The organism is Chlorobium sp. KB01 (assembly GCF_001975465.1).
Classification (GTDB): Bacteria; Bacteroidota; Chlorobiia; order Chlorobiales; family Chlorobiaceae; genus Chlorobium.
Genome location: NZ_MPJE01000016.1, coordinates 1 through 47,625 on the forward strand (window position 1 = coordinate 1; position 47,625 = coordinate 47,625).

General features: G+C 49.4%; 43 protein-coding genes and 1 tRNA gene. 32 read left to right on the forward strand and 12 right to left on the reverse strand.

The features are described 5' to 3' along the window. Positions 1 to 127 precede the first annotated feature (127 nt). The 5 genes from BOO20_RS00955 (at position 128) to BOO20_RS00975 (ending at position 5,719) form a co-directional block, all read left to right on the forward strand. A complete protein-coding gene (locus BOO20_RS00955) occupies positions 128 to 1,216 on the forward strand; it encodes a bifunctional oligoribonuclease/PAP phosphatase NrnA (protein ID WP_076789436.1) in 1,089 nt (362 codons plus the stop codon). A gap of 2 nt (positions 1,217 to 1,218) precedes the next feature. After that, the gene (locus tag BOO20_RS00960) at positions 1,219 to 2,730 is read left to right on the forward strand and encodes a leucyl aminopeptidase (RefSeq protein WP_076789438.1); all 1,512 of its coding nucleotides are present in this window, start codon (positions 1,219 to 1,221) and stop codon (positions 2,728 to 2,730) included. 57 nt (positions 2,731 to 2,787) lie between these two features. Beyond that, positions 2,788 to 3,492 (forward strand): triacylglycerol lipase, encoded by a 705-nt coding sequence (locus BOO20_RS00965; RefSeq protein WP_076789441.1) that lies wholly within the window; start codon positions 2,788 to 2,790, stop codon positions 3,490 to 3,492. Further along, positions 3,474 to 4,322 (forward strand): biogenesis of lysosome-related organelles complex 1 subunit 2, encoded by an 849-nt coding sequence (locus BOO20_RS00970; protein WP_076789444.1) that lies wholly within the window; start codon positions 3,474 to 3,476, stop codon positions 4,320 to 4,322. The genes BOO20_RS00965 and BOO20_RS00970 overlap by 19 nt, the downstream gene beginning before the upstream one ends. Before the next feature lie 62 nt (positions 4,323 to 4,384). Next, complete coding sequence (locus BOO20_RS00975; RefSeq protein WP_076789449.1) at positions 4,385 to 5,719, forward strand: UDP-glucose/GDP-mannose dehydrogenase family protein; 1,335 nt, start codon at positions 4,385 to 4,387, stop codon at positions 5,717 to 5,719. 7 nt (positions 5,720 to 5,726) lie between these two features. On the opposite strand, the gene thiD is transcribed toward BOO20_RS00975, so the two are convergent. Genes thiD through BOO20_RS00990 form a run of 3 tightly spaced genes read right to left on the reverse strand, consistent with a single transcriptional unit; the run spans position 5,727 to position 7,805 of the window. Then, complete coding sequence (gene thiD / locus BOO20_RS00980) at positions 5,727 to 6,539, reverse strand: bifunctional hydroxymethylpyrimidine kinase/phosphomethylpyrimidine kinase (protein ID WP_076789452.1); 813 nt, start codon at positions 6,537 to 6,539, stop codon at positions 5,727 to 5,729. Further along, positions 6,532 to 7,161 (reverse strand): thiamine phosphate synthase, encoded by a 630-nt coding sequence (gene thiE / locus BOO20_RS00985; protein WP_076789455.1) that lies wholly within the window; start codon positions 7,159 to 7,161, stop codon positions 6,532 to 6,534. Before thiE ends, thiD begins: the two co-directional genes overlap by 8 nt. Continuing rightward, a complete protein-coding gene (locus BOO20_RS00990; protein WP_076789457.1) occupies positions 7,158 to 7,805 on the reverse strand; it encodes a thiamine phosphate synthase in 648 nt (215 codons plus the stop codon). The genes thiE and BOO20_RS00990 overlap by 4 nt, the downstream gene beginning before the upstream one ends. 188 nt (positions 7,806 to 7,993) lie before the next feature. On the opposite strand from BOO20_RS00990, the gene BOO20_RS00995 reads away from it, so the two are divergent. Continuing rightward, positions 7,994 to 8,467: a RidA family protein gene (locus BOO20_RS00995; protein ID WP_076789460.1), complete on the forward strand. Its 474-nt coding sequence runs from the start codon at positions 7,994 to 7,996 to the stop codon at positions 8,465 to 8,467. A 477-nt stretch (positions 8,468 to 8,944) separates the two neighbouring features. Here the strand turns inward: BOO20_RS00995 and BOO20_RS13220 are convergent, their stop codons facing one another. Continuing rightward, complete coding sequence (locus BOO20_RS13220; RefSeq protein ID WP_255372190.1) at positions 8,945 to 9,070, reverse strand: hypothetical protein; 126 nt, start codon at positions 9,068 to 9,070, stop codon at positions 8,945 to 8,947. A gap of 180 nt (positions 9,071 to 9,250) precedes the next feature. Here BOO20_RS13220 and BOO20_RS01000 point away from each other — a divergent pair, with 180 nt between their 5' ends. Genes BOO20_RS01000 through BOO20_RS01010 form a run of 3 tightly spaced genes read left to right on the forward strand, consistent with a single transcriptional unit; the run spans position 9,251 to position 12,323 of the window. After that, positions 9,251 to 10,906 (forward strand): S41 family peptidase, encoded by a 1,656-nt coding sequence (locus BOO20_RS01000; protein WP_076789463.1) that lies wholly within the window; start codon positions 9,251 to 9,253, stop codon positions 10,904 to 10,906. Between the two features lie 60 nt (positions 10,907 to 10,966). Next, a complete protein-coding gene (locus BOO20_RS01005) occupies positions 10,967 to 11,638 on the forward strand; it encodes an START domain-containing protein (protein ID WP_076789467.1) in 672 nt (223 codons plus the stop codon). Positions 11,639 to 11,687: 49 nt separating this feature from the next. Beyond that, positions 11,688 to 12,323, forward strand: coding sequence for an START domain-containing protein (locus BOO20_RS01010; RefSeq protein ID WP_076789471.1), 636 nt, complete (start codon positions 11,688 to 11,690; stop codon positions 12,321 to 12,323). On the opposite strand, the gene rfaE1 is transcribed toward BOO20_RS01010, so the two are convergent. After that, positions 12,292 to 13,278: a D-glycero-beta-D-manno-heptose-7-phosphate kinase gene (gene rfaE1 / locus BOO20_RS01015; protein WP_076789473.1), complete on the reverse strand. Its 987-nt coding sequence runs from the start codon at positions 13,276 to 13,278 to the stop codon at positions 12,292 to 12,294. The two genes, BOO20_RS01010 and rfaE1, sit on opposite strands and share 32 nt — an antisense overlap. Positions 13,279 to 13,440: 162 nt before the next feature. Here rfaE1 and ffh point away from each other — a divergent pair, with 162 nt between their 5' ends. From ffh to BOO20_RS01050, 7 genes are all read left to right on the forward strand, one after another. Next, complete coding sequence (gene ffh, locus BOO20_RS01020; RefSeq protein WP_076789476.1) at positions 13,441 to 14,790, forward strand: signal recognition particle protein; 1,350 nt, start codon at positions 13,441 to 13,443, stop codon at positions 14,788 to 14,790. Positions 14,791 to 14,836: 46 nt separating this feature from the next. Then, entirely contained in the window at positions 14,837 to 15,247 is a 411-nt protein-coding gene (rpsP, locus tag BOO20_RS01025; RefSeq protein WP_006365887.1) for a 30S ribosomal protein S16, read from the forward strand. A 23-nt stretch (positions 15,248 to 15,270) separates the two neighbouring features. Next, positions 15,271 to 15,774 (forward strand): ribosome maturation factor RimM, encoded by a 504-nt coding sequence (gene rimM, locus BOO20_RS01030; protein WP_076789479.1) that lies wholly within the window; start codon positions 15,271 to 15,273, stop codon positions 15,772 to 15,774. 54 nt (positions 15,775 to 15,828) lie between these two features. Next, the gene (gene trmD, locus BOO20_RS01035) at positions 15,829 to 16,509 is read left to right on the forward strand and encodes a tRNA (guanosine(37)-N1)-methyltransferase TrmD (protein WP_076789481.1); all 681 of its coding nucleotides are present in this window, start codon (positions 15,829 to 15,831) and stop codon (positions 16,507 to 16,509) included. A gap of 43 nt (positions 16,510 to 16,552) precedes the next feature. Then, positions 16,553 to 16,915, forward strand: coding sequence for a 50S ribosomal protein L19 (rplS, locus tag BOO20_RS01040; RefSeq protein WP_006365890.1), 363 nt, complete (start codon positions 16,553 to 16,555; stop codon positions 16,913 to 16,915). 92 nt (positions 16,916 to 17,007) lie between these two features. Further along, complete coding sequence (locus BOO20_RS01045) at positions 17,008 to 17,916, forward strand: MBL fold metallo-hydrolase (protein WP_083694467.1); 909 nt, start codon at positions 17,008 to 17,010, stop codon at positions 17,914 to 17,916. 20 nt (positions 17,917 to 17,936) lie between these two features. Then, a complete protein-coding gene (locus BOO20_RS01050; RefSeq protein WP_076789483.1) occupies positions 17,937 to 18,755 on the forward strand; it encodes a Fe-S cluster assembly protein HesB in 819 nt (272 codons plus the stop codon). 148 nt (positions 18,756 to 18,903) lie between these two features. On the opposite strand, the gene BOO20_RS01055 is transcribed toward BOO20_RS01050, so the two are convergent. Then, positions 18,904 to 20,736 carry a long-chain fatty acid--CoA ligase gene (locus BOO20_RS01055; RefSeq protein ID WP_076789487.1) on the reverse strand — a complete coding sequence of 611 codons (1,833 nt, stop codon included), beginning with the start codon at positions 20,734 to 20,736 and terminating at the stop codon, positions 18,904 to 18,906. Between the two features lie 222 nt (positions 20,737 to 20,958). On the opposite strand from BOO20_RS01055, the gene BOO20_RS01060 reads away from it, so the two are divergent. Genes BOO20_RS01060 through BOO20_RS01080 form a run of 5 tightly spaced genes read left to right on the forward strand, consistent with a single transcriptional unit; the run spans position 20,959 to position 26,049 of the window. Further along, positions 20,959 to 22,023, forward strand: coding sequence for a lysylphosphatidylglycerol synthase domain-containing protein (locus tag BOO20_RS01060; protein WP_076789541.1), 1,065 nt, complete (start codon positions 20,959 to 20,961; stop codon positions 22,021 to 22,023). After that, a complete protein-coding gene (locus BOO20_RS01065; protein WP_076789490.1) occupies positions 22,020 to 22,976 on the forward strand; it encodes a hypothetical protein in 957 nt (318 codons plus the stop codon). The genes BOO20_RS01060 and BOO20_RS01065 overlap by 4 nt, the downstream gene beginning before the upstream one ends. A 54-nt stretch (positions 22,977 to 23,030) precedes the next feature. Continuing rightward, the gene (locus tag BOO20_RS01070; protein WP_076789494.1) at positions 23,031 to 23,732 is read left to right on the forward strand and encodes an NTP transferase domain-containing protein; all 702 of its coding nucleotides are present in this window, start codon (positions 23,031 to 23,033) and stop codon (positions 23,730 to 23,732) included. A 12-nt stretch (positions 23,733 to 23,744) separates the two neighbouring features. Beyond that, positions 23,745 to 24,875 carry an iron-containing alcohol dehydrogenase gene (locus BOO20_RS01075; RefSeq protein ID WP_076789496.1) on the forward strand — a complete coding sequence of 377 codons (1,131 nt, stop codon included), beginning with the start codon at positions 23,745 to 23,747 and terminating at the stop codon, positions 24,873 to 24,875. Between the two features lie 16 nt (positions 24,876 to 24,891). Further along, positions 24,892 to 26,049: a DegT/DnrJ/EryC1/StrS family aminotransferase gene (locus tag BOO20_RS01080; protein ID WP_076789499.1), complete on the forward strand. Its 1,158-nt coding sequence runs from the start codon at positions 24,892 to 24,894 to the stop codon at positions 26,047 to 26,049. Between the two features lie 59 nt (positions 26,050 to 26,108). Here the strand turns inward: BOO20_RS01080 and BOO20_RS01085 are convergent. Further along, a tRNA-Cys gene (locus BOO20_RS01085) sits at positions 26,109 to 26,182 on the reverse strand. 214 nt (positions 26,183 to 26,396) lie between these two features. Between BOO20_RS01085 and BOO20_RS01090 the strand changes: the two genes are divergently transcribed. Next, entirely contained in the window at positions 26,397 to 27,710 is a 1,314-nt protein-coding gene (locus BOO20_RS01090; RefSeq protein WP_076789502.1) for a DNA recombination protein RmuC, read from the forward strand. A gap of 7 nt (positions 27,711 to 27,717) precedes the next feature. Here BOO20_RS01090 and BOO20_RS01095 read toward each other — a convergent pair whose 3' ends face one another. Next, on the reverse strand, positions 27,718 to 28,026 hold the full coding sequence (locus tag BOO20_RS01095; protein ID WP_076789543.1) for a HigA family addiction module antitoxin: 309 nt from the start codon (positions 28,024 to 28,026) through the stop codon (positions 27,718 to 27,720). A 406-nt stretch (positions 28,027 to 28,432) separates the two neighbouring features. On the opposite strand from BOO20_RS01095, the gene BOO20_RS01100 reads away from it, so the two are divergent. The 4 genes from BOO20_RS01100 to BOO20_RS01115 all read left to right on the forward strand — a co-directional run bounded on the left by BOO20_RS01100 (position 28,433) and on the right by BOO20_RS01115 (position 34,625). Then, positions 28,433 to 30,082 (forward strand): Ig-like domain-containing protein, encoded by a 1,650-nt coding sequence (locus tag BOO20_RS01100; RefSeq protein WP_076789506.1) that lies wholly within the window; start codon positions 28,433 to 28,435, stop codon positions 30,080 to 30,082. Positions 30,083 to 30,101: 19 nt separating this feature from the next. Beyond that, the gene (locus BOO20_RS01105; protein WP_076789509.1) at positions 30,102 to 30,509 is read left to right on the forward strand and encodes a hypothetical protein; all 408 of its coding nucleotides are present in this window, start codon (positions 30,102 to 30,104) and stop codon (positions 30,507 to 30,509) included. A 202-nt stretch (positions 30,510 to 30,711) separates the two neighbouring features. Beyond that, positions 30,712 to 31,971, forward strand: coding sequence for an exonuclease SbcCD subunit D (locus BOO20_RS01110; RefSeq protein WP_076789512.1), 1,260 nt, complete (start codon positions 30,712 to 30,714; stop codon positions 31,969 to 31,971). A 212-nt stretch (positions 31,972 to 32,183) separates the two neighbouring features. Further along, a complete protein-coding gene (locus BOO20_RS01115; protein WP_076789515.1) occupies positions 32,184 to 34,625 on the forward strand; it encodes an AAA family ATPase in 2,442 nt (813 codons plus the stop codon). Here BOO20_RS01115 and BOO20_RS01120 read toward each other — a convergent pair. The 3 genes from BOO20_RS01120 to BOO20_RS01130 form a co-directional block, all read right to left on the reverse strand. Beyond that, on the reverse strand, positions 34,601 to 35,386 hold the full coding sequence (locus tag BOO20_RS01120; RefSeq protein ID WP_083694469.1) for a cytochrome c biogenesis CcdA family protein: 786 nt from the start codon (positions 35,384 to 35,386) through the stop codon (positions 34,601 to 34,603). The genes BOO20_RS01115 and BOO20_RS01120 overlap by 25 nt on opposite strands. 214 nt (positions 35,387 to 35,600) lie before the next feature. Next, complete coding sequence (locus tag BOO20_RS01125) at positions 35,601 to 36,041, reverse strand: co-chaperone YbbN (protein ID WP_076789545.1); 441 nt, start codon at positions 36,039 to 36,041, stop codon at positions 35,601 to 35,603. 160 nt (positions 36,042 to 36,201) lie between these two features. Further along, the gene (locus tag BOO20_RS01130; protein WP_076789519.1) at positions 36,202 to 36,792 is read right to left on the reverse strand and encodes a YdcF family protein; all 591 of its coding nucleotides are present in this window, start codon (positions 36,790 to 36,792) and stop codon (positions 36,202 to 36,204) included. Between the two features lie 509 nt (positions 36,793 to 37,301). Between BOO20_RS01130 and BOO20_RS01135 the strand changes: the two genes are divergently transcribed. From BOO20_RS01135 to BOO20_RS01160, 6 genes are all read left to right on the forward strand, one after another. Then, positions 37,302 to 39,386 carry a GAF domain-containing protein gene (locus tag BOO20_RS01135; RefSeq protein WP_076789521.1) on the forward strand — a complete coding sequence of 695 codons (2,085 nt, stop codon included), beginning with the start codon at positions 37,302 to 37,304 and terminating at the stop codon, positions 39,384 to 39,386. A gap of 386 nt (positions 39,387 to 39,772) precedes the next feature. Next, positions 39,773 to 41,482, forward strand: a complete 1,710-nt coding sequence (locus tag BOO20_RS01140) for a type I secretion system permease/ATPase (protein ID WP_233120843.1) — start codon at positions 39,773 to 39,775, stop codon at positions 41,480 to 41,482. A gap of 41 nt (positions 41,483 to 41,523) precedes the next feature. After that, positions 41,524 to 43,236, forward strand: a complete 1,713-nt coding sequence (locus tag BOO20_RS01145; protein WP_076789530.1) for a type I secretion system permease/ATPase — start codon at positions 41,524 to 41,526, stop codon at positions 43,234 to 43,236. Positions 43,237 to 43,282: 46 nt separating this feature from the next. Beyond that, positions 43,283 to 44,461, forward strand: a complete 1,179-nt coding sequence (locus BOO20_RS01150) for an HlyD family efflux transporter periplasmic adaptor subunit (protein ID WP_076789550.1) — start codon at positions 43,283 to 43,285, stop codon at positions 44,459 to 44,461. A 28-nt stretch (positions 44,462 to 44,489) separates the two neighbouring features. Further along, positions 44,490 to 45,860 carry a TolC family outer membrane protein gene (locus BOO20_RS01155; RefSeq protein WP_083694472.1) on the forward strand — a complete coding sequence of 457 codons (1,371 nt, stop codon included), beginning with the start codon at positions 44,490 to 44,492 and terminating at the stop codon, positions 45,858 to 45,860. Between the two features lie 62 nt (positions 45,861 to 45,922). Then, the gene (locus BOO20_RS01160; RefSeq protein ID WP_006365917.1) at positions 45,923 to 46,168 is read left to right on the forward strand and encodes a hypothetical protein; all 246 of its coding nucleotides are present in this window, start codon (positions 45,923 to 45,925) and stop codon (positions 46,166 to 46,168) included. A gap of 77 nt (positions 46,169 to 46,245) precedes the next feature. Here the strand turns inward: BOO20_RS01160 and cysK are convergent, their stop codons facing one another. Next, positions 46,246 to 47,199, reverse strand: coding sequence for a cysteine synthase A (gene cysK, locus BOO20_RS01165; protein ID WP_076789533.1), 954 nt, complete (start codon positions 47,197 to 47,199; stop codon positions 46,246 to 46,248). Positions 47,200 to 47,625 lie beyond the last annotated feature (426 nt).

Sequence of the window (47,625 nt, forward strand, 5' to 3'; positions counted from 1 at the left end):
GAGGATTTCGAGCACCGCCCAACGCAGTCATCGGGTTTCGGAACAAATAAATAGAGGTGTCCTTATGTGGCTTTATAAGTAAAGGGCATAGAATGAGTTTTGTTTTTGATAAAGTTACTGCAAACGAATGATATTACCCGAGTATGGAAGGACGCTTAACGCCGAGGAATGGTCTCCGGTAATTGATGAGCTGATTGAAGGTCAGCATATTGTTCTGACGACGCATGAGAATTCAGATGGTGACGGCCTCGGAAGCGAGGTGGCTCTTGCGCTAGTGCTCAAGCTGCTTGGCAAGGAGGTCTCGATTGTGAATCCGACTGAGGTCCCCCCGAACTACAGGTTTCTTACCCATCTCTATCCGATAAGCCTCTTTGACGACAGGGATGAGGATGCTATACAGGCGTTGTCGCTTTGTGATGTTGTTGTGCTTCTTGATGCAAATCTTCGTGACAGGATGGGTTCGCTATGGCCGCATGTTAGTTTTTCCAAAGAGCTCGGAAGCCTGAAAATTGTCTGTGTCGATCATCATCTTGAACCTGATGATTTTACCGATGTCATGGTGTGTGAAAACTATGCATCCTCGACCGGTGAACTTATCTATGACCTGATCTACGCATTTCAGAAGAGGCTGGGCCGTGAACTTTTCACACCCCAAATTGCCGAAGCGCTCTATGTTTCGGTTATGACGGATACCGGATCATTCAGGTTTCCGAAAACATCCCCCTATGTCTACCGTCTTGCCGGTGACCTTGTCAGCAAAGGGGCAGATGCTTCGGATATCTACGACAAGATCTATAATTCACTTACCTGCCAGGCACTCAAGCTGCTCGGAGCTGCATTGAGCGCTATCACGGTGCTTGATGATGGAGTGATTTCGTGGCTGTTTATCTCTCAGGATATGTTAAAAGCCACCGGGAGCAAGCTTTTTGATACCGATCTCATCATCCAGTATCTGCTGAGTGTACCAACCGTGCAAATTGCCGTGCTTATGGTTGAGATGCAGGATGGCAGAACTAAGGCGAGTTTTCGCTCACGCGGCAATATTTACGTCAACCAGCTGGCAAAAAAATATGGAGGAGGGGGGCATATGAATGCTGCCGGATGTCTCTTCCAGTTTTCGTCCGACAGGGCCCAGAAGGTACTTCTTGAAGATTTGAGAGCATTTCTTAAAACAGCATCCAGTCAGGTTGAAGGTGTTAACAACGAACAAGCGTGATTATGAAAATATCAGTAACAAAAATTGAGATTGATCGTATTGCCGTCGATCTTCTTGCCTTGCCGATCAGTAAGGGAGATCTGAAAAAAGAGGCTCAGAAGCTGCTTGCAGGACTTGAACTGGATCATAAGGTATTAAAGGATTTTAAAGCCGAAGCAGGAGAGGTTGTTCTGCTCTATGGCGGGTCCGGAAAATGCAAGGCATCTCGACTTGCCCTGTTTGGTATCGGTGATGCAAAAACTCTTGATGACTGGCGCAAGGGGGCCATTTCTCTTGCATCCAGAGCTGTTGAGCTGAAGATTGCCAAGCTTGCTGTTGATTTTTCAGCCATCGAGCACATTGCCGGTGAAACTGGAGAGAGTGTTTCGACTCTTGCTGAAACGTTTGTTACCGGATCGTTTGCCGGTTTATACCGCTTTGAGCGTCTGAAAAGCGGTAAGCTGGATAAAAAGAGAGCGGCAGACAAGACAAAAGAGCTTGCCGAACTTGTTTTAAGGGCCGGAGCTTCGGTATTGGATGCGGCAGAGCGCGGTGTTGAGGCGGGCAGGATTGTCGGTTCTTGCCAGAAGATGGCCAGGGATCTGGTTAATCTGCCGGGTAATTATCTGCAGGCTGAGGATATTTCGAAAGCTGCAGAGGAGTCCGCCAAAAAATATGGCTACGAGGTAACGGTTTTTCATAAAAAAGAGATTGAGTCTCTTGGTATGGGAGGCCTCCTTGCGGTCAACAAGGGGAGTTTTTTCCCTCCGACCTTTACCATTCTTGACTACAAGCCGAAAGGGAAACCGAAAGCGGTTGTAGCCCTTGTCGGAAAAGGGGTCACGTTTGATTCAGGCGGCATCTCAATCAAGCCATCCGAAAACATGGGAGAGATGAAGTCGGATATGGCCGGCGCCGCAAGCGTACTGGGTGCGGTTGAGGCCGCAGCCCGTCTTGCCCTTCCGCTGCACATTATCGGTTTGATTCCTGCTACCGACAATATGCCGGACGGTAAAGCCCAGAATCCGGGTGATGTTATTACCACCTATTCAGGCATTACTGTTGAGGTTGGCAATACCGATGCCGAGGGACGGCTTATTCTGGCCGATGCCCTTGCCTATGCAACTGAAACGTATAAGCCGGATGTCATTATTGATCTCGCAACCCTGACCGGTGCCTGTATTGTTGCCCTTGGTTATTCCGTTGCAGGACTCTTCAGTAACAATGACAAGCTGGCTGATGAGATTTATAACGCCGGTCAGAAGGCAGGTGAAAAGGTGTGGCGCATGCCGCTCTGGGATCTCTACGATGAGCAGATCAAGTCCGACGTAGCCGATGTCAGTAACACCGGAGGACGTGGTGCCGGTTCAGTCACGGCTGCAAAATTCCTTGAGAAATTCATTGATGAGCACAAAAACTGGGCCCATATTGATATTGCCGGTCCGTCATTCACTCCGAAAGGGGGAGGCAAGGTCAATGGAGGAACCGGGTTTGGTGTGAGCCTGCTTGTTGAGCTGCTGAAGCAATGGTCCTGAAAATTCCGGAAAGAAACAAGAGAGTAGAGAGAGGCAGAGTAACAAGATGAACCTATCATGAAGGCGGTCCCGCAACATCCAGTAGTGATTATTCCCGGAGTACTTTTCTGGGATTCGCTTTATGATATCATGAAAGAGGCTCTTGGCGGCTATCTTCCGGAAGAGAAAATAGCCATAGTACCCGTATCGCTCATTGACTGGATAGGATTTCCTCCTTCGCCGGAAAAATCAACCAACAGGGTCATGAGCGCTCTTGACCGGACGATACGCGAGATTGAACAGAAATTTCCCGATGAACCCATTACGCTTGTTGCTCATAGCGGTGGAGGGAGTGTTGCGATGGTCTATCTGCTTGAAAAGCCCTTTCAGGGTGAACGGTATAATCCGGGAAAGCAGATCAAGAAATTGATAACGCTTGGAACACCGTTTCATACGGGTGAGTATTATGCGAAGATAAAAACGGATTTTATCTTCAGCCATCTGCAAGCTGATTTTTTTGATCGGGTTTCTGTTGTTTCTGTCGTCAGCGATAAGTATCATGGCAATTCGGAGGGAAGTTTTGTGGAGAAAATGTGTTATCAGTTTTATAAAAACGTTCTGGATGACGGCAATGTTGCCGGTGACGGCATTGTTCCTGCAAAAAGCTGTTTTCTTGAGGGTGCTGTCAATGTAACTATTGCAGATGCCGAGCATCTTCCAACACCGCATACCAGGTGGTATGGCACAAAAGAAGGGGTTGAACAATGGATTCAATGGCTGTAAGAGCGAGTCGCTTAAGGGTGGCCGGGGTTTTATGTTTCGCTTTTCTGGTGATTCTCTCGTCGTGCAGCCCGGAAAAACCGAAGCAGGACCCCCAGCAGGAGCATCTTGAATCAATGATGGCTATTCTTGCCCAGGTGCAGAAAAATCTCGGCAGGATTCAGCAGAAAGAGGCTGTCGTTGAAAGACTCTCATCTGATATTGAAAGCAGTGACAAACAGAGTGTCGAGCAGATTGGCAAGGATATCTCCGCCGGAATCCGTTTTATCGATTCCACCCTGGCGGCAAGTAAAAACCTGATCCGCAAACTTGAAGAGGAGAACCGAACCTCATCCTATCGGGTTGATTCGCTTGACAAGCTGGTTTCGGAGCTTAAAATCGCCATAAATACCAAGGATGGAGAGCTTATCACCCTGAAAGGCCAGGTTCAGAAGCTCAACAGGCAGGTATCTTCACTTATGGCAACAGTGGATGTGCTTGATGAGTATATCCAGGATCAGGACTCGCAGCTCTTTACGGCTTATTACATCTCGGGCACCTTTAATGATCTCGTTTCGAAAGGTGTTCTTCTTCGCATTAATCCGCTTGAAAAACTCTTCGGCAATGAGTACCGTCTTGCCAACGACTTTAATGTCAATCTTTTTAAAAAGGTTGAGATAACCGAAACCCGTGATCTCTTTTTTGACAGGCCCCTGAAACGCATTAAAATCGTAACTCCTCACACGGTTGGCTCTTACGAGCTGGTTGGAGGCAAGACATCCTCACTGCTTCTTATCCGTGATGAAAATGCTTTCTGGCAGAAATCCCGTTGCCTTGTAATAGTTCTTGAATAATAAGTAACTCTGGTTTGCCATCCGGAACGTAGAGCTGTGGCGAACCCTGAAATCATGCTGTAATGAAAATAACCATATTCGGATCAGGCTATGTCGGTCTTGTGACCGGAGCCTGTTTTGCTGAAGTCGGAAATGATGTTCTCTGTGTTGATATTGACCGGAAGAAGATTGACGCGCTCAATGAGGGTCACATTCCCATCTATGAGCCCGGTCTTGAGGAAATTGTTATTGAAAACAGCCGTGCCGGTCGATTGAAGTTCACGTCCGACATCCGGGAGGGCGTTGAGTTCGGATTATACCAGTTTATTGCGGTAGGTACGCCCCCTGATGAGGATGGATCGGCAGATTTGCGTCATGTGCTCAGTGTTGCCGAAAGTATCGGAACCTATATGCAGGAGTACCGGATCGTCATCAACAAATCGACAGTTCCCGTCGGTACTGCCGACCTTGTGCGGGAAAAAATCAGTTCGGTTCTTGCCGAACGGAGTTCGGGAGTTGATTTTGATGTGGTTTCAAATCCCGAGTTTCTCAAGGAGGGAGATGCGGTCAACGATTTCATGAAACCGGAAAGGATTATTGTCGGAGTTGATGACCCCCGCATCAAAGAGCTGCTTCGTTTTCTCTACTCCCCGTTCAACCGCAGCCATGAGCGGTTTATCGCCATGGATATCCGTTCGGCCGAGCTCACCAAGTATGCGGCCAACGCCATGCTTGCCACAAAGATCAGTTTCATGAATGAAATAGCCAACATTGCCGAGCGGGTCGGGGCTGATGTCGAGGCTGTCAGGAGGGGGATCGGTTCCGACTCAAGGATCGGATTTTCGTTTATCTATCCCGGTGTGGGCTACGGCGGCTCCTGTTTTCCCAAGGATGTCCAGGCGCTGGAAAGAACCGCACATAAATATGGTTATCATTCACGGATACTCCAGGCAGTTGAAGCGGTCAATGAAGACCAGAAAAGTACCATAGTCAGGAAGATCCGCCTCCATTTCGGAGAGGAGATCGGAGGCCGTGTTTTTGCGTTATGGGGGCTTTCATTCAAGCCGAATACCGATGATATGCGTGCGGCCCCGAGCCGCAGGGTTATTGAAGAGCTTCTGCATGCGGGTGCATCGGTGAGGGTTTACGATCCGGTTGCCATGCACGAGGCTCAAAGAATCTACGGAGAGCGGGAGGGGATCTACTATGCAGCAAACCCTGAAGATGCGGTAAAAGGATCTGATGCTCTTGTGGTGCTTACGGAGTGGCTTCTCTTCCGCAGCCCCGATTTTGAGATGGTAAAACGAGATCTCAAAACGCCGGTGGTTTTTGACGGCCGAAATATCTACAATCCTGAATTCATGGAGATCTCCGGATTTACCTACTACTCTGTCGGCCGCCCGCCCCGTGGTGTCTGAGAGAGGGTTATCGAAACCTGAAATGATGATCAAGGGGGCCTCTGCCGCTGCCAAGATGGTAACCGGCTCCCGCCTTCAGGGCTTCAGTCGTATATGCTTTTGCCTTTTCTACAGCACATTCCATCACTTCCCCCCTGGCCATGAATGCTGCAATGGCTGATGAGAGTGTGCAGCCGGTGCCGTGTGTGTTGTGGGTCTCGATTTTTTTGGAGCTGAACCAGAAAAACCGGCCATTGCTGAAGAGGCAGTCACGGCATTCGTCTCCTTCAGTGTGACCTCCCTTGATGAGTACCGAAGCCGCTCCGGCTTCATGCAGCATTACGGCAGCCGCCTCGACAGCTTCATCGGTTGCAGGTGGATGCTTCATGCCGGTCAGGATTGCACTCTCCGGCAGGTTTGGTGTTATTAAGGTTGCGAGAGGGAAGAGCTCTGCTTTCATTACCTCGATAGCCGCCTCCGGCAGAAGAGTGGTGCCTCCGGAAGAGCCGAGAACAGTGTCAAGAATGACAGGCGGAGTGTTTTCAAGCTCTCTGAGTAATCCGGAAACAGCTCTGATGATGTCGCTGCTGCCAAGCATCCCGATTTTTACGGCATCGATCCTGATATCGTCAGCAATGGCCCTGAACTGCTCACAAAGAGATTTTACCGGGAGAAGGGAGATTCCCCTTACTCCGCTTGTATTTTGTGCTGTAACGGCGGTTATGACCGAAAGAGCGTAACAGTCAAGGGCGCCAACTGTTTTACTATCCGCCTGGATTCCAGCCCCTCCGCTTCCATCCGAGCCTGCAATGGTGAGAACGGTAACATAATTTTTACCCATCAATGCCTCCCTGTTGTAGTGAGCAGAGAAGCTCTTGTACTGAACTGACGGGATCAACTGCCCTGCTGACGGCGGAAATGACAGCGATGCCTGCCGCACCATGCCCTATGACCAGTGATGCATTGCTCTTGCTGATGCCGCCGATAGCTATAATCGGCAGGGAGACGAGGGCGGAGACCCTCCGGAGTGTTTCCGGGCCGACAGGATCAAACCCTTTTTCTTTTGATAGTGTCGGGTAGATATGGCCGAAACCGATATAATCCGCTCCATCACGTTCAGCCTGAATAGCCTCTTCAGGTGATGATGCCGAAACGCCGATGATGCGGGAATTGCCGAGCAGTTTACGGGCGGCAGAAGCCGGCAGGTCCTGCTGACCGAGGTGAACACCGTCAGCCTTGCATGCAAGGGCAATATCAATGCGGTCATTGATAATACAGAGTGCCCCGTACGCTCTGCACCGTCTGGTGATTTCAACTCCCCAGGAAAAAAGCTGACTGCCGGAAGCCGTTTTATGTCTCAGTTGTATCATGGCAGCTCCACCATGCAGAGCCTTTTCAGCCAGTGAGATCGGGCACACAGCCTCATCAGTAATGACACAGAGAAAGGGAGAGGAGGGCATCATTGATAAAGGGTGTTATAGAATTGTTCAAAGGTAGCGACAAACCCGCTGCCCGGTTCAAAGATGGAGATTCCTGCAGCACCATAGGCCCCCTGCTTCATACACGACGGAATGTTTTGTGGTGTAATGCCTCCCACAGCAAAGACAGGAAGTGAGGTCGAACGGCATAAAGCACCGAGTTTATCCACTCCCTGTGGCGGGCCGTATTTCCTTTTTGAGGGCGTATCGAATACCGGACCGAAAAGCAGGTAATCAGCGCCGCGCTCTTCAGCGATCCGTGCAGACAACGGCGAGTGTACGCTGCATCCGATGATCAATTCCGGCGCAACTGCGCGAAGTTTATCGGGCGGGCAGCTCTTTTCGGGCAGATGTACGCCGTGAAGAACGGCAGCAAGAGCAATATCGGCACGTTCATTGATCAGGATCCTGACCTCTTTTTCACGTGCGATTTCAGCAGCCATGAGCGCAAGCTGAAACAACTGTTTTGCGTCAAGCTCTTTTTCCCTGATCTGAATCATGCAAGGCATCAAGCGGGGGAGGAGTTGAAGCTGTTTGAGCAGAGGTGTGCCAGTCAGAGGGGCTTCCTTGCCACTGCTTATCAAAAGAAGGCGCGGCAGGGGAGTGTTATGGGGAGTATTATGCGCCATATAATCAAAATCCTTTGATATTTCAGTGACTATAAATAATTTTAGTGGTAATAGCAACTGCCTTTCCTGGGGAGATTCCGATTTCTTTCGGGACCGTTTTATGGTCATTTATACAGGGCATGCAGCGCAATGCATCGTGAGAAAAAGGGTTTTATTACCGATAATCGAGAGTAACCAACCATTCCCCAATGAGCAGCATCGAAAAAAAAATCATTAAAGCAGGCTTCTCTCTGCCTCAGCCGCCCGCAGCAGCGGGTCTCTACTCCCCTGCAATCAGGAGCGGTAATCTTGTCTTTACCTCCGGTCAACTCCCTCTTGAAAACGGAAAACTGATAGAACCGGGTGGTAAAGGAAAGGTAAATGAGCAGGGCAGGGAAGATGCTTTCAATGCAGCCAGAACCGCTCTTCTCAATGCACTTGCCGCCATCAAATCGGTAACAGGCACTCTTGATTGCATAGAACGGATTGTCAAGCTTACGCTCTATGTTGCCAGCGACTCCGGTTTTTCCAGTCAGCATCTTGTCGCCAATGGAGCCTCTTCTCTTCTTCTTGAAATCTTCGAAGAGAGGGGAGTTCATGCGAGAAGTGCCGTCGGAGTAGCAGAATTACCTCTTGATGCAAGCCTTGAAATTGAACTTGTTGTTCAGTGTGATTTCGCTTGAGCATGATAGAGTAAAAAGAATAAATAATCTGCAGGAATAACTCATACCATTCAGCATAACGCTTGCGTGGCGTATTGTAATGAACACCATTAAGCTGATTTATGCATGCCGTTTATGTTATTATGTATCTATGCCATATATCATAGTATAGATGACAAGTAATGTAAAAGCATATTCCGATTAAAAAGCCAAAGTAAAAGACTCATAAATCTAAAAAAGTGCTCGAATACTGCTTTTCTGTTTAAAGTTTATGATGTGCATAAATACATTGAAAGATTATCACTAAAACAAATATAAGTAATTAAAATAAAATAACATAAATAATTTTGTTGAATATAAACTTTATTAAGTTTAGTAGTTTTATAATTCAGGGCAAGAGTTTGTTTGTATTTGTTTGATATTTGTTTTAAAAATTCTTTTGTTTGTTGTTTGTATAGGTTATGGTGTGATGTTAATATGGTCTTGATGTGTAATGAGTTATTCGTTGTCTGCTATTTTTATTGAGATAGTTTGAAGTGTTTGTTGCTGCTCATGATGCTGTTGTATTCTTGTTACTTGTTTATCAATACGTTTTACTGTGTTGTTGTTATTGGTTGATGGCATGGTGCGGTCAGTTTGTGTTATGTGCTTTTCTTTTCGCGTTCTGCTCAGGGTATATGCTGTGGGTATGGATTGGCGGGACTCTGTTGCTTATTGTTTTTTTGTGATTTTGATCTGTGATAGGTAAACTGTGATTGATGAAGCTTGTAGGCGTTCTCTTATCCTGTAATAAACCCCCACTTCATGTCCCGCATACTTACTATTGTATTGATGCTTCTTGTGCTCGGATTTGGAGTTTTTCTCGGGTCCAGACTCAACGGCAAAGGCGACGTGCAGGGTGAACAGCAGAAAAAAATGCTCGAAGCCTACAGTCTGATGAAAACGATGTATGTTGATGATGTAGCCGGCGATAGTCTTGCGGGAGCAGGTATACAGGGTATGGCGGAGTATCTGGATCCCCATACAGTCTATCTGGAGCCGGAAAAGGTCACCTATTCCCAGGCCGAATTTGATGGTAATTTTGATGGTATCGGTATTGAATTTGATATTTCAAGCGATACGCTCCTTGTTGTCACGCCGCTTTCCGGTGGACCAAGCGCTGCAGTCGGGATTTTGCCCGGAGACCGTATCCTTGCCATTGACTCTCTCCCCGCTCTTGGTATTACGGAAAAACAGGTATTGAGGAAGCTTCGGGGCAGGCAGGGAACCCAGGTGAAATTGAGGGTTTTCAGGCCTCTTAGTGGAAAGATTGTCGAGTTTACGGTTACACGGAGTCGAATATCGACATCGAGTATCGATGCAGCCTTTATGCTTGATCGCAGGGTAGGGTATATTCGATTGAGCCGTTTTATTGCAACCACAGCCGATGAGTTCCGCACGGTGCTTCTCCGGCTTAAAAAGCAGGGCATGAAGCGCCTTGTTATTGATCTGAGAGGTAATCCTGGTGGTTTTCTTGAACAGGCCGTAGCCGTGGCTGATGAGTTTCTGGCGAAGGGAGCGTTGATTGTCTATACCAAGAGCCGTAACGGCGGAGTCGAGAATGAGCGATTTATTGCGCGCTCCGGTGACAGTTACGAGACAGGTGAAGTGATTGTACTGGTGGACAAAGGGAGTGCATCAGCTTCTGAAATTCTTGCCGGTGCTCTCCAGGATAACCGTCGGGCTGTTGTGGTGGGAGAGCAGACCTTCGGAAAGGGGCTGGTACAGCGGCAGCTTCAGTTTGCAGATGGTTCGGCAATTCGACTTACCGTTTCACGATATTATACCCCATCCGGCCGACAGATACAGCGGGTGTATCATAAAGGCGGTACGGGTCGGGAGAGTTATTTTCAGGATGCACTCACAACCATTCGTCCTGAGAAACTCTTTACAAATCCTGACAGTTTACTCTATTTGAAAAACAGTGAGGTTTCGGTTTACAGAACCTCCTCTCTATACGGATTGCTCTCGTCGCTCAACGGGAAAGTTCCCGATGAGAAAAGTCAGCTTGTGGCGCTGAAAAATGCCGGCGGGATTATTCCGGATTTCTGGGTTACCGGAAAAAGTTACTCTGATTTTTACCAGGAGCTTTTTCGTTCGGGTTCTTTTGATGATATCGCCCTTAAAATTATTGATGATCCCCGTAGCCTGGTTCAGCAATACCGGGGTTCTATTGAGAGTTTTCTTGCAAAATATTCCGAAGAGCGCGTGTTTGAGGCTCTGGTTATAAAAACCTGCAAGAGTAAAAAAATCCGGTTTGACCGGGCAGTTTTTCTTCGTGATCGCCTTAAGCTGGCTCAGGCCGTAAAATCAAGGATAGCTCATCAGCTCTTTGGCGCTGTTGGTCAGATAACATTTGTAGTGCAGAGTGCAGACCCGGTTGTCAGGATAGCAGCATCTGTGCCAATGCGACAGCCCTGAGTGTTTTGACGGTATTGATTAATCGGCTTCTCCTTTACTAATAATCAAAACATTACACGTATGTCGTTAATTGAAAAAATCCAGAGCGAAACCTGTACGTTGCGCCTGAAAAATGACTGGTTGAAGATATTTACCTGTCCTGTTCCCTCCTCTGATTTCCTCTCTTTTGTAGGCATAGCTACTATCGATGCTCCACAGCATGCCGTACTGAGTCTTCTGTTTGATATTGAAGCAGCCACCGAGTGGGTATGGAAAACCAAAGAGATGCGCCTTCTGCAGGAACTTTCAGCAGATAATGGGGAGAAAGATAACGGCCGGGTTGTCTATCAGCTTGTCAGTGCTCCCTGGCCGGTTTCCGATCGTGAAATCATAACCCGCTCCCAGGGGTATATGGATACTGACACCTCCGAGGTTTTTATCAAGCTTGAGTGTTTGCCGGACTTTCTGCCGAAAAACGATAAATATGTTCGTGTTCCCCATCTTGAGGGTGCATGGAACATCATCCCGCTCTCGGCAAACCAGTGCAGGGTGGTTTTCCGTCTCCACATTGAACCGGGTGGCGAGATCCCCTCATGGCTGGCCAATATTGCCGTTATTGATACGCCCTACCATACCATGAACAATATGCGTGATATGGTAAAGAAGGATAAGTACAGGATTTCTGTAGAGGCGCCCTTCATAAAATCCGCGAAGGATGTCATCCAGAATTACCAGCAGTTTATCGCTGAGTGAGTGTTCCCCTCATTCTCATGCAGTCCTCAATAACAACTCAACACACGGTATGGATGTATCATCAATCCTTGAGAAAAACTGGGACTTCCGTGTCGAGCATAAGGGAGTCCGAATCTACTCTTCCAGGGTTAACGGTTCCGATATCCACAGCTTCAAGGGTGAGACCGAGCTGCCGGTTTCATTCAAAAGGCTGATCAGCCTTTTTCATGACATGGCAAGCTATAGCCGCTGGGTTCACAAGCTTGCCGAGATGGAGGTACTTGAGAAAAACGGGATTGACTATGTTGTGCGTCAGGTTATCAACACCCCCTGGCCGCTGCTGAAGAGGGAGATGATCATGCGTACCGAACTGGCTTCAGCCGGCGATAATTCCATAGCCGTTACCATGACCGGGGAGCCCGATTATCTTCCGGTTAATTCGAACTATTACCGGGTTCGCCATGCATCCGGATTGTGGGTATTTACCCCGAACGGTCATGGCAAGGTTTACCTCACCTTTGTGATGCATGTTGATCCGGGCTCGGATGTTCCTGCTGCCGTTGGAAATGCGGGAATGTTTGATGTTCCCTTCTACTCCCTGAATAATTTGAGGGCGCTTGCAATGGACAGCTCATACAACCCCCCATATCCTCAGGAAATAGAGCAGCATATTGCTATTGTCGATGATGCTCCTGATATGCCCTGAGCAGTTTTTCCGGCTTAACCGGTACTGCTCCCACCTCCTGGCATACCGTTCCTGCAGCCAGATTGGCTATGGTGGCGTTCGTTACGATGTCAATACCGGAAGCGGCTCCGAGAGCGAGCATTCCGATAACGGTATCTCCGGCTCCTGATACATCAGCCACCTCCATTGATGTTGCCCCGATATGGGTGAAGGAGCCGTTGTAGAGTGTCATACCTTTTTCGCTCCTTGTCACAACAATAGTTTCAGCCTGTAGTTTCTCCTGGAGCCGGAGGCAGGCCTCTTCTACCTCCCGATCATTGTTCTGCACGGCAATTCCGAGTGAAGCTGCCATTTCGGAGAGGTTTGGCTTGAAAATCGTGCACCCCCTGTAGGCAAAGAAGTTCAGAAGTTTCGGATCGACAAGCAGGGGAATATGCTGCTTCTTTGCGGTCGTAAAGATGCTTTTGATGAGTCGTTCGGTGAGCAGACCTTTATTGTAGTCTTCAAGAACGATGGCATCAAGAGTGCCGATAACGCTCTCCAGAGAGTCGAGAACCGCCTCTTCTGTGTCGGAATCGATCTCTTTTCGGCTTTCTCTGTCCACTCTTGTTATATGGTGGTTTTGAGAGAGGATGCGGGTCTTGCAGGTCGTAGGCCTTGACGGGTCGCAAATCAGTCCTTCGGCGGCAAGTCCCCGGTCGCTGAACAGTTCGAGCAGTATCTCCCGGTTGCTGTCGGCACCGGTTACTCCGAAGAGCATGGTTTCCGCTCCGAGCGAGAGGGTGTTAAGGGCAACATTTGCAGCCCCGCCCAGCCGGTGATCCTCATGGGTTACATCGACTACGGGCACAGGGTATTCCGGGGAGATGCGGGAGACATGGCCGAAAATGTACTTGTCGAGCATAATGTCGCCGATAACGGCTATCCGTTTGCTGCGGAAGCTGTGTAAAAGGGATTCCATGAAGTTTTCGGTCATAACCTGTTATTTCCTGATATGTTCGGATGCCGGGGCATAAAAAAAAGGGAATAATAACCTGATCAGCTATGAAGATATGATTGTTTCATTTTATTTTTTGCGATATTTTGTTATAATTAAAGTTAAGCATTTTTAAGCTTTATATGAAAAAAGCAGGAACCGATGTTTGACAGTCTAAGCGATAAACTTGAGGCCACCTTCAAAAAACTTGCAGGTCAGGCCACCATTAACGAGATCAATATCGGTCTCGCGATGCGCGATATCAAGCGCGCACTTCTCGGCGCTGATGTCAACTACAAGGTAGCGAAGAAATTAATTGAGGATATACGGGAGAAATCCCTTGGTGAGCAGGTCATCAAAAGCGTCTCTCCTGCCCAGATGATTGTAAAAATCGTCTATGATGAGCTCACTGAACTTATGGGAGGTGAGCAGAAGCCTCTGAACCTTTCACCCAAGAAACTTCCGGCTGTGATTATGGTTGCCGGTCTTCAGGGTTCCGGAAAAACCACGTTTTGTGCGAAACTCGCGCTTCGTCTGAAAAAGAACGGTAAAAACCCGATGCTGGTAGCTGCTGACGTCTATCGTCCTGCAGCCATTGACCAGCTTAAGGCTCTCGCTCTGCAGGTAGATGTTCCGGTATTTGCCATCGAAGAGCAGGATGCATTGAAGGCCGCACTTCAGGGCCTTGAAGCTGCGCGATCAGGGGCCAGGGATGTTGTGATTATCGATACAGCCGGCCGCCTTCAGATTGATGACCTGATGATGGCAGAGGCTGAGTCATTGAAGCATGCACTCAAGCCTGATGAACTGCTTTTTGTTGTTGACTCGATGATGGGTCAGGAAGCGGTTAATACAGCCAAGGCATTCAACGACCGCCTTGATTTTGATGGTGTTGTACTGACCAAACTTGATGGCGATGCAAGGGGCGGAGCTGCGCTTTCCATCCGTCAGGTTGTTGAAAAGCCGATTAAATTTATCAGTATCGGCGAAAAGGTCGATGATCTTGATGTTTTTTACCCTGATCGTATGGCCCAGAGGATTCTGGGTATGGGTGATATAGTCAGTTTTGTTGAAAAGGCACAGGAGTCTCTGGATCTTGAGAAGACGCTTGAGATGCAGAAAAAACTCATGAAAAATGAGTTTGATCTCAACGACTTTTTCGATCAGCTCCAGCAGCTTAAAAAAATGGGCTCAATACAGGGGTTGATTGAGATGGTGCCGGGTTTGAACAAGATGGTTCCAAAGCAGGATCTTGAAAATCTGGATTTCAAGCCTATCGAAGCCATGATTAACTCCATGACCAGACAGGAGAAGTCAAATCCTGATATCATCAACGGCAGCCGCCGTCAGCGCATCGCTCTCGGCAGCGGCACGAGAGTCCAGGAGGTGAACCTTCTGCTCAAGCAGTTCGGTGAAATGAAAAAGATGATGCGTTCGGTATCCAGGCTGTCACAGTCGGGCAGAAAGATCACTTCGCAGAATCTTGCACTTGACAAGTTTTTAAAAAGATAGATTGCATTTACTGTTAACAGTTACCATTAACTAAAATACTTGAGCCTTGGTAAAGATCAGACTTAAAAGAGCAGGAAGAAAAAAATTGCCGGTATACCAGATTGTCGCATCTGATGCGCGCTCACCGAGAGATGGCAAATTTCTTGAAGTAATCGGGACCTATCAGCCGACAGCCAAACCGCATGCCGTAACACTCAAGAAAGATCGTGTCGAATACTGGATGGGCGTTGGTGCTCAGCCGACAGCAACGGTCCGTAGCCTTATCCGTACCACAGGATTGCTGCATGAACTGAGGCTGAAAAGCAGAGGTCGCAGCGAAGCTGAAATTACCGTTGAGATGGAACAGTGGCAGGCAAGCAAGGTCGAGAGAAGCAAAAAACGCCTTGTTGTGAAGTCACGTCGCCGTCAGGCCAAAAAAGAGGCCGAAGCAAAAGCCGCTGCAGGCAGCGAAGCCTGATTTGACGTTTACGGAACGGTAGCATGGAACTCTATCTTGCAGGTGTCATCCTCAAGCCGAAAGGGTTGGCGGGTGAGGTGAAGGTGGAACCGGTTACCGATTTCCCTGAAAGCTTTCTCTCCCGCAGGGAGTATTACGCAGGCAGATCCGCTGACGCCGTTGATCGGTTGACCGTTCATAAAGCCTCTCTTGGAGGGGGATTTGCGTGGGTGTTCTTTGACGGAGTTGACACAAGGGAGAAAGCCGAAGCACTGGCAGGAGTGCATCTCTATGTTGATGAGGATCAGCTTCTGCCGCAGCCGGATAACCGGGCATATATGCATGAGCTGATAGGGCTCAAAGTTCTTGATCGTAATCGAAACGAGGTTGGTACCGTAACCGATATTCTTGCGATGCCTGCCCATGAGGTTTATGAAGTACAGGTTGGTAAAAGAAAGATTCTGATACCGGCCATTGAAGAGTTCGTTGAAGAGATCAGTATTCGTGATAAGGTTATGGTTGTGCCGAGATACGACGAATTTCTGTGATTATTGTGTTGGTCTCTGAAACGTTTGATGAACGGTTCCAAGACGTTGGATGCAATGAGGATTGATGTGATTTCCGTCATTCCGGGGTTTTTCGATTCAGTGCTTGACAATGGATTGTTACGTATTGCCCGGAAAAAACAGTATGCGGATATACACATTCATAACCTGCATGATTACGGACTGGGCAGGTATCGGCAGGTTGATGATTCTCCTTTCGGAGGGGGTGCAGGAATGGTTCTTCGTCCTGAGCCGGTATTCTCCTGTATTGAGGCACTGCAGGCCGAAAGAGCGTATGATGAGGTGATTTTTCTGACACCCGACGGGAAGCTGTTTGAGCAGTCTCTGGCAAACAGGCTCTCAGGGATGCAGAATCTGATTATTCTTTGCGGCCACTACAAGGCGGTAGATGAACGGATACGCCAGAAGCTCATCACCATGGAGATATCGATTGGCGATGTAGTTCTTTCAGGGGGTGAGATACCCGCGCTGCTGCTTATGGACGCTGTGCTCAGGGTTATACCGGGAGTTCTTGGAGACAGTGAATCGGCTTTGACCGACTCCTTTCAGAATGGGCTTCTTGACTGTGTCTATTACACCCGACCGGCTGAATTCAGGGGGATGAAGGTTCCCGATATACTGATGTCCGGTCATCACAGCAAAATAGAGCAGTGGAGAGGTGAAAATGCTCTTGAGAGAACCAGAACACGCAGACCCGATCTTTTAGGTCATGAATGATTTTAGGAATTGAAGAAAAAAATAACGTAAATAGTTGTCGAAAATGGATCAGTTAATTCAGTTAGTTGAAGCTACCCAGGCCGTTACCGATTTTCCGCATATTCAGCCGGGTGATACCGTCAGAATACAGTTGAAGGTTATTGAAGGCGAAAAGGAGAGGCTTCAGGCTTTTGAGGGTGTTGTTATCAGCGATCGCGGAGCCGGTGGTTCCAAAACCATCACGGTTCGCAAGATCTCTCATGGAGTTGGAGTTGAAAGGATCATTCCTGTTAACTCACCCAATATTGAGAGCGTGACCGTACTCAAGCACGGCAAGGCAAGAAGAGCAAAACTTTTCTACCTGCGCAAGCGTACCGGCAAAGCTGCACTCAAAGTAAAAGAGCGTAAGGTTGTAGAGAAAGCCTGATTTTCTTTTCGACAATCCGGCAGCGCAACCGATGCTGCCGGATTTTTCTCCTGCACACTCCTGAACGGCTATAACCGTGATGCAGGTCGGCAATGCGCAGTGACCTCAACGCCAAGCTTGCCCCTGATTCCTCTTCAGCGCAATTTATTTACATCCAGATGATGCAGATTGGCGACTATCGTCTTTACTCCCTCGATGTACAGGACTTTGCTCTTGACGGCGGTGCCATGTTCGGTGTTGTGCCGAAAGTCATGTGGGAAAAGTTTGCTCCTGCCGATCATCTCAACCGCATAACACTCAAGGCAAGAGTCCTTCTTATTTCAGGTAAAGGCCGCCATATTCTTGTTGATACCGGCATGGGAACTGCCTGGCCGGACAAACTCCGGTCGATTTATGCTCTCTCGGATTGCCGGCTTCAGGCGGAGCTGAAGGCTGTTGGGCTGGAAATTGCAAGCATTACGGATGTCATCTACACCCATTTGCACTTCGATCATGTCGGTGGAGCTTTCCGGCAGGGTGCCGACAAGCTTGAGCCGCTCTTTCCTGATGCCCGCCACTATGTTCAGAGAGAGAATTACCTTTCAGCGCTTAAGCCCAACCTGAAGGAGAGAGTCAGTTACTCCTCTGTTTTCATCGAGGCGTTCGGACGTCTCTCCAGTGTGGAGCTGGTTGACGGACCCCGGGAGCTGTTTTCCGGCATCGAGCTCTTTTCAAGCAATGGTCATACAAAAGGCCAGCAGCTGGTAAGGGTTAGCGGTGCTGAAGGGAGTCTCGTGCACACTGCCGACCTCATCCCTTCCTTGGCACATCTGCCCTCATCATGGGTTATGGGATACGATATCGAACCGCTTACCGTTATCGAAGAGAAAACCTCACTGCTCCATCAGCTCGTTGAAGAGCGAGCGATGCTTTTCTTCGGCCATGATCCCTCTCATCAGGCGGCAATGCTCAGACGCGATGATAAAGGAGCCGTTGTCGTCGACAAGTTTATTGACCTCTAACAGAACAGTTCGTTCCTGCTTTGATTGTATTGCATCAGCAACAGATAGAAGGTTTTCGCGAGAAGATATTTGATTTCTACCGCACCAACCGCAGATCATTTCCCTGGCGGGAGACCACAGATCGCTACGCTGTCATGGTCAGCGAAATCATGCTTCAGCAGACGCAGGCCGACCGGGTTGCTGACAAATTCAGGGTCTGGATGGAGCGTTTTCCCGATACGGAAACCCTTGCTCTCTCCTCACTCAGGGATGTGCTTGCTCTCTGGAGCGGCCTTGGCTACAACTCCCGGGGTCAGAGACTTCAGATCTCTGCCCGGTTGATCATGGAGCGTTTCGACGGTATTGTCCCTGCCACACCGGATCAGCTTAAATCCCTGCCCGGTATCGGGGAGTATACCTCTCGCTCCATTCCGGTTTTTGCTGATAATCTTGATGTTGCGGCTGTTGATACCAACATCCGAAGAATCATCATCCACGAGTTTACCCTTCCTGAAGATACCCCGAAAGCTGCGATACAGGTTGCAGCAGAGCAGCTCCTGCCGCATGGACGCAGCCGTGAATGGCATAATGCCCTCATGGATTACGGTTCTCTGGCGTTGACCAGCCGCAGATCCGGCATCCGTCCGGTTAGCCGGCAGTCAAAGTTTCAAGGGTCTAAGCGATGGTATCGGGGGCGCCTCATCCGGGAGCTCGTCCAGCGTGACGGGATCTATCTTGAAGAGATTGAGGAGAAATACCGTTCCTGCCCGTGGGATATGGGTGAAATCATCGCTGACCTCGTGCGCGAAGGGCTGGTGGAAGAGCAGGGTGGAACCATGCTGAAAATCCGGGAGAAGTGAATTGTCGGGGCGAGAGGGGGGAAGCTAAACTGCCAGGTTTATTCTTGAATCTTCTATAGGTACTAAGGTCTTATGGATCCTATAGGACTTATAAAAGAAAAAAGAGGTTGCTTCGGGGTTAAGGAGCACCTTACTCCTGTTATTTCACTCACTCGGTGTTGTAAACAGCGTTGAGGGCGTTGTAGACCTTGTCGATTTCAGCCGCGAACTTTGTTGTGATCGCTTTACGCTTGAGTTTCAGGGTCGGAGTCATATGACCGTTCTCAACGGTGAAGGCATCGTCAATCAGAAGGAACTTGCGAACTTTTTCATGGGTGGCAAGCTGCCGTGAAATGGTACGCATCAGCTTGTCAAAAATCTGTATGACACTCTTGTTCTCAATCAACTCCCTGTTTGTAGAGGCCTGAATTCCCTCGCTGGAAGCGTACTCCATGAGCTTTTCAAAGTCAGGCACGATCAGTGCAATCAGAAACGGCCTTTTTTCGCCGATGACGATGACCTGATCAACGAACGGGCTTTCGGAAATAAGATTTTCAATGGGGAGGGGAGCGATATTCTTGCCACCGGAGGTGACAATGATATGTTTTTTGCGGTCAGTGATTTTCAGATAGCCATCCTTGTCGATCTCACCGATATCGCCGGTACAGAACCAGCCATCCCTGATCACCTCCCGTGTAGCCTCTTCGTCTTTCCAGTATCCCTTCATGATATTCGGGCCCTTGAGCAGAATCTCGCCATCTTCGGCAATCTTTACCGTGACATTGTTTACGGCAGGCCCGACTGTGCCGTACTTGATTTTTTCAGGGCGGTTGACATGGGTTACCGGTGAGGTCTCGGTCAGGCCGAATCCCTCAAGAATGGAGATCTCAAGAGCCTGGAAAAACTCACCGATTTTCTGTGGCAGGGCGGCTCCACCGGAGACAAAATAGCGCAGGCGTCCACCGAATTTGTGCTTTATTTTCTCGTAGACCAGCTTTTCGGCAAGGGTGTGCTGCAGGGAAAGAAAAGTGGTTGCCTTCCCTTTTTCATTGAGCTGCCGGTGGTACTTCTCTCCCGTCTGAACTGCCCAGTAGAAGATCTTCTGCTTTATGGTGCTTTGGGATGAGATTTGCTTGATGATACTCATTTTTATGCGGTCAAAGAGCCTCGGAACCGTAAAGATGATTGTTGGCCGGGCTTCAGCCATGTTCATTGATATGGTTTCAATGCTCTCGGCCAGATAGATGCTCGCTCCGCAGGAGAAGAGCAGATAGTATCCTCCGGTGCGCTCATAGGCATGCGAGAGTGGCAGGAAGGAGAGACCGCAGTCTGATTCATCAAGCCGGATGATTGAAGAGCAGGATTTGACATTTTCACAGAGGTTCCGATGGGTGAGCATAACCCCTTTCGGTAGTCCTGTTGTCCCTGAGGTATAAATGATGGTTGCAACATCATCAGGCTCCACAGGGGCAGCTTCAAGAAACCAGGGCTTCTCTTCAAGTACCCGTTTACCTTCCTCTTTTGCCTGGTTAAGGTCAATCACATCTTCAACGTTCTCTTCCAGACGGTTCATGACAATCACGAGGCATAATTCCGGCAGGTTCTGCCAGATAGAGATGATTTTGCCAAGCTGGAGCATGTTGGATACAACGATTGCTCTTGCACTGCAGTTGTTGAGAATATATTCGATCTGGTTTGGTGGAAGGGAGGGGTAGAGCGGCACATCAACGGCACCGATGTTCAGGATAGCCATATCGGCAAGGTACCAGCCGGGCCGGTTTTCCGACAGAATGGCGACACGGTCTTTTGGTGAAATGCCGTTGTTTTTCAGGAATGCGGAGAAGTGGTGGACATCCTCTTCAAACTCCCGATACGAGATGGGCTCATAGACCCCATTCACCTTTCTTGCTATCGGAAATTTTGACTCCTGACCCCTGTAGTGGGTAAATACAGAGGTAAAGAGTTCCGGCAATGTCTGGAAGTCAGGATTGATAAGTCCCATCTTTAAGAGCGTTTTACATATGGAAGAAGACCTTTAAGGGTAAACAGCCTGTTGTTCTGAACAGCTGCATCAAGTCAGAGCCGGTTGTGGCCCGCCTTCCGGTTGTTGAGGCTGAATTGTAGTCTACCTCATGATTGAATAAATATTTAACAATCAATTACTATCTTTGCAAATAGTGAAATGAGTTTCAACTCTTTTTTTAGCACAGTTTCCAGGTTTTTCATGCAGAATCAAAAAAAATCCGGTTCATCCTGGACTGGTTATGCCGGTCTTTGTCTCGGTATTTTACTGATTGCCTATCTTTTCAGTCAGGTTGATCTCCAGGGAGCTGTTGAGCGAATTTCACTTATCGGTTTTTCATCACTCTTTATTCTGCTGCCCTATCTCGGGCTTCATGTGCTGGAATCCATCGCCTGGTTCATGCTCTTTCCCGGGAGCACCGTACCAATATCGTTTTTCAAACTCCTGAAAATACAGCTGATTGCTGAAACGGTCTCCATGACGCTTCCCGCCGGAGTGGCTGTCGGTGAGCCCCTTCGTCCCTTTCTCTGTTTCAGGTTTATGGGCATTCCGATTCCGTCCGGAGTTGCCAGTGTTGCCGTTCGCAAACTCATGCTTGGTGTTGCCCAGGGGATCTATACGGTTTTCTGTGCTGTAGCGGGGTTTTCCTTTCTTCAGACCGTCTCCTTCAACATGCTTGGTTTCGGCGGACTCGGTTATATCATGATCGGTACAGGCATAGCTGTTTTTCTGATATTTCTTACCCTTCTTCTGCTTCTTCTCAATGGCCGGGCGGCTCAAAAACTGCACGCTCTGTTGATGCGGATACCGTTTAAAAGAGTGAAAACGTGGCTCTTCTCAAAAGAGTCAGGATTTCTTGATACCGATGTTGAGCTGAAGAGTTTCACCGGGCCGTTTGCAAAGAGGCTTATACCGATTATGCTTATCTATGTGCTGGCCTGGTTCATGCTTGCCATTGAGAGCTATATTATCCTGACGCTTCTGGGTGTCAAGATCTCGTTTTTTCAGGTGCTGGCAATAGATGCTTCACTTACCATGCTGCGTGTACTCTTTTTTTTCGTACCTTCGGGGCTTGGGGTACAGGATCTGGGCTATATCGCGTTTTTTCAGGCACTCGGAATGCATGATTATCTGGCCTATGGAGGGGCATTTGTGCTGCTGAGGCGTTGCAAGGAACTCCTTTGGTACGCATTCGGTTACGGGATTATGTTTTATTCAGGGGTTCATCTGCAAGATGCTGAACAAGTCAGTAAAAAAAAGGCATGAGGAAAAAGGTACTATTTATATGCGGCTCCATGAATCAGACCACCCAGATGCATCAGATTGCCGGGTGGATGAAGGATTATGACCAGTATTTCTCACCCTTTTTCAGTGATGGTCTGCTCGGCACAGCCAGCGATATGGGGCTTCTTGAGTTTACCATCATGGGCCGCAAGCGTTCTGACCGTACCCTTGATTATCTGCGTGCTCACGATCTTCAGCTTGATATTGGCGGATACCGGCATGCCTATGATCTGGTTCTGACCTGTACCGATCTAATTGTCCCGAAACATATCCGACGCCGCAAAATTGTGCTGGTCCAGGAGGGTATGACCGAACCGGAAACCACGCTCTACCATCTTGCCAGAAACGTTCAATGGATACCCCGTTGGGTTGCCGGAACGGCGACAACAGGCTTGTCTGACGCCTATGAAAAGTTTTGTGTTGCCAGTGAGGGGTACCGTGATCTGTTTATTCGCAAAGGGGTAAATCCGGCTAAAATCGAGGTTACAAGCATACCGAATTTCGATAATTGTTCCCAGTACCTTCAGAATGATTTTAAGCATCACGATTATGTCCTTGTCTGTACCTCGGACAATCGGGAAACATTTATATACGAGAACCGCCCGAAAAATATCCGGAAGTATCTTGAGATGGCTGACGGCAGCCAGCTTTTGTTCAAGCTGCATCCCAATGAAAATGTTGAACGAGCCAGGAGGGAGATAGCACTTCATGCCCCTGAGAGCCTTGTTTTCAGTGAAGGACGGACGGAGGAGATGATAGCCAATTCACGAATGATGATTGCACAGTTTTCATCAACGATCTTTGTCGGTTCTGCCCTGAACAAGGTTGTTCATTGCGGTCTTGATCCCGACGAGTTGAAACGGCTTACACCGCTGCAGAACAGATCTGCGGCAAAACTGATTGCTGATGTCTGCCGCACGGTGCTGGATGGATGAGCAGGTTTCAGAAAGAAGAGATGAAAAAAGGCGCACAAAATTTTTAATGGAACAATGCATACCGTAGCCATCATTCCTGCAAGAGGCGGTTCAAAAGGTCTCAAAAACAAGAATATCTACCCGGTTGCAGGCAAACCCCTGCTTGCCTGGACTATTCTGCAGGCACACTCTTCGAAGCGTATTGACAGGGTCTTTGTTTCAACGGACAACCCGGAGATTGCTGCTGTTGCAAGAGCGTACGGAGCGGAGGTGATTGAGCGGCCACAGGAACTTTCGGGTGACAAGGCGAGCAGTGAGTCGGCTGTTCTGCACGCTGTCGGGGTTATTGAGGCAGATTATGCGCTCTCAATCAGCACCATCGTCTTTCTGCAGGCAACCTCACCCCTTCGAAAATCCGGAGACATTGACCGGGCGGTGGAGCTTTTCGAGCGTGATGGCGCAGACTCCCTGATTTCGGTAACCAGAGCCGATGACCTCACCATCTGGGAATCAAGGGAGGGGAGGTGGAGCAGCCTTAACTTTGATTATCATAATCGAGGCATGCGCCAGGATCGTCCTGCTCAGTTTATAGAGAACGGATCGATCTATATTTTCACTCCAGAAACCCTTAAAACCTTCAACAACCGCATCGGTGCCCGGCTCAGTGCCTATGAAATGGAGTTCTGGCAGACCTGGGAGATTGATACTATCGAGGAAATAGATTTAATTGAGTTTTACCTATACAAAAAAAACCTGGCAGACCTGAAAAACCCATAGACTCCTGTTGTTATGAATTTCTTTTTATCCACCGATCTGGTCATCGGGGTGAACGAAGCCTTGAACCTCAATGAGCATCTTGCAGCGCTTGCGGTGCACAAGCCCGGTATTATCTACGATGCCAATCTGGCAGGCAATCTCTATTTTCAGGATGTCCTGAAGAACCTCACCACCGGGTACAAAAATTCGGTACTCTACTGCAACGAATTCGGAGGGGAGCCGACCTATGCCCATCTTGAAAATGTGGCAGAGTTTTTTCGCGGCAATGTTCCTGATGGAATTATTGCCATAGGCGGAGGCAGTACGCTTGATCTGGGTAAAGGGGTGGCTCTCCTCCTGACCAATCAGGTTCCGGCACTTTCGCTCAAGGGATTCCCGAAAGGGGTCAACGACCCCCTGCCGCTGGTAACGGTTCCCTCTCTGCTTGGAAGCGGTGCAGAGGTCAGCTTTAATGCCGTCTTTATTGATGAGGCGGAGGGGCGCAAGCTCGGCATAAACAGCCGGAAGAATTTTCCCAAAAAAGCGGTTATTGATCCCGGTCTCTCCATGACCGCTCCGATGGAGAGTGTTATTGCCTCGGCCATGGACAGTCTGGTTCACTGCGTTGACAGTTTTGGTTCACTCAAACACACGCCGTTGAGCCGGATATATTCCATTGAGGGGTTCCAGCGAACCTTTTATGCCCTTCAGCAGGGGCAGCTCGACCGGGCTGAATCGCGCCTTGATCTTGCCATCGGGAGTGTTTGCGGAACCGTTGCCCTCATGAACTCGGGAGATGGTCCGACCAACGGTTTTGCATACTATCTCGGAGTCAGGCACAAGGTTCCTCATGGACTAGCCGGAGCTATATTCCTCAAGGAGGTGATGCGTTACAACCATAATCACGGCTATGAAAAGTATGCACTGCTCAACCCCATGCGCAGCTCACCCTCACCCTCTGAGGCAACCGCAGAGCTGCTTGAAGAGATGGATGAGCTCTACCGTCAGCTCAGTATTCCGACACTTGTCCCTTACGGATACGGGAAGAGCAATGCCGACGAGTTTGCACACCACGCATCCGAAGCCCTTAAAGGCTCCTTCTCGGGCAATCCGGTTGAGTTTACTGAAGAGTCGGCAAGATCTGTAGTTTTTCAATTAACCTAAAGGAGTGGAATAGAGTATGGCTGGTGCAGAACTAATCGGTCGGGAGGAGCTGGCCGAAATTCAGGAACTTTTCAGCAGGGAAAAGGTCAATCTCTACCGTTACGGTGGAGGCAATTACAAGGCCCGGGAGTTTGAGGAGAAATTTGCCGCATGGATGGGGGTTAAGTATGCCCACGCGGTATCCTCCGGAACGGCAGCAATACACTGTGCGCTTGCAGGCGCCGGAATTGCTCCCGGCGATGAGGTTATCACAACCGCATGGACCTTTATTGCGCCAATAGAGGCAATCAGTGCGCTCGGGGCTGTGCCGGTGCCGGTTGAGCTTGATGAGACCTATCATCTTGATCCGCTTGAGGTCGAGAAGGCCATCACTCCGGCAACAAAAGCTGTTGTAGCCATTCCCATGTGGGCTTCACCGAAAATGGATGAAATTTCGGCAATCTGCCGCAAGCACAACCTTATTCTGATTGAGGATGCGGCCCAGGCGCTTGGCGCGTCATACAAGGGGCGCAAACTCGGCACCATCGGCAGCGTAGCCTCCTTCTCATTTGATGCAGGCAAAACGCTCCATACCGGAGAGGGCGGTATCCTTGTCACCAATGACAAGGAGATCTACGACCGTGCAGCAGAGTTTTCCGATCATGGTCACATGCATCTTCCCGGTCTGCCGAGAGGCAAGGATCCGAGACGCTCCAAAGGGCTCAATTTGCGTCTCAGCGAGGTAACTGCAGCTATCGGTCTGGCACAGCTTGCCAAAATCGATATGATTCTCTCGAAATCGCGGGAGAACAAGCAGAAAATCAAGGATGGAATCCGCCATCTTCAGAACATTACACTCCGTCCGTTCAGTGATGAAGCCGGATCACAGGGCGATACCCTTATTTTCAGGGTGAGGGACCGCGAGGCTGCGCTGCAGCTTGAAGCACATCTCCTGGAGCATGGTTTCGGTACAAAGATCCTTCCGGAAGCACTTGACTGGCATTTCGCCGGTGTCTGGGGCCACCTGCTTGGAGAGTATGACCGCTATCGTGATGCTGATCTTGAAACACTCTGGCCGAGAACAGGCACCATGCTGCGCAGCAGTATCTGCCTCAACATTCCGGTGCTGATTGATGAACCGACCATTGAAAAACTGGTCCTGGCCATTATTTCAGGAGCAAAGAAGATCGGATAAGAGAGAGGGGAAAAGACCAAAACAAAAAAGCCTGCGTTCTGTGCAGGCTTTTTTGTTTCTGGAGGCGAAGAGCGGATTCGAACCGCTGTACAAGGTTTTGCAGACCTCTGCCTGACCACTCGGCCACTTCGCCGTTAAAGGAATGTTAAAGTAAGAAAAAGATAGTGTTTTGCAAACGGATAGACTGTTATTTGCCTCTCACTCATCTCTTTCTCACAGAAGTTGAAAATCTTTTTATTTTCTGCTCAAATTATCGCGATTCTTTAGCACTATATTTTCATGAAGAAGAGGGAATGTAATCACAACTGTCCATACGGGCTTTACCAGCCGGTACATCGAGATCGCTCATGACATCCATTTTCATTGTTTCAATCCTTCTGCTTCTGCTGCTTCTGCTGCTTTTTGTGGCTTACAGAGTTGTTCGTGATGCTCCATTGAAAGCCGAACTGCAACGTCTGCGCCTTGTTGAAGAGGATGCTGTCCGAAGAGCGAACGAGCTTGCAAAGAAATCCTCCGATCTTGAAGCGGCTAACATCCGGTTTGCAAGGCTTGAATCTGATCTGGACAATGAACGGCGGAGTGCCGCTGAAAAAACGGCGCTTATGCAGGAGTCGGAAGTTCGCCTGAAAAGCGAGTTTGAACATCTCTCGAACAGGATATTCGAGGAACGTGGACGGGCTTTCGGCCAGGAGAACCGTGAACGTCTTGAGACGCTTTTGCAGCCGCTCCGTGAGCAGCTTGATGCTTTTCGCAAGCGGGTTGATGAGGTGCACTCTTCCGATACCGAATTGTCGGGACGCCTGATTGAACAGGTTCGTCAGCTCCAGGAGCTGAGCGGTCGGGTGAGCGATGAGGCCAACACTCTGGCAAAGGCGATCAAGGGGGACTCAAAAACGCAGGGAGACTGGGGGGAGTTGATTATCGAACGGATATTTGAAGCTTCCGGTCTTGAAAAAGGGCGTGAGTATGTGGTGCAGGAGAGCTTTCGACAGGAGGATGGTCAGTTGAAACGACCCGATTTTCTGGTTATGCTTCCCGGCAACAAAGCGGTGATTGTCGATTCCAAGGTCTCCCTTACGGCATACGAGCGATACTGCGCGCTTGATGACGAGCCGCAACAGGCCCAGGCACTCAGGGAGCATACACAATCGGTGCTTCGTCATATCACCGAATTGCAGTCAAAGGAGTACAGTGCTCTTGGCGGTAACCGGACACTTGATTTTGTTATCATGTGCATTCCCCTCGAACCCGCATGGCAGGCTGTGATGAAGGCTGACCCGGAGCTGATGTATGGTCTTGCCGGAAAGAATGTTGTGTTGTGCGGTCCGGCCACACTGATGATAACGCTCAAGCTCATTGCCCAGATCTGGCGTCGGGAGAACGAGAACCGTAACGCCGAGCTTATTGCGGAAAAAGCGGGCAGAATCTATGATCAGGTGCTGCTTGTACTTGAGGCAGTAATGGATGGACGAAAAAAGCTCTCAGCACTCTCGGACTCCTTTGACCTTGCTCTCAAGCGGCTGAAAGAGGGGAGGGGTAATCTTGTCGGAAGGGTGGAGGAGATCCGGAAGCTTGGAGCAAAGGTCACTCGCCAGATACCTTCAGAGCTTGCGGTCGATGCTGAAACTGAAAGAGAAAACCGTGATGCAGATAACCGCTGACGGTCTCTTATGGCCTTGAGTCGTCATAAGCCTGGATATCACGCGCAATAATCGGTCCCATGCTGTTCATGGCAGTTTTAAGATCATAGTCCATCTGCAGGCCAAACCAGAACTGCGGAGGGGTTCCGAAATAGCGGGCAAGCCGCAACGAGGTCTCTGCGGTAATGCTTCGTTTTCCTGCGATGATTTCGTTAATGCGCCATACAGGAATATGGATATCCTCGGCTATCCGGCCTTCAGTCAGATTCATGGGAGTAATGTACTCCTCAAACAGAACCGTTCCGGGATGAAGCGGCAACATTATTTTCTCATTCATGGCTGAAAATTCCTCATGGTAAACCTGCATTGGACATCATGGAAGCGTAGAGGCAGATTACCATTATTTTATCGATTTCGCTGTTTTTATTCTTCTCTTTCCGCTTTTTGCCCCTCCTCTTTTCTTATAAACTCCAGGCACAGCAAGATCATGACCGAGTAACCGGTCAATAGTCATTCCCTTTTGCGGTATCAACTACCCGTCGCGATGATCTGATCGGGAGGAGGTAATTGCTGTTGGAAAGCAGTGAAGTGAAAAATCCGCAACTGCATCCTTGCAGTATTCTTACAGGCGTTGATGCATTGAATGGAACTTTTTTTAGCTTGTGCTTTACGGCAAACAGCGCTTTGCCGGGAGTGTGGTATTCGACAGCCTCCGTCTCCTTGATTGAACTATAGACGCCCTTATGCCGAGTCCCTCAACATCTTCTGCCATAAGTCTATTCAGTGCGAGCGGTGTCAGTACGGTTGATCCGCTGCTCAATGAAGATCGTGTAAAATGGCGTGCCGGATCCAGCGGTGTTGTATCGCTCTCCTACAGCTTTCCCTGGATCGATGGAGCAACAGCCTATTGGCAGAGTGATTACTCCAATACGAATGAACCGGATGCATCATCGCATTTCGCTCTGACAGCAACCCAGATTGCTGCCGTGGGCAGTGTGTTTCAGTCATGGGCCTCTGTTGCCAATCTCTCCTTTACACAGGTTGCTGATACAGCGGCAAGTGTCGGTGACTTTCGTCTGGCATTTTCCTCCGCCGTCAGCGGATCCTGGGGATGGTGCTATTATCCGGATGACTACTGGGCTTCGGCCTCCGATGTCTGGATCAATCCCGCTTATGCCACCGGCAGTTCGTGGACGAACAGCTCCTTCAACTACTACTCACTGATTCATGAAATCGGTCATGGACTTGGTCTGAAACACCCGGGAAACTACTCCGGAACCAGCTCTTCCGGGCCCTATCTTCCTGAAAGTCTCGATTACAGGCTCTATTCGGTTATGTCCTATAACGACTGGCATAAATGGTATGTGGATGCCAGTCAAACCATTGCCGTACTTCCTGAAACCCCTATGGTGTATGATATTGCCGCTATCCAGTATCTGTACGGGGCAAACAACAGCTACCAGACCGGTAACAATACCTACACCTTCGATCCCGCGGTTCCCTTTTACAAAACCATCTGGGATGCCGGAGGAACCGACACCATTGATATTTCGAACTTCACGACCGATTGTACGGTTGATCTGAGAGCGGGGAGCTACTCCTCACTTCACTACGTCAACAGGGGAAATTCGTCGAATTATGACGGTTCAAATAACCTTGGCATCGCTTTCGGAGTCACGCTTGAAAATGTCAAGGGAGGTACCGGCAGTGACACCATTACCGGTAACAGTGCAGCCAACACCATTACCGGCGGTGGAGGCAACGATACCATCAATGGCGGTGATGGATCGGATACGGCAATCTTCAGCGGTAACAGCAGTGACTATACCATCACCTATGATGCCTCAAGCGGAGTGTACACCATTACGGACAAGAGAGCCGGAGGTGATGGCTCGGATCATCTGAGCGGCGTTGAACACTTCCAGTTTGCCGATACAACGCAGATCAATACCAACATTCCGACGGTTACCCTTTTCAGCCCCAATGACGGGGCGGTGGATGTCGGTCTTTCGGATGATATTGTCATCACCTTCAATGAAACGATACAGAAGGGAACCGGCAGTGCTGCCATTCATATCAATTCAGCGACAGGGACTCTTTTTGAAGCGGCCTATGATATTTCGACAAGCTCAAACCTTGCGGTTTCCGGGAGCCGCCTTACGATAAACCCGACCTCATCGTTTGCATCCGGCACGCACTACTATGTTACCCTGGATGGCGGAGTGGTCAGGGACAGTGACGGAAACAGCTCCGAGGGGATTCAGACCTATGACTTTACTACAGCAGATCCCTATGTTGAGAGTGCGGCTGAAAGTTCCGGTTCCGGCTCGGGTGGAGCTGCTGTCGTCGCCGGGGTTGCCTCAATCGGCATTCTTGCCTGGGTCATACTCTAACACTAACTGCACGTAAGAGATGAAACAGTCGGTACAGTCACTCAAGTTGTTCGGATTCTATATGAATCTGCTTGGCGCAGCCCTTATCGCGGTACCGAATCTCCTGCTCTCACTCTTCGGGATAGCGCCGACCTCGGAGGTCTGGGTTCGGGTTGCGGGCGTTCTTGTTTTCAATCTCGGTATCTACTACCGGTTTGCCCTGAAAAATCCTGACAAAGTTTTCATTCAGGCCTCGATTTATGCCCGGATGTTTGTACTGGCTGCATTTATTGTCTTTATTCTCTTCGGGTTCGCCACTCCCGTTTTTCTGCTCTTTGGTGCTGTAGATGCTGCCGGAGCGCTCTGGACCTGGATAGCCCTGAGAGGAGAAGAGAGAGAAGAAAGTGGACTCAGTGGACAGGGAAATGGTGGACAGAAGTGGACGTAGTGGAGAGGATTGAAACGATTTTGAGTTTTTGAATGACGAGGAAGATTATTGACCACGAAACACACGAAATCGCACAAAAAGAAGAGGTTGAAAAATTTTTAATTCTTGATTGTAACTTATTTTTCGTCCTTGTCGTCCTTGTCGTCCTTGTCGTCCCTGATGTCCTTATTGTCCTTGCTTATTTTATCAGTTTCATGCTCTTATGACCATCCGCTTTATCCATACGGCAGACCTTCATCTCGGCAAAACCTATCGAACCGCATCCGCCGAGTCTCTGCGGTATGAAGATTTTTTTGTCATGCTTGATTCCATTGTGAAGCATGCCATTGATGAAGCTGTTGATTTTGTCCTGATTGCGGGTGACCTTTTCCACACCGGTCAGATACTTCCGCGCACCTTCGCCCGCACTATCGAGAGTCTTCAGCCCCTGAAGGAGGCCTCTATACCCTGTATTGCAGTTGAAGGAAACCATGACTGGATCCATCGCCGTGAGAGCATCTCCTGGATGGAGGCCCTCTCGGAGATGGGCTATATCCGCCTTCTGCGACCATCCCGGACCGAATCGGGCGGATACCGGTTTGAACCCTTCAGGAGTGAAGAGGGGATCGGAGGCTACATCGAAATAAAGGGGTTACATATCTACGGGCTCGGTTATATCGGTACACAGGCGGGCAGTCATGTTGAGCGTATCTGTGAATCAATTGCCACAACCGGAAATATCCTTCTCTTTCATGTCGGTATCTGGAGCTACTCTCCGGTTGAAATCGGCAATATGAAGCCGGAAGAGGCACTGCCGCTCTCGGCAAAATTTGATTATGTCGCTCTTGGTCATGGACACAAGCCCTATGTTGTCGAGCGTGCTGATGGTCAGCTCTATGCCTATAATCCCGGCTCTCCTGAGTGTGTGAACTTCGGTGAAGAGCGGTTCGAGAAGGGATATTACCTTGTTACTGTGGATGAAGGCATCTATCGACACGAATTCCGTCAAACCGCTCCCCGGCCGATGATGGTGACTACCATCAATCTGGATGGCGCTGAAAATGCAGATGAAGCTCTTCGGCGTCTTTCAGAAGCGATACGCCCGAAACTTTTCAGGGGAGTTGATGAACGCAAACTGCTTCTTGAGCTGAAATTGACCGGACGGGTCCGTTTTCATCCTTTTGAGCTTGGCCGGGAACGGTTGCGCCTTCTGCTTGATGAACTCTGCCACCCGCTTCATGTCGAGATAAAAAACCATCTCTCACTCTTTACCAGGGAGGGAGGTCAGGAGCGGGAGCAGAAACATCTGGGGGAGATTGAAAAAGAGGTGGTTCGGGAGTTGATCACTGCCCGAAGCGAGTTCAAGGGAAGAGAGGAGGAGCTGCTCAGGCTTGCTCTTGCCATCAGGGATCAGGTAATGAAGGGGGAGTGTGAGGGGGATGATCTTCTTGGTATGCTCACGGCACCCCAAAATCAGCAATAAAAGATATGGGCACCTCTATGAATTGTCGTGAGCGGTTTGAAGATTTTTGAACCACGAAACAGACGAAATTACAAGAAATTATGCACAAAAAAACCATCAAGCTGTTCTTTTCGTCCTTGTAGTCCCTACAGTCCTTGTTGTCCTTGTTCTCTTTTCAGAGCACCGTCCAACGAAGCAATCAAATCGCGGAATAATTTAATAGAGATGCCCGGATGCAGATACTTTCCATACATCTTACTGACATAAAATCACATCGCGATACGGAACTCACTTTTTCTTCAGGGATCAATGTACTGTCTGGAGCAAACGGATCAGGCAAGAGTACTGTTTTTGAAGCGATAGGCTATGCACTGTTCGGTGTCGATGCCCGTGACTTCGTCTCCAATGTTGATCGGTTCATTGCCATAGGTTCGAAAAGGGGAAGAATATCGGTCACCTTTAAAAGTGATGATGGCCGGGAGTGGCAGGTGAGCAGAACGGTAGGCCCCGCATCAAAATGGCTGCTGGCAGAACGCAAGGGTGACACCTTTGAAGTTGAGGAACATTCGGGCATTACCGAGACCGAAACCCGTATTGCCCAGCTGCTCGGGCTTCTCAATGGTCGTTCTCTTTCCGAGCAGTTCAAGCTGGTTATCGGTCCCTTCCAGAACGATTTTCTCGGTCCTTTCATTATCCGTCAACCGACAAAACGCCAGGAGGCGTTCGATGAGATTCTTGGTATCGACACCTGGAGAAAAACGTACAAAGGAACTGCCTCGCTGCTTGCGCTTGTGCAGGAGAAGGTGAAAATTCTTGAGGTAGAGGTTGAGGGGCTTGAAGGTGTAGTGGCAATTCTTCCGGAAAAAGAGGCGGAGTTTGCTGCTACAGGAGCGCATGTTGAAGCGCAACAGCGTGTTTTGGCCGAAAGGAGTGCGGCGCTCTTTGATCTTGAAGCTCTCCTGAAAGATTTTGAGAGCAGGCAAAAGAGCATAACCACACTCGCCACTCAAATTCAGCTTCTTGATGGGCGTATCCGGGACGGAGGGGAGAAGATCGCCACCCAGAAGCAGCGAGTCGATGAGGCGCTTCATGCCTTTGCTCTTGTTGAGGCCTCCCGATCAGGGAAGGAGTCCTTTGAGCAGGCCGAACAGCAGCTGAGCGAACTTCGTAACATGGAGCTGATGCGAAGGGCGATTGAGCAGGATATTGCCAAGCTGGAGGTAAAAGCCCGCCTGCTCTCACAAGCGCTTGATCATGAAGAGCAGGAGATCGCAGAGGTTGATCGGGAGCAGGCGCTTGAAGATCGTCTTATTGGACAGACAAGGGAGGATATTCTGCTCAATAGCGCAAGCTTCACTGCTGCAGAGCTGCTTCAGGAGCGACGAAATGCAGCTGACCGGCTCAGGGCAGAGCGCTCGCTCCTGGAAGGCCGACGTATTGCCCTTGTTGAGGGAGAGGATACTCTGGCGGAAGGAATCTGCCCTTTCTTTCAGGAACAGTGCCTGAATGTTGCCGGTCTTGCACCGGCAGATCACTTTTCCATGAAAATCGGCGATCTCGACCGGGCTATTGCCGATTTTGACCGCCGGATCGGTGATGCCGCCCGAAAGGTCGCGGAGGCTGACGATGCTGAAAAGGAGCAGCATGCAAACCGGGTACGGTTACAGGAACTGGACCGCCGGGCTGCCGCCCTTGAGGAGGGGCGCCGCAGAAATCATGAACGGTTTGAACGGCTTGAAACCAGCAGGGAGGAACACTCCCGGGTGGCTGCAGAGGCGGCTCTCCGGCAGAACGATCTCCAACAGTTCTCCTCTCTTGATGCAGAAATCGAAAGGTGTGAAGGGGAGCGAAAGCGATTTCAGGCTGATCGTGACACCTATACCGCACAGCTTAAAGATGCCCTTGATCTTGATAATCGGCGTCAAACGCTTGGCCTGTGGGAGCGGGGGCTCCGGGATTTGCAGCAGGAGCTTGCTGCCTTTACCGATGAGCTTGCAGAGCTGCGTTTGCACTATGAAGCAGCAAAACATCAAGAGCTGCATGCCGCAAAAGAGCAGCTTCTCATTGATGTGGCCACCTCTCGCCAGCAGATTGAGGAGAGCGGAAGAACCCTTGAGCGACTCGGCAAAGAGATTGATGAGCTTAAGAAGCATCAGCTTGTGATTGCAGAAAAGCGGGTGTTGATCGGCACATTCCAGGAAAAAGAGCGGCTGGTCAGGTTTTTGCGAAACCAGGTATTCCGGAGTGTCTCGGCGCAGCTTTCCGACCGGTTTCGGGAGGAGATAACTCTTCATGCCGATCGTATTTACCGAACCATTGCCGAGTCTGATGAAGAGCTCTGCTGGGGAGATAACTATCAGATAATCCTTCGTGATATGGATGCCGGTGTTCTCCGGGAGCGAAGCGATGACCAGTTGTCCGGCGGGCAGACCATGAGCGCCGTCGTTGCTCTTCGGCTTGCGCTTCTCCAGACGATAGGGGCAAGAGTTGCATTTTTTGATGAACCGACCTCCAACCTCGATCTATCCCGCCGCGAGAACCTTGCAAAGGCTTTTCGCGCCATTGAAGTTGGTCGTGAAGAGGTGACTGAACATTGGTATGATCAGCTCTTTCTCATCAGTCACGATGTGGCGTTTACAGAAATTACCAATCAGATGATACCGATCGGTGAGTGAGCGGTTGCACGCTCTCTATTCAATGTACCTACGCATCGAAACAAGGTATGCTTATCCCTGCGAGAGGGCCGTGTAGAGAAAATAGAGTCCGTACCGAGTAGCACAAGTCCGAAGAACCGCTTTACCTGCTTTATCGATCCTGAACCGGAGAACCAGTTCAGGTAGCGCTGGACCAGATGTGTCATTGTGCCGGCAGCAGCGATTACTGCGGCGTGACCGATACCAAAGGCGGCAATCAGCAGCACAGCTTCAAGCCAGCTCTTCGCCCCGAGGGTGAAGACCACCCCGAGCACCGGGGCAAGAAACGCGAAGGTGCAGGGGCCGAGTCCTGTGCCGAAGAGAACACCGAGGAGAAACGCGCCCCATATTCCACCGCGCTGTTCTTCTGCCAGGGGAGTCCCTCTCCAGTCAAGCCGGACAAGACCCATGAGGTAGAGCCCCATAAGAATAAAGACGAGAGCGATAATGTAGTTGCCCCAACTGCCGGTATCTCCGAGCATCATTCCCATTGAAGCGGTTACCGCCCCGATCAAGGCAATCATGACGAGCGTCCCGAAAGCAAAAGAGAGAGCAAGCAGGAGAGTCCGCTTTGCTTTTATTACTCCCTGACTGCTTATATAGCCGATGATCAGCGGTATTCCGGAGAGATGGCAGGGGCTGAGCAGTACGCTCAACACTCCCCAGATGAATGAGGCACCGAGCGCAAGGCCATAACTTTTTTCAAGAGCGAAAGCAAGTTCTGAAAAGAGAGAATCAATCATGGTTTCCGCTGTTAATTTGAGCCGCGCTTTGATTTTTCTTCGTTGTGCGGTGTTATGAAAAGAGAACAAGGAGAACAATGACTGCCGTGACTACAAGGACGAAGAGAACTGCATGATGGTTTTCTTTTGCATAATTTCGTGTAATTTCGTCCATTTCGTGGTTCGAAAATCTTCAAACCGCTCACGACAATTTATAGAGATCCTCCATAGCGATTTATTTGGTTGTGAGCGGTTTCACGCCCTGTTTTTCAAGAAGCTGACAGATTGACGTTTCAGGAAAAAATCCGGCATGCCGGGAAAACTCCTTTCCGTTGTGGTCAAGAAAAACCTGTGTCGGGATCATCCTGATGCCATACTGTTTGGCATAGGGGTGATTTTCTCTTTTCCAGACGTCATAAAAGATGATTTTGACCTGCGTTCCATATCGGGCCTGAACCGCCTCCAACACCGGCTGCATCTTCCGGCAGGGGATACACTTAATTGAACCGAGTTCAATAAAGGTGACAAGGGGAGGTGATACCGGGTTTCGCAACTGCTCCAGAGGTTGCTTCCGGCTCTCGCTGCTCCCTGTTTGAGGATTTTCTGCAAATGCCGGAGTAAAAAATAACATCAGACAGAATCCGGTTATCAGGGAGTATGCTGTCAACGATTTCATGCTGAAACCTCTTCCGGAAGTAAAATGCATAGCATTCGATTTTTTTGACTGTTCTTGATAAAAGTGCTCTTCACTCTCTTCATAGCGTGTGTCATGGCAATGAAGGCATCAACCGAGGAGGTGTTTTGAAGCAAAGGTGCTACTCCCTCAGATTTATCGCTCAATAGTAGACAACGGAGTAGAAGAGGTTTTTTTTGATCTCGTTAATGACAAACTGCCAGCTTTTTTTGTTTTTCCACCAGACGAACGGATGCCACCATTCAGGCTTTGTTGAAACAAGAATGAACTTTTTTGAGCTGCCCTCAAAAGCCCTGCTCCAGGTCTGGTGAAGGCGAAGCATGTGTGGCGGATCGCTGACGACAAGAGCACTTTTCCACCCTTTTTTCTCCATGGTGTCCGAAGTGTTCACTGCCTCTTCCCATGTTGTTGTTGATTGTGTGTCCACCCGTATTGCCTTTTTAGGAACTCCGAGAGTCATCATGCGACGTTCTCGCCAGTTTGGATGAGCCGGACTGTAAAATCGTTCGTCAATGCCGGTAAGGATAATATGGGAGGAATATCCTGCATTGTAGAGTTCTGCTCCCTTGCGGACCCGCAGACCATTGTCGCCTCCAAGAACAACAATGACATCGGTTTTTTCGGGATTACCTGCGTAAAGTGAGAGCAGAAAGCCAAGGCAGAAGAATACGGCTGCAGCTGCACCGCAGGCAGAGAGAAGAATAAAAAGGAAAAGTTTAAGAAAGCTTTTCATAGAAGGGAGAGCGGGTTTTGTAGTCCTGCAAGGCCGATGCACCATATCAGGAGGTACTACTTTTTCTGTTTCACTTATTTTGCTGTTTGCTTCTGGCCGTAACCATAATAATCAATTTTTATAACCTTGCCTCGGACTGGAGGGTGGAAATACCATGTTCTGCTTCCGATCGTCTTCCTCCTCCCGTTCATTCGAGCAAGGGGTCTCACCAAACATAAAGTATTGAAATAGATTGACTTAGGCTTAAAAAAGGTTTGAAATATCCGAATCGCAAATATTTTTATATGAAGAGTATATAATTAAACCGCAGATGTCTTAAATTACCCTATACGATTTATATTTATGAGACAAAATAAAAGTATTGTGTGACGGATGCATTTTAGGGGGAAATTCATCTTACATATTAAAATTAAATCAATTACAGATTGAACATAATAGTGATCACCGGTTTCGGATTCAGATCATCCTTCAGGTGTGAATTATCATAGAATATTCTACAGCCGCAAAATATGAGTGATCATCACAGAGAGAAGTCTCCGATAGAGCGGAGCAAGGCCTCCAGATACGAGCAAACATTCAGCAAAGCCATCATTGATGCTTTTCCCGGTTCATTTACGGTCAACGATGCGAACGGCAGAATTGTCTGGTGGAACGCCTATTACCGTGATGTAATAGCTGGACTTCCTGAATGCGAACTGGAAGGTTTTGAAGCTCTGAGGGTTTTTCACCCCGATGACCGGGCGCTTGCGCAGGAGAAAATGGCAAACATACTGGCAAATGGTGTTGAAGAGACCGATGAAGGGCGGGTGTTGCTGCATGGCGGGCCTGAATATCAGTGGCGGATGCTTTCGGGAAGCAGGATAATGATTGATGGTGATCCCTTTGTGGTTGCAATAGGTCTTGATATTACCGAGAGGAAACGATTCGAAGCCATTAATGAATTTCGTCTCACCCTTCTTGATATTGCCGAAACCAGTTCTGTCGAGACGCTGCTGCGGGCGACACTGGACGAAGCTGAACGACTTACCGGCAGCCGGCTCGGCTTTTGTCATTTTACCGGTAACGATCAGGATGCACTATCCAGTCAGGTTCTTTCAAGCAACATGTTTCCGAAGTTTCAGTGTGTTGCGGAGGATGTTTCCCATCCTCCTCTCAATAGTCCGGATCTATGGTCTGATGCACTCTTGAACAGGAGACCGGTGGTTATCAATAATAACGTGGGCTTACGCCGGTTCGTCCCTATGCCGGAGGGCCATCCTGAGATAGAGAGAACCCTTGTTGTTCCTGTCATAAGAGGGGGAACGGTACAGGCTCTTCTGGGCGTTGCGGACAAAGCATACGATTATGATGACAATGATGTTCGGCTTGTCGGTTCTCTGGCCGATTTTGCCTGGGATATTGTCGCACGCAAGCGCGCAGAGCTTTCGGAGCAGAAAATTCAGGAAGTGCTCTTTCAGGCCCAGAAAATGGAGTTGATCGGTCAGCTCGCCGGAGGTATTGCGCATGATTTCAATAATATGCTCGGAGTTATTCTTGGCAATGTTGAACTTGCCATGCTCCATCCGGCTCTTGATCAATCGCTGCAGAACAACCTGAAGATGATTCTGAAAGCGGTTGAGCGTTCAGCAGAACTTACCACCCAGCTCCTCGCCTTCTCCCGCAAGCAGGCAGTCATGCCCGTTGTGCTCGATCTGAACACCATGGTTGAAAGAATGCTCTCCATGCTCAGAGGGCTTGTCGGTGATCAGATTACCCTGGTCTGGATACCCGAAAGTCTTACTACTCCGGTAAAGATTGATCCTGTCCAGATCGATCTTATCCTTGGCAATCTTACGGTCAACTCCCGTGATGCCATTGCCGGATCCGGTAAAATCAGTATTGAAACCCGTACCATATCCGTTGACAAGCCGGCGTGTGCTGCCGGTCATCCCTGCAAGCTGCCGGGCGAATATGTCATGCTTGTCCTGACCGATACGGGATCCGGAATCGCAAAAAAGGATCTCCCTCATATCTTTGAACCGTTTTTTACGACCAAGGAAAAAGATCAGGGCGCCGGAATGGGGCTCGCTACGGTCTATGGTATTGTAAAACAGAACAAAGGCTTTATTGACTGCCAGAGTGAGCCGGGAAAGGGGACAACCTTCAACATCTATCTGCCGAAACATCGTGGTTATGCCGATCCTGATGATGCCTCAGAGCCGCTGCCATCCGAAAGCAGGGGAAAAGAGACGGTACTGATTGTTGAAGATGAGCCGGATATTCTGAGTCTCTGTAAACTGATGCTCGAGAAAAAAGGATATGCGGTACTTACCGCTTCAACACCGTTGGAGGCGATCCGCATTACCAGCCAGTATGCCGAGAAGATTCATGTTCTAATGACGGATGTTATCATGCCTGAAATGAACGGGTGTGAACTTGCCAGGAAGCTTCAACTGATTCGACCGGATATTAAAACCCTTTATATGTCCGGATACACTTCCGATATTATTGCCCGGGAGGGGGTACTTGAGGAAGGTGTCGGATTTATCAACAAACCCTTTTCCCTCACTGCGCTGACGAAAAAAGTCGATGAACTCCTCAGCGGAGAGCTTTAGGGGCGTTCAGTTTTTCGTTACTCCCTCCTGATTACAGGATAGAGTATTGCAAATACACTTGTTATATTTCATCTTACAAGTGTATTTGCGAAACAGTACAGTCCATAATGCGGCTGTATGGTGCACAGCACTGGTTGACGCCGGTTCACTGAAAAAGAGTGCTGGATCAAGCATGCTCTCTCAACCATGATACAGAAACCTTTTGTCTCTTGTGTCTGTCTGCATGTTTTACCGGTTTTTCAGGGTATCCTGCCTCAGCCTGTTTTGATCTCCACTTTTCGTTATACCGTTCAACCGCCCCTGGTGGCTGTTGCATCCCGGTGGAGTTTAACGCTTTATATTTTATCTATGCCGATGAGTCAATGTGAATGCAACGCTTTCCTGCTGTGAAAAACACAAAAGAGAAATCTCTCTTGCGTGAGGCTCTTTTACCCCTTATTCCTTCAGTACAGAAGACGTTTTTTTTCAGTCTTTTTGTTAATCTGCTTGTCCTTGCTCCGAGCATGTACATGATGGAGGTCTATGACCGGGTGCTCAACAGCCGCAATCACAGGACGCTGTTGATGCTTACCATTCTTGTCATTTTTCTTTATCTGCTGCTCGAAGCGCTTGAATGGGTTCGAAGTCAGGTAATGCATGATGCCGGCATGCAGCTTGACAAGGGGCTCCGCGAGCAGGTCTTCGGAGCGGTTGTCTCCGCACGCCTTTCCAATCTGCCCTTTTCAGGAGCAACTGCTTTTCGTGATCTGAAGTCCATTCGGGAATTTCTCCCCTCCAGGGCAATGCTTGCCATTATTGATGCGCCGCTTGCGCTGCTTATCCTGGTGATTCTTTTTCTGATGAGTCCCGCACTCGGATGGTTTGCAATGGCCGGAGCTGTTGTCCAGTTCGCGATAGGTTTTCTTAATGAACGCCGTACCCGTGAACCGCTTATTGCGGCAACCCGGAGTTCGAACAGTGCGCAAAGCTATGCGGAGGAGGTTATTCGCAATGCCCAGGTCATTGAATCGATGGGGATGCTCGGCAATATTCACAAACGGTGGATGGTTCGCCAGCAGGAGTTCCTGATGCATCAGGCTATCGCGTCGGACCATGCGGGTACCAATGCGGCGCTTTCCAAACTTGTGCAAAGCCTCTTAAGCTCTCTTCTGCTTGGCATGGGTTGCTGGCTGATGCTTAAAGGTGCGCTTTTCGGATCAGGTATGATCGTCGGATCTATTCTTGGCGGCAGGGTACTTGCTCCGCTTGTACAGATAATCGGCAGCTGGCGTCAGGTTGAAGATACCCTTGAGGCCTCAAGACGTCTGAATGCCCTGCTCAGGGAGTTTCCTCTTCCGGAAAAAAAGATGTCTCTGCCTCCCCCCGAAGGTTTTTTACTTGTTGAAGGTGTTGTTGCCGGTGCACCGAGAACCCAGGTGCCAATTCTCAAAGGGATCAGTTTCAGAATTCCTTCCGCCGGGTCGCTGGCGATAGTCGGGCCTTCAGCTTCCGGCAAAACCACGCTTGCCCGGCTCCTTGTCGGTATCTGGCCGGCGATTCAGGGCAAGGTGCGTCTTGATGGAAACGATATCTATCAATGGGATAAGGAGGAGCTCGGGCAGTATATCGGTTATCTGCCCCAGAATGTGGAGCTTTTTGAAGGAACCATCGCGGAAAATGTAGCCCGCTTTGACGTTCCGGACCCTGTAAAAGTAAATGAGGCTTGCCGGATGGTAGGGCTTGACGAGTTTATTGAAGGGTTGCCGGAAAAGTATGATACCCAGATAGGCGATGACGGGTCGTTCCTTTCCGGGGGAGAACGGCAACGGGTGGCGCTGGCCAGAGCGGTGTACGGTATGCCGAAATTTGTTGTTCTTGATGAACCCAATGCCAGTCTTGATGAAGCCGGAGATATCGCTCTGACCAATACGATGAAGGCATTGCGGGCACAGGGGGCAACCGTGATTGTCATAACACATCGGATGAATATCCTTGGATTAATGGAGCATATTCTTGTGCTTGTTGACGGCCAGATTCAGCGATTCGGCACCACCCAGGAGGTACTTGCAGCAAAACAGGCGCCTGCTCATGAGGCCCAGAAGCAGGCGCCACAATAACCACGCAGTTAATTTTACCGGAACAGTGTATATGTCTACCTATGACGCCTGATTTTTTTAATCGCAGTATTCTCTCCCGTCAGCTCTGGACGTTTCGCCGTCTCTTTCTATGGGTCGGAATTTTCAGCATGATCGCCAACGTCCTGATGCTTGCGCCGACGCTCTATATGCTTCAGGTATATGGAAGGGTAATGAAAAGCGGCAGTGAGTTGACCCTCTTCATGGTGACCCTGTTTCTGATTCTTTTTTATGTGGTGATGGCATTTGCCGAGTGGCTGCGTTCCCGTCTTCTGGTTCGTGCAGGAGTACAGCTTGATGAAGCGCTCAACTCGCTGGTCTTCAATGCGAGTTTTGAAGCTTTCCTTACCCGCAGCACGCATAAAATCAGCGAGGCGTTCCAGGATCTGGCCAATATCCGCCAGTTTCTTACGGCAAACGGGATCATTGCGTTTTTTGATACCCCCTGGACGCCGATCTATATTGCCGTTATTTTTCTCCTCAGTCCTTTTCTCGGGTGCCTCTCAATTCTCTTTGCGATTATTCAGCTTCTCGTAACCCTGCAAAGCCATCTTCTGACCCGCAGAGAGATTGAACTTGCCTCTGAAGCAGGTAATGAGAGCTACCGCTATGTGCAGAGCAAGCTTCGCAACATTGAGCCGATTCATGCGATGGGTATGAGCGGGAACCTCATGAAACGGTGGTTTGTTCTCAACGAGTCCTCTCTGGAAAAGGCGGAGAGCTCCCATGACCGTCAGCATCGTCAGCAGGCATGGGCAAAGTTTTTTCGCTACACCATGCAGTCTCTTACGCTTGGAGCCGGAGCCCTTCTCGTTGTTGACGGCAGGATGTCTGCAGGATCGATGATTGCGGCAAATGTCCTGATGTCGAAGGCTCTTCAGCCGCTTGATCTTGTTGTGGCCACCTGGAAGCCGTTTGTTCACTCCCTTACCGCCTTTACCCGTCTGGAAAAACTGCTTGAAGAGTTTCCGGAACAGCAGCAGGGAGGAGTGCATCAGGATCCTTTCGGCGAAATCAGGATCGAGTCTCTTACCGTTCGTGTTGAGGGTCGTAAAATGCCTATTCTTGATAATATACAGGTGATGTTTCCTCCCGGAAAGGTTGTGGTTGTGCTCGGCCCTTCAGGATCAGGAAAATCAACACTTGCCCGCTGTATCGTCGGAGTCTGGCCTCATCCCGAGGGAGCGGTGCTCATAGACGGTGATCCAATTGAGAACTGGGAGAGAGCGGAGCTCGGGCCGCACCTTGGCTATCTGCCGCAGGATATTGAGCTTTTTGATGGCTCTATTGCCGAAAATATTGCCCGGTTTGCCGAAATTGATTCACTCAAGGTGATTGAGGCTGCGCGCCGTACCGGAATTCATGAGATGATTTTGAGTTTTCCCCGAGGTTATGATACCCAGATCGGTGAAGCCGGCGGCATGCTTTCGGGCGGTCAGCGCCAGAGGCTCGGGCTTGCCCGTGCCATCTACGGTAATCCGGCTATTCTTGTTCTTGATGAGCCGAACGCCAATCTTGATGAAGCCGGTGAGCGTTCACTGCTTCAGGCGGTCGGGGATATGAAAGCCGCAGGTAAAACCGTCATTCTGATTACCCACCGCCCAAGCATACTCGGTGCAGCCGATCTTGTTGCGGTGATGAAAGCCGGACGGATCGAACGCTGCGGGCCGCGCGAAGAGGTTATCGCTGCCATGCGTCCGGCAGCGGTATCAACATCAGCAGTCCAGGCATCCTGAACTGAATTTTTCAGAAGTGTAAAAGGTAATGGAGATCAAGGATACTATGGAAGAGATACAAGCCGTAAAACAGGAAGATGACGCAAAGGCTGTGCAACTGGCCAGAAACAAGGAGAAATACCGTGATACCAGAAGCCCCGTAAGGCTTGGTATCTGGATACTGCTGGTCGGTTTCGGCGGATTTCTGCTGTGGGCAGCATTTGCTCCCCTTGACGAGGGTGTACCCTGTCAGGGGATCGTGAGTATTGCAACAAAACGGAAGGTTGTTGAGCACCTGAGGGGAGGCAGTATCGAGAAGGTTCATGTGCGTGAGGGCCAGATGGTGCGTCAGGGCGACCTGCTTGTAACGCTTGAGCGCCAGCCGGCAAAAGCCCGCTTTGATGAAGCGCATCAGCACTATCTTGGCATTCGGGCAACAGCCGACAGGCTTCATGCAGAGCTTCGTGGAGCCCGTTCAATCACCTTTCATCCGGATATCCTCAATGACCCTGACCGGGAGCTGGCTCAACGAAATATGAGCAATGAACGGCAGCTCTTCATCTCCCGTCAAACGACAATCAACCTGCTCAATGCCCAGCTTGCGGGTATAACCTCCCTTGTCAAGGAAGGTTACGCCCCGATGAGCCAGCAGCGGGAACTGGAGTTGAAGATATCGGAGTTCAAATCGGCAACCGCATCCCAGCTCGCCCAGATGCTGCTTGAAGTGGAGGCAGATGCAGTAAAGAGTAAAGTGCTTGCCGCAGAGCTGGCGGATACCGAGATTCGATCACCAGCCTCCGGACAGGTGGTCGGGCTTCAGGTTCAGACGGTGGGAGCTGTGGTTCAGCCGGGTCAGAAAATTATGGATATTGTCCCGAGTAATGAGGGGTTGCTTATTGATGCAAAGGTGGCACCCCATCTTATTGACAGCATTCAAAAAGGTCTGCCGGTTGATGTCAGCTTCTCCTCATTTTCCCACTCGCCCCAGCTTGTTGTGCAGGGTGTGGTTGAATCGGTCTCAAAAGATATTATAACCGAACCCCAGATGAACCCCATGCAGCCGGGAGCAACCTACTATCTTGCCAGGGTTACGGTAACTCCCCAGGGGATGCGATCACTCGGCCATCGCCAGATGCAGCCCGGAATGCCGGTAATTGTTGTGGTCAAGACCGGTGAACGCTCACTTCTGGTCTATCTGATCGATCCATTGATCAAGAAGATCATGGTTTCAATGAAGGAGGAGTAGGTTCAGGGCTCAGGGTTTGTTGAACAAAATGGTTTCATGGATAACGAATATTGACGTGAATGAAGCGATGATGAAGCAGTTTTCCCGATTGATGGTTATAGGAGCGCTCTTTGCGTCCGGAACGGTATCAGCTGCGCCGATTGACCTCTCGACGGCTTACCGGAAAGCCCTCGATTACGATGCCAAGTTGCGTGTTGCCAGGGCCGATAATATGATCTTCCGGGAGGAGATCGGAAAATCGAGATCCAAGTTGCGTCCCAATATCCGCTGGAGCGGTTCGCGGGGCCGAAGTTCAACGCAACATGGTATTCAGGGTCGCTTTACACCGGTGGATTATTACAATACCATAAACTATGGAGTAACGATTCGTCAGCCGCTGCTCAACCTCTCCAATATTGCGGAGTATCAGCAGTCCAAGTCTATTGCCTCCAAGAGTGATGCTGAACTTCAGAGTGAAGAGGCTGGCCTGATTGTTCGAGTGACCGAGGCCTATTGCAATGCTCTTTTTGCCGAGGATAATCTCAATTTCAGTCAGGCGCACACCAGGGCGATGCTGGAGCAGCTTCGCCAGGCAAGGCGCCGTTTTGATAACGGTTACGGTACGATTACCGAAATCAATGAGGCGCAGGCGAGCTACGATATCGCGCTCGCTGAGGGTGTTGATATTGTGAGTTCTGTCGAATTCAGCCGCAGGGAGCTGGAAGACCTGATCGGGATCTATCCTGACGAGCTCTTCCGGCTTGACCCTGCACGGCTTGCACTCCAGAATCCGCAACCAAAAGGGGTTGAAGAGTGGATTGCCATGGCACTCCTGTCAAATCCGGCACTTGCAGCAGCCCGCCAGGAAATTCAGATTGCAAAACACGAGATAGACAAACAGCGATGGTCCCGTTACCCGACGATTGATCTTGTCGGCTCAAAGAGTTATTCCGAGAGTGAAAACAACTACTCGATCGGTTCAACCTATAATACCTATTCGATCAGTTTGCAGTTGAGCGTTCCGACCTATACCGGCGGTTTTGCGAGTGCAGCAATTCGTCAGGCCCATGCCAAGAGGCTTAAATCCGTTGAAGATCTCAGCAGCAAGGAGCGTGCAGTTGAATCCGAGATTCGCAAATACTATAACGGTGTAATCACCACTATTGCCCAGATTCATGCCTATGAACAGGCGGTTAAATCAGGAGAAATTGTGCTGATCGGAACAAAAAAGGGGTTCGGGGCCGGAATTCGAAGCAATGTCGACGTTCTTGATGCGGAGTGGAAGCTCTTTACAAGCAGGCGTGATCTGGCCAAACTGCGCTATCAGTATATTCTTAACACCCTGCTGCTTAAACAGCGAGCAGGGGTACTCTCTGAAAAAGAGATTGAACAGTTTAACGGCTCTCTTGTTCGGGGCTGAATACGTTCACGCTATTTTATTGTAATACTTTTCATAACCACTATATCAAGGAAAAACAAAGCATGCAGACCATCTACGCCGACGGAATCGCCAACATCACGCTTATTGATGGCATTATTCGTTTTGATATTGTCAATATTATGCAGATTGAAGATGAGAAGGCAAACATCCGTCCTGTCGGAGCACTCGCTCTATCGGTTCCGGCGCTGTTGAGAACACACGATCAGCTCTCAAAGGCAATCGAAAAACTTGTTGCCGATGGCATTGTGACAAAAACAGACACACCGGTCTCTCTGGATCAAAATTGACACTGGAGCTGGTCACAAGAGGAAGCGTGAATGTTTATGCTTCCTCTTGACCATAAGGGCTTTTGCGGGCAAGCAGCCTAAAGATTGTTCTCTTCAGGATCGAACTGGTAGAGCAGTGTCGAGAGGTAGCGTTCGCCGGTATCGGGCAGGATAACGACAATATTTTTACCCCTGTTCTCCTCACGCTGAGCAAGTTGCAGGGCTGCGTAAGCCGCAGCTCCCGATGAGATGCCGACGATAAGTCCCTCTGTACGGGCAAGGGTACGTCCGGTTCGAAGGGCGTCCTCGTTTTTCACCAGAATAATCTCGTCAATAAGAGCGGTATTGAGGATGTCAGGAATGAATCCTGCGCCGATTCCCTGTATTTTGTGTGGGCCGGGCTTTCCTCCTGAAATGACCGGAGAGTCAAATGGCTCAACAGCTACAATTTTCACCACAGGATTCTTATGCTTGAGTACCTCGCCGACACCGGTAATAGTGCCGCCGGTACCTACTCCGCTCACAAAGATATCAACCTTTCCATCGGTATCCTTCCAGATCTCCTCGGCTGTGGTTCTGCGGTGGATATCAGGGTTGGCCGGGTTTTTGAACTGTTGTGGAAGAAAGGAGTTCGAATATTTCAGATGCAGCTCTTCAGCTTTTCTGATGGCCCCGGGCATACCTTCCGGTCCTGGAGTCAGAACCAGTTCGGCTCCAAGAGCCTTGAGCAGGTTGCGGCGTTCAATACTCATGGTTTCAGGCATGGTGAGCATCAGGCGGTACCCTTTGGCCGCGGCAATGAAGGCCAGGGCAATACCGGTATTGCCGCTGGTCGGTTCAATGATGACGGTATCGGGGTTGAGCAGACCCTTTTTCTCGGCATCCTCTATCATGGCAAAACCTATACGGTCCTTGACACTGCCTCCGGGGTTGAAATATTCGAGTTTGGCGATGATCGATGCTGCAGCATCAAACTCACGACTGAAATTCCCCAGCTCAAGCAGGGGGGTATTACCGATAAGGTCGGTCAGTTTTTTTGCGATTCGTCCCATAGTGTATTTCTGTTTATTTGTGGCGTTTTTTTTGAAAATAACAATTGTTAATGCTTTTTTTTAACGAATACAAAAACAGGTATTTACCCCTTTTTTGCGCATTGAGCAAATGCTTCAATACGAAGCCGTGCTTCTCCCTTTTGATTGCCATACAGGCAAAGTAGTGGAACCTTCTTCATGAAACGGCCTGTATAGAAGAAAAAAAGTGAATGAGCATTCGCAGTAGAGATTTAAAAACCATTACCAAATAAAACCGATAACCATATATAAATAAATAAGTAAAGCGTCATTTTTATCTGCATTTCCCGGTATTTGATTTTCTGGAAGTGCGTAATAATGAATTAGTTGTATTCAATGAATTATTTTAAATCTCTATGGGTCATATTCCCCGCCTCTTGAGGCGTAAAGTATGATAGAGTTGTCTTC

Coding starts and splice junctions, on each gene's coding strand:
- BOO20_RS00955 (WP_076789436.1), top strand. CDS start 128: ATGATATTACCCGAGTATGGAAGGACGCTTAACGCCGAGGAATGGTCT.
- BOO20_RS00960 (WP_076789438.1), top strand. CDS start 1,219: ATGAAAATATCAGTAACAAAAATTGAGATTGATCGTATTGCCGTCGAT.
- BOO20_RS00965 (WP_076789441.1), top strand. CDS start 2,788: ATGAAGGCGGTCCCGCAACATCCAGTAGTGATTATTCCCGGAGTACTT.
- BOO20_RS00970 (WP_076789444.1), top strand. CDS start 3,474: ATGGATTCAATGGCTGTAAGAGCGAGTCGCTTAAGGGTGGCCGGGGTT.
- BOO20_RS00975 (WP_076789449.1), top strand. CDS start 4,385: ATGAAAATAACCATATTCGGATCAGGCTATGTCGGTCTTGTGACCGGA.
- thiD (WP_076789452.1), bottom strand. CDS start 6,539: ATGGGTAAAAATTATGTTACCGTTCTCACCATTGCAGGCTCGGATGGA.
- thiE (WP_076789455.1), bottom strand. CDS start 7,161: ATGATGCCCTCCTCTCCCTTTCTCTGTGTCATTACTGATGAGGCTGTG.
- BOO20_RS00990 (WP_076789457.1), bottom strand. CDS start 7,805: ATGGCGCATAATACTCCCCATAACACTCCCCTGCCGCGCCTTCTTTTG.
- BOO20_RS00995 (WP_076789460.1), top strand. CDS start 7,994: ATGAGCAGCATCGAAAAAAAAATCATTAAAGCAGGCTTCTCTCTGCCT.
- BOO20_RS13220 (WP_255372190.1), bottom strand. CDS start 9,070: ATGCCATCAACCAATAACAACAACACAGTAAAACGTATTGATAAACAA.
- BOO20_RS01000 (WP_076789463.1), top strand. CDS start 9,251: ATGTCCCGCATACTTACTATTGTATTGATGCTTCTTGTGCTCGGATTT.
- BOO20_RS01005 (WP_076789467.1), top strand. CDS start 10,967: ATGTCGTTAATTGAAAAAATCCAGAGCGAAACCTGTACGTTGCGCCTG.
- BOO20_RS01010 (WP_076789471.1), top strand. CDS start 11,688: ATGGATGTATCATCAATCCTTGAGAAAAACTGGGACTTCCGTGTCGAG.
- rfaE1 (WP_076789473.1), bottom strand. CDS start 13,278: ATGACCGAAAACTTCATGGAATCCCTTTTACACAGCTTCCGCAGCAAA.
- ffh (WP_076789476.1), top strand. CDS start 13,441: ATGTTTGACAGTCTAAGCGATAAACTTGAGGCCACCTTCAAAAAACTT.
- rimM (WP_076789479.1), top strand. CDS start 15,271: ATGGAACTCTATCTTGCAGGTGTCATCCTCAAGCCGAAAGGGTTGGCG.
- trmD (WP_076789481.1), top strand. CDS start 15,829: ATGAGGATTGATGTGATTTCCGTCATTCCGGGGTTTTTCGATTCAGTG.
- rplS (WP_006365890.1), top strand. CDS start 16,553: ATGGATCAGTTAATTCAGTTAGTTGAAGCTACCCAGGCCGTTACCGAT.
- BOO20_RS01045 (WP_083694467.1), top strand. CDS start 17,008: ATGCGCAGTGACCTCAACGCCAAGCTTGCCCCTGATTCCTCTTCAGCG.
- BOO20_RS01055 (WP_076789487.1), bottom strand. CDS start 20,736: ATGGGACTTATCAATCCTGACTTCCAGACATTGCCGGAACTCTTTACC.
- BOO20_RS01060 (WP_076789541.1), top strand. CDS start 20,959: ATGCAGAATCAAAAAAAATCCGGTTCATCCTGGACTGGTTATGCCGGT.
- BOO20_RS01065 (WP_076789490.1), top strand. CDS start 22,020: ATGAGGAAAAAGGTACTATTTATATGCGGCTCCATGAATCAGACCACC.
- BOO20_RS01070 (WP_076789494.1), top strand. CDS start 23,031: ATGCATACCGTAGCCATCATTCCTGCAAGAGGCGGTTCAAAAGGTCTC.
- BOO20_RS01075 (WP_076789496.1), top strand. CDS start 23,745: ATGAATTTCTTTTTATCCACCGATCTGGTCATCGGGGTGAACGAAGCC.
- BOO20_RS01080 (WP_076789499.1), top strand. CDS start 24,892: ATGGCTGGTGCAGAACTAATCGGTCGGGAGGAGCTGGCCGAAATTCAG.
- BOO20_RS01090 (WP_076789502.1), top strand. CDS start 26,397: ATGACATCCATTTTCATTGTTTCAATCCTTCTGCTTCTGCTGCTTCTG.
- BOO20_RS01095 (WP_076789543.1), bottom strand. CDS start 28,026: ATGAATGAGAAAATAATGTTGCCGCTTCATCCCGGAACGGTTCTGTTT.
- BOO20_RS01100 (WP_076789506.1), top strand. CDS start 28,433: ATGCCGAGTCCCTCAACATCTTCTGCCATAAGTCTATTCAGTGCGAGC.
- BOO20_RS01105 (WP_076789509.1), top strand. CDS start 30,102: ATGAAACAGTCGGTACAGTCACTCAAGTTGTTCGGATTCTATATGAAT.
- BOO20_RS01110 (WP_076789512.1), top strand. CDS start 30,712: ATGACCATCCGCTTTATCCATACGGCAGACCTTCATCTCGGCAAAACC.
- BOO20_RS01115 (WP_076789515.1), top strand. CDS start 32,184: ATGCAGATACTTTCCATACATCTTACTGACATAAAATCACATCGCGAT.
- BOO20_RS01120 (WP_083694469.1), bottom strand. CDS start 35,386: ATGATTGATTCTCTCTTTTCAGAACTTGCTTTCGCTCTTGAAAAAAGT.
- BOO20_RS01125 (WP_076789545.1), bottom strand. CDS start 36,041: ATGAAATCGTTGACAGCATACTCCCTGATAACCGGATTCTGTCTGATG.
- BOO20_RS01130 (WP_076789519.1), bottom strand. CDS start 36,792: ATGAAAAGCTTTCTTAAACTTTTCCTTTTTATTCTTCTCTCTGCCTGC.
- BOO20_RS01135 (WP_076789521.1), top strand. CDS start 37,302: ATGAGTGATCATCACAGAGAGAAGTCTCCGATAGAGCGGAGCAAGGCC.
- BOO20_RS01145 (WP_076789530.1), top strand. CDS start 41,524: ATGACGCCTGATTTTTTTAATCGCAGTATTCTCTCCCGTCAGCTCTGG.
- BOO20_RS01150 (WP_076789550.1), top strand. CDS start 43,283: ATGGAAGAGATACAAGCCGTAAAACAGGAAGATGACGCAAAGGCTGTG.
- BOO20_RS01155 (WP_083694472.1), top strand. CDS start 44,490: ATGGTTTCATGGATAACGAATATTGACGTGAATGAAGCGATGATGAAG.
- BOO20_RS01160 (WP_006365917.1), top strand. CDS start 45,923: ATGCAGACCATCTACGCCGACGGAATCGCCAACATCACGCTTATTGAT.
- cysK (WP_076789533.1), bottom strand. CDS start 47,199: ATGGGACGAATCGCAAAAAAACTGACCGACCTTATCGGTAATACCCCC.